Origin of the sequence: Flintibacter muris, from assembly GCF_943192995.1 — a bacterium.
Taxonomy (GTDB): Bacteria; Bacillota; Clostridia; order Oscillospirales; family Oscillospiraceae; genus Lawsonibacter; species Lawsonibacter muris.
Map to the genome: position 1 here is coordinate 1 of NZ_CALPCP010000030.1, position 41,252 is coordinate 41,252.

A 41,252-nucleotide genomic window follows, 5' to 3' on the forward strand; every position below is an offset into this window, starting at 1 on the left:
GATTTTCCTCTGATGACGCCAGGTGCAAACTCAGAAAACTATACCCTATCATCTTCTAATTCCTAACTTGGTAGAGTGCTAGAGCCTGTTTTAAAACTATCAGAGTAACCAAACGAGGGAGCAAGCAAGGGTGACGACCGCATGAAAATAGAGGGCCTTCTTCTCATATCTGGTGGCAAAACGGCGGTTGTTTTTGAGCTTGAGGAACAGCTTCTCCACAAGATGGCGCTCCTTGTAAGTATGCCAGTCTGTAGGCCTGGGACGCTTTGCGTTGACACGGCTGGGAACAACCACAATCCCGCCCCGTTCTTCCACCCAGCGAACAAACTTGTCGCTGTCATAACCTTTATCGGCCAGAATCAGCTTACCTCTCAGGTCAAACGGTTCCAGCAGGGCCTGTGCCATGCAGATGTCATTGCAATTCCCGCTGGAGAGCAAAAAACGCAATGGATTCCCAAGCCCATCCGTTACCGCATGGACTTTCGTTGTCAGGCCTCCTCTGCTCCGTCCGGTTTCTTCGTGGTATCCCCTTTTTAGCCCCGCTGGCATGCTGGTGAACTTTGACCGTTGTGCTGTCCAGCATCAGCGTCGTTTCGTCCACCAGGTCCTGCTCAATCAGGGCTGAAAGAATCCGTTCCCATACACCAGCCTTCGTCCACGCACGAAACTGGCTGTATACGCTTTGCCACGGTCCGAACCGCTCTGGTAAATCTCGCCATGGAATCCCAGTATTCAGCCAGTAACAGGATTGCATTAAGCATCTCTCGATTGCTTTTCCCTGGCCGACCTACTTGCGATTTCCTTTCCGGTGGAAACAAGGTCTTGATTCTATTCCATTATTTTTCATTTATTTCATGTCGTTTTATGTAGCAAAGGATTTGGCCGGAATTTCTTTTTGGTTATCATGTAGTAGCACTGCCGGATGCTGTCCGGGTCTGTTCGTCCGTTTTCCGCCGCCAGGGAGAGAGTCTCCTCACACAGAGGCATTGACGTCCCGCACGATCTCGTCCAGCAGCCGCAGGGCCCCCTTCCGTTCCCGTCCTCTGGATTGAGCAAGCAGCTTCTGCCACTGCTGGGACAGCTGCTTGAAAAAGCGGGTATGCTCCACACAGGGGACGCCTCCTTTTTGTGCTCATACGCCTCAAATAATAAAATTGTCCAGATACCGCTTAGAGAGCTGGATGGACTTGAGAATGTCCTCCCGGCTGCCCTCAAAGGCCTTGTCCTCCACTTCAATCACGGCGTCGCCGCTGTAGCGGATGTCGTTGAGGGCGGAGACAAACCGGCCCCAGTCCACATCGCCCAAACCAGGGAGCTTGGGGGACATATAGTCCAGGGGGTAGGCCATGGTGCCGCACTCGGCCAGCTTCTCCGGGTAGAGCTTGATGTCCTTGAAATGGACATGGAACAGCCGGTCTTTAAAGTCGTAAATGGTTTTGATATAGTCCATCCCCTGCCAAACATAGTGGCTGGGATCAAAGTTCAGCCCGAAATTAGGGGAGGGAATCAGTTCAAACAGCCTGCGGTAGATCACCGGGGAGCGCATCAGATTCTGGCCATTGGGCCACTGGTCCGGGCCAAAGAGCATGGGGCAGTTCTCAATGGCGATCTTCACGCCCTGCTCCTCCGCCAGGCGGATGATGGGGGGCCAGATCTCCTGGAACAGCGCAATGTTCTCCTCCACCGTCTTGTACTGGTCACAGCCGATAAAGGTGGTCACCATGTTTACGCCCAGCCTGGCCGAGGTCTTAATCAGCGCCTTCAGATGGTTGATGGCCGCCTCTCTCTTCTCCAGGTCCGGGTCCATGGTGTTGGGGTAGTAGGCCAGGGAGGAGATGTGCATCTCCTTATTGGCTATACAGTCCAGCACATGCTGGGCATAGGCACCGTCCTCCAGCACCCGCTCCGCGTCGATATGGGACACGCCGGCATACCGGCGCTCCGCCTTGCCGGCGGGCCAGCAGGCCACCTCAAGACACTGGAAGCCCAGCCCGGCGGCAATGTCCACAGCCTCCTCATAGGACCAGCCGTCCAAAATAGCGGTCAGCAGACCGAATTGAATCATGGGACCACGCTCCTTTTTCTCATTTTGTGTTTTCAGCCTAAATGGAAATGGAACTTTTGTCAAGTGAAATTATTAGATTCGTCAAAGCACACAAATTTCAGCCTGAAATTTGCCAAAGCATACAAATTTACAAAACTGCACAAAAGATATTTGACATCCAGGGGGGTAAACTGTTATCATAGACATATCAGGAAAATGTAATGGATTACATTTTGCAGGCAGACGGAGGCGGTTCACTATGGTTACCATCGAGCAGGTCGCCCAGCGGGCCGGGGTCTCGGTGGCCACGGTGTCCCGGACCCTGAACAACAGCCCGGCGGTCAAGCCCGCCACCGCCCAGCGGGTGCGGGAGGCCATTGAGGCGCTGCGCTATGTGCCCAACCAGTCGGCCCGGAACCTGCGGCGCAACGAGAGCCGGGTGATTCTGGCCTTGGCTCCCAACTTCTCCAACCCCTACTACTCCCACATCCTCACCGGCATCGGAGACCGGGCCTGGGAGCTGGAATACAGCGTGCTCATCTGCAACACCCTGGGCCACGCCAACGGTGAGCGGCACTTTCTCAAAATGCTGGAGAGCCACCGGGCGGACGGCGCTATCCTTCTGGGCTGCTGTCAGGATTACGACTGGCTGGGCCGCTTTGCCGAGGGCTTCCCCATTGTCCAGTGCTGCGAATACGTCCCCGGCCTTGAGTGCCCCTCGGTGTCGATCGATAACTACGGGGCCGCGCTGGAGATGGTGACCTATCTCCAAAATCTCGGCCATGAGCGCATTGCCATGCTGGGGGCGGACAACCAGTACATCTCTACCCGGCTGCGCCGGGAGGGCTACCTGGACGCCATGGCCCAGGCGGGGCTGGCCGTCTCCCAAAGCTGGTACGCGCAGGCCGACGCCGTCTACTCCTTCGCCTCCGGACAGGAGGCCGCCCGGGCCCTTCTGGCTGTGGAACCACGGCCTACAGCCATCTTTTGTATCTCTGACATTCTGGCCCTCAGCGCCATTTCGGCGGCCCAGGAGCTGGGGCTGAATGTCCCCGGCGACCTGACAGTCACCGGCTTTGATGATGTGGACTACACCGCCATGGTCCACCCCTACCTGACCACCGTGGCTCAGCCCTGTCACGAAATGGGCCGGCGGAGCGTGGAGCTCATCCTGAATGGACTCCAGTGCGGAAAGGGTGCCCTTGCCGACCACGCTTTTGTCCCCCACCAGCTGGTGGAGCGGGAATCGGCGGCGGTATTGAATCCAACCGTGATGATTTAAATAAAAGGAGAGATAATTATGCTCAATATTGGTGTATTAGGCTGCGGTAAGATCGCTCAGGTCAGGCACATCCCGGAGTACGCCGCCAATCAGGGCGCGAAACTGACCGGCTTCTTCGACATGGACGCCCAGCGGACCGGGGAGATCGCCGCCAAGTATAACGGCAAGGCCTATTCCTCCGCCCAGGAACTGCTGGCCGACCCCGACATTGAAGGGGTGTCCGTCTGTGTGGCCAACCACGCCCACGCGGAGCTGGCTATTGCCGCCCTCCAGGCGGGCAAGCATGTGCTGTGCGAAAAGCCCATGGCCGTCACCCTGGCCGAATGCGAGGCCATGCTGGCCGAGGCGGACAAGGCCGGAAAACGGCTGCTCATTGGCCAGAACCAGCGGCTGGCCAAGGCCCATGTCAAGGCCAAGGAACTGCTGGAGGCGGGGGAGATCGGCAAGGTGGTCACCTTCCGCACCACCTTTGGCCACGGCGGGCCGGAAACCTGGTCCATCACTCCGGGGAACAACACCTGGTTTTTTGACAAAAAGCGGGCCGCCATGGGGGCTATGGCCGATCTGGGCATCCACAAGACCGACATGCTGCGCTACATCCTGGGCCAGGACATTGTCCGCACCACCGCCCGGCTGCTCACCCTGGACAAGCGGGGGGCGGACGGCCAGTTCATTGGCGTAGACGACAACGCCATCTGCATCTACGAAACCTCAGGCGGCGCCTTTGGCACCATGACGGCCAGCTGGACCCACTACGGGATGGAGGACAACTCCACCATCCTCTACGGCACCCAGGGCATCATGCGCATCTATGACGACCCTGTTCACACCATCACGGTCATCTCCCAAAAGGGGGAGGTTACCCATTACGACTTGGAGAAGATCCAGACCAACGACGACCAGACAGCCTCCGGCGTGATCGACGAGTTTGTGGAGGCGGTGTCCCAAAACCGGCCCAGCGTGCTGGACGCCGGCGACGTGATTCGATCCATGAAGGCGGTTTTCGCCTCCATCCGCTCCTCCGAGGAGGGGCGTCCCGTGGAGGTGGAGCTGTAACCACTTTGGATAATAGCCGCACACTGCGGTTGTTATAAAACTATATTTTATGGAGGAAGAACAATGAAAAAGATCGTAGCACTCGCGCTGACACTTGCTATGTCCCTGTCGCTGACGGCCTGCGGCAGCGGCGGACAGACCAGCGCCAACAAGAGCAGCGGCTCCGGACAGCCCGCCGTGTCCACTCCCGCTCCCGCTGGCAACAACGGCAAGAACACCGTCTATGTGCTGGGCCCCACCCCTGACCACGGCTGGACCGCCCAGGCCGGCGCCTATGCCCAGGCCAAGTGTGACGAGATCACCGCTGCCGGCCAGTATAAGGCTACCTACATCCCCGCCTCCTCCGGTGAGGAGCAGGTGGACCACTGCCAGACCATTATCGCCAACGATGACGCCGCCCTGGTTGTCATGATGGCCCTGGACGACTCCGCCCAGGCCGGCCAGGAGGCCCTGTACGCCGAGGGCATCCCCTTCATCTCCTTCGACCGCATCATTGAGGCCACCGAGAAGTACGCCATCCTCAACGCCTCCGGCGACAACTGGCAGTGCGGCGCAGGTATCGCCTACTGGCTCCAGAAGAACGGCATGCAGCCCGGCGACACCGTGGTGGTGCTCTACGGCGACAACGGTACCGTCTGCTCCCGCCGCCAGGAAGGCTTTGAGCAGTTCCTGAAGGGCGAGGTGGAGTATCAGGACGCCCAGACCGGCAGCTACAAGACCACTGAGACCTGGACCCAGGAGCAGCTGGACGCCGTCTTCAACGGCTACACCGTGGTGTGCAACTGGTCTGCCGACGGTGCCTACAGCTACATCGAGCAGAAGTTTGATGAGATCGTGGCCGCCGCCAAGGCCAACAACGGCAAGCTGTACATCTACTCCATGGACGACGAGATGACCTTCGGCGTGCTCAACTACCTGGAGGCCGGCGCTTCCGCCGCCACCCTGGCCGACTTGGAGGCCATGGATGTGTACATCTCCGCCATTGGCGGCATGCAGGAGCTCTACGACGTGATGGCCGGCGCCGACGACCAGTCCGCCCTGGCCAAGCAGTACTTTGACGACATGATGTCCATGTATTTCAGCCCCAAGATGATGCAGGACATCATCGAGAAGGGCCTGGAGTACCTCGGCGGCAACTGGAATTATGAGGTTGGCTCCGGCGAGTATCAGCCCGTGTGGATCGTGGATGCCAACAACGTCAGCCAGTTCGAGGGCTTCCAGGGCCACTGAATCCCTGAAAACCCAGCCAACATAAGCAACCTATGGAGCGGATGCGGGGTTCGCCCCGCGTCCGCTCCTTGATATCATCATCCTGTAGGGGCCGCCTGTCCAACAGCGGGACACCGGGGCGGCACCCCCTGCAAACACAACAAGGAGACTGCGTATGACTATCCTTGAAATGAACCATGTGTCAAAGGCATTTGGCGGCTCCCAGGCCCTGTCTGACATCCACCTGAGCGTGGAGGCGGGAGAAATCCACGCCCTGCTGGGGGAAAACGGGGCCGGTAAATCCACCCTGATGAACATTCTCACCGGCGTGATTCCGGCGGATACCGGAACCATCACCTTTGACGGCAGAGATTACCCCACCCCCACCATCCAGCAGATGGAGGCGGCGGGCATCGCCTTTGTCCACCAGGAGCTGAACGTCATCAATGACCTGACTGTGGCTGACAACATCTTTTTGTGCCGGGAGCTGACCCGGTTCGGCCTGCTGCGGCAGAAGGAGCAGGTGGCCAGGGCCCGGCAATTATTTGTGGACCTGGGGGTGGATATCGACCCCACCGCCATGGTGTCTGAACTGAAAACCAGCGAAAAGCAGCTGCTGGAGATTTGCCGCGCCCTCTATGTAGACGCCAAGCTCCTCATTCTGGACGAGCCCACCACGGCTTTGTCTAACAACGAAATCGACCACCTGTTTGGTATTTTACGAAAGCTGAAAGCACAGGGGAAATCCTTCATCTTCATTTCGCACAAGATGCCCGAGATTTTTGCCATTGCCGACCGGTATACAGTACTGCGAAACGGAGAGTTCATTTCCTCCGGATATATAAAGGACACCGACCCCCACGCCATCACCTCCGCCATGGTGGGCAGCCAGTATGTGGACGAGGATGTCTACCTCCCCCGTAAGCTGGGGGACACCATTCTGGAACTGAAGGGCTATACCGGCCAGGGCTTTGCCGGTATCAACCTGGAGGTAAAGCGGGGGGAAATTGTGGCCTTCACCGGCCTGGCCGGCTGCGGGGCCAGCGAGCTGATGCAGACCATGTTCGGCGCCCTCCCCGCCGAGGGGGGCTCCATGCGGGTCAACGGCAAAAACATGGACGGCAGCATTGTCCGGTTTATGAAAAACGGCGTGGCCATGCTCCCCGCCAACCGGAAGGAGAACTCGGTGGTGCCTGATATGAGTATTCTGGAGAACTTCTATCTGGCTGAGCACGAGCTGTCCGGAAGGCAGCCCTTCATCAAGGGAAAGGATGAGGCCGGCCGTTACGCCGCCCAGAAGGAGAGCCTGCGCATCAAGGCGGGTGACAGCTCTGACAGCATTCTGTCCTTGTCCGGCGGCAACCAGCAGAAGGTCTTTCTGGCCCGATGGCTGAATATCGGGGCCGACGTGCTTCTCTTTGACAACCCCACCCAGGGGGTGGACGTGGGAGCCAAAGAGGAAATCTACCGCCTGATCCTTAGCTTTGCCCAGGCAGGCAAGACCGTTATCATCAACACCCTGGAGATCCCCGAGATTCAAAAGGTGGCTGATCGCTGCGTTGTGTTCTATGAGGGACATATTGTCAAGACCTTCCAACACGCCGAGGTAAACGAGCGGGACGTTATGCTCTACTCCACCAACGCGGTTGAGACCAGTGAGGAGGCAAAATCATGAATCAGAAAAAAGGCTTCGGCGGGACGCTGGGACGGGTCTGGTCCCAATACAGCTTTATCTTTGTGCTGTTCATCATCATGATCGGCTACGCATTTACCATCAGCTCCAACGGCAACGCCTTTAAGTGGAGCCATATCGCCGCCATCCTCTCCAGCCAGAACACCGTGATTGTGGGCACTATCGCCCTGGGTATGGCCTTTGTCATCATCACCGGGCAGATCGACCTGTCGGTGGGCTCTCAGCTGGTGCTGTGTACCGGCGTGACCATTATCGTGTTCAACACCACAAACTCCATCCTGCTCATGGCGCTGGCCGCCGTGATTACCGGCGCGCTGTGCGGGGCGGTGAACGGCCTGCTGGTGGGCTTTGGCAAAATGCCCCCCTTTGTGGTCACTCTGGGCACCATGCTCATCTACCGCTCCCTCACATTGTCGGTGGTGCGGAAGATTGACCCGGCTATCAGCGGCTCCTCCTCCAGCCAGTTCGCCATGCTCAGCTCCAACAGCAAGTATGAGTTCCTGCGCATGAAATTCGGCACCGGCAAGCTGGCCTTCGGCGGCTTTTCCATCCCCTACATCACCTTTGTCTTTTTGCTGATGGCCATTTTGTTTATCGTCATCTCCAAAAAGACCAAGTACGGCAAGACCATCTACGCCGTGGGCTCCAACGAGAAGAGCGCCCGGCTGGCGGGCATCAACGTTACCTGGGTGAAGATTTCCGTCTTTATCCTCACCGGTATCTGCGTGGGGGTGGCCAGCATGCTCCAGGCCTGCAAAATCGGCAACGTCACCCCCGCCTCCTCCGGTGTCAGCTACGAGATGTACGCCATTGCCTCGGTGGTGCTGGCCGGCGTGAGCATGGCGGGCGGTAAGGGCAACATGGTAGGCGTGATCTTCGGCGCTCTGTCCTACACCACCATCAACTTTATCATTGTATCCATCCCCGGCCTCAGCGTGGATATTCAGGACACCTTCCAGGGCCTGGTGCTCATTGTGGTCATCCTCATCCAGACGGTGGGCCCGGTGATTAAAGAGAACCTCCAGCGGGCCAGAAAGCGCCGCTTGGCGGAGAAGGCGTAAGGAGGCGGAACCATGCTTACCGTCGCCTATATCGGCTTTGGTGTCAGTGTACGGGAGTACCACATCCCCTACGTGGAGCATCGGGAGGATATCCGGGTGAAATACGTCTTCCGCCGGAAGGAGGACGCCCCTCAGTTCGCCGAATACGAGCCCTTTTACCCGGAGCTCACCTTTACGGACGACCTGGACCGGGTCCTGACAGACCCCCAGGTGAACCTGGTGGTGGTCAACACCCCGGACCGGTTCCACGTCCCCTACGCCAGGCAGATTCTCAATGCCGGCAAGCACGCTCTGGTGGAAAAGCCCTTTGCCCCCACGGCGGCTCAGGCCCGGGAGGTCTTTGCCCTGGCCAGGGAGAAGGGGCTGGTCTGCATGCCCAACCAGAACCGCCGGTTTGACGCTGACTTCCTGGCCGTCAAGGAGGTGGTCCAGAGCGGCAAGCTGGGCCAGCTGGTTCGGCTGGAGAGCCACTACGACTATTTCCGCCCCAACGGCTGGTACGACCACCTGGGTACCTTGTACAACCTGGCCGTCCACCAGATTGACCAGATTGTCAGCCTGCTGGGTATGCCGGAGCGCACACACTTTGACGTGCGCTCCATCCACCACCCGGGCGCGGGGGACGACTATTACGACCTGGAGTTCTTCTATGGAAACTGCAAGGCTTCGGTCAACACCAGCATGTGCGTTCAGATCGACTACCCCCGCTTTACCCTCCACGGCACCAACGGCTCCTTTACCCTGCCCCCGGTGATCCACAACTCGGGAAAGGCCAAGGCGGTGGGGCGGCATACCGTCAGCACCGCCATGGCCCCGGAGGACCGGTGGGGCACCCTGGTTTACCGGGACGGATCGGGCAATCCGGTTACCGAAAGGGTCCCTGTGGGCTGCGCCCACTATGAGCGGATCTATGACAGCCTTATCAACGCCATTGAACAAGGCGGCGAGAAGTGCGTCCGGGACGAGGAGGTTGTCCGGGTTCTGGAAATTCTGGAGGAGGCCACCGCGGTGGCCCAATCCCACGGAGGGAATGGAAATGAATGAAGTCAGGCTGGCCACCATCGGCTCAGGTGCCATTGTTCACAGCATTCTGGACGGCGCGGCGCGGACAGAGGGCATCCGCCTGGAGGCAGTATATTCCCGCAGAGAGGAGACCGGCAGGCAGCTGGCAGACCGGTACGGCGCACAGAAGGTTTTTACCGATTTAGACGCCCTGCTGGCGGACAGCCAGGTCAACACGGTGTATATCGCCTCCCCCAACCTGCTGCACTACCAACAGACCAGACAGGCCCTGCTGGCGGGCAAGCATGTCATCTGTGAAAAACCCTTCTGCACCCGGGGAGAGCAGGTCCGGGAGCTGGCCGGACTGGCGAAGGAGCGGCGGCTGTTCCTGGTAGAGGCGGTCCCCACCACATTTTTGCCCAATTATCGGATTTTGCAGGAAAATCTGCCCAAAATCGGCCCGGTCAAGCTGGTGCTGGGCAACTACACCCAGTACAGCGCCCGGTATGACAGGCTGCGGGCGGGGGAGGTCTGCAACGTCTTCAACCCCGCCTTTGCCGGGGGCTGCCTGATGGATATCAACTACTACAACGTCTATCTCACCGCCGCCCTCTTCGGGCCGCCGGAGGCAGCGGTTTACCGGCCCAACCTGTTTGAAAACGGCATTGACACCTCCGGCATTATGGAGATGGATTACCCCGGTTTCCGGGCCTCCCTGGCCGGGGCGAAGGACGCCCGGGGCGTCAGCTACTATCAGATTGAGGGGGAACAGGGCTTCCTCTATGTCAAGGACGGCAGCAATGGCCTGGCGGAGGTGCGGGTGGCCGCCGGAGGGCGGGACGAGACCTTCAACCTCCAGCCCGACCCCGACCGCTGGTTTTACGAGATACAGGGCCTCATCCCCCTGCTGCTGACCGGTGACTATGCAGGGGTGTACAGCCGCCTGGATATCACCCGGACCACCGTTGAAGTGGTGGAACAGGCCAGGCAAAAGGCCGGCCTGCTGTTTCCCTCCGTTTGACAGCTGCACCGTCCTGGCGCAGCCACCAGATTTTCTGCCATCTGCAGGGGCGGCCTTTGGCTGCCCGCAGAACCGAATGGGCCTGCCTGTAACAGGCGGGCGGCTACAGGCCGTCCCTACGATTGGATGGCAGCAATTTTGAAGCTTGCTGCAGGTCCGGGTCCAGCCTCCTTTTCAGGTTGTGCAGATCCAGCGCGTGCTGGGACAGATAGCCGCACAGGCGGCGGGATACAAGGGGAACATAATCCGCTCTGTCAATGTGGCTGAAGTCCTCGCCGCTGATGAGATACATTGACAGCGCATCCAGAAGAACTGTGACTTCCATGATATCCTGACAGGTTTCTTCAAAGTCCTCCAGCCAATAAGTCTCTCTCATTTTAATCACCTCACTGCTATTTTACTATTATTTGATAGTAAAATTAACACTATCATTTGATAGTAAGTATAATAGCTTTGAGGTGGTTTTTGTGCATTTTCCCAGAATGCTGGACCTGCGGCAGGACTCTGATAAAAGTCAGAAAGAAATTGCGGCGCTGTTAGGAATCGACCAGCGAACATATAGCAACTATGAAACCGGGAAACGAGAAATTCCGGTGCATCTCTTAATTGTATTGGCAGATTTTTACGGAACAACGATAGATTATATTGTAGGTCGGGATGTTCGGCCGCGCAGATTGAGGTGACTTCCATGACAGAGTATTACATCCCCACCGCCCACAGCGAGACGGAGCTGGTGGAGAAACGTTCCCGGTTTATCGGCCAGGTGTGGCGGGTTTCCTCCGAGGAGGAGGCCCGCGCCCGCATTGAGGAGACCAAAAAAAAGCACTACGACGCCCGCCACAACTGCTGGTGCTACCGCCTGCGCCAGGGTGGTGTGGAGCGCTACTCTGACGACGGCGAGCCCCAGGGCACCGCCGGCCAGCCCATGCTCAACGTCTTCCAGCGGGAGGAGGTCACCGACGTGGTCTGCGTAGTCACCCGTTACTTCGGCGGCGTTCTCCTGGGCGCCGGCGGCCTGGTCCGGGCCTATACCCAGTCCGCCAAGGACGCCCTGGACGCCTCCGGTATCTCAGTGGTCCGCCGCTGGGTGGCCCTGGAGGTCCCCTGCACCTATGCCCAGTTTGAGTCTATGCGCCGCGAGGTGTCCGCCTTCGGCGGCGTTGTGGAGCATACAGACTATGGCGCGGATGTGGTCCTCTCCGCCCTCCTCCCCGAGGAGCGGGCCCAGGATTTCACCGCCCACATCCTGGACCTCACCGCCGGAGGGGTGGAGGCCCTGGAAGCCGGAGAACAGCTGAAAGATGTCCCCTGGCGGGAGCCGGTGAGAAAAATTTGACCACTCTTAATCAGCGCTTCAATGCCGTTAAGCTTTGATTTTTCAAGGCTTGGCGGTATTTTTTTGCCGCCGCACCCAGGGGCAAACCCCTCAGTGTTGATGATTTTACCCGACAAACAGGGGAACAAACCGGGCCGTGTATTGTAAAAAACAGAGAAAATCTATGGACGGGAAAATTTCCCTTGACATTGGGGCGGGATTCCATATAATAAACTTCAAGTATTTTAGTTAAAAATTTTTAGATAAAATACTTGAGAATTATGCCGCCGCCGGCATACCAAAATTTTGAAAGGACGGTAGATTGAAATGGAAATCACCTTCGAGAATGTACGTGACATTATTGTGGACACCCTGAGCTGCAACGTGGAGGACGTCAAGCTGGACACCAACCTGATTGAGGACCTGGAGGCCGATTCCCTGGAGATTGTGGAGCTGTCCATGGCCCTTCAGGAGAGCCTGGGCGTGGGCATCGAGGACGAGGACCTGGAGAAAATCCACACAGTTCAGGACATTCTGAACTACATCAAGAGCAAAAGGGCCTGAGCAGGCTGGGAGGCCGCATATGGAATTGAAGGAGTTATATGGCCTGATGGACCGTTTTGCCGCCTCCGGGCTGACGGCGCTGGAGTGGGAGAAGGATGGGGAGCGGGTGGCTCTTCGCCGGGAGCAGACGGTGGTATCAGCCGCCGGTCCGGTCCTGTCCGCCCCGCCGGCCCCCGCTCCCCAGGAGGCGTGGGAGGAGGGGGAGGCGGTCACCGCCCCTCTGGTGGGGGTGTTTTACGCCGCCCCCGCTCCGGAGGAGCCCCCCTATGTCACCCCCGGAGCCCATGTGAAGAAGGGTGATACCCTGTGTCTCATCGAGGCCATGAAGATGATGAGCGAGGTCCCCGCTCCCGCCGACTGCGTGGTGGAGGAGGTCCTGGTTCAGGACGGCGAGGCGGTGGGGGTAGGTGCTCCCCTGTTCCGCATCCGGAGGACGTGAGACCATGTTGAAGCGTGTATTGATCGCCAACCGGGGGGAAATCGCCCTGCGGATCATCCGGGCCTGCCGGGAGCTGGATGTGGAGACGGTGGCCGTCTGGTCCCAGGCTGACGAGAGCGCCCTCCACGCCCAGTTGGCCACCCGCTCTTTGTGTATCGGCCCGGCCAAAGCGGCGGACAGCTACCTCAATCAGGAGGCCATCCTGTCCGCCGCCCTGGCCACCGGCTGCGACGCTGTCCACCCCGGCTACGGTTTTCTGTCGGAAAACCCGGACTTCGCCGACCGGTGTGTCCAGGCGGGCCTGAAGTTTATCGGCCCCCCGGGAGAGGTCATCCGAAAGCTGGGCAGCAAGGCCGCCGCCCGGACTTTGGCCCAAGGCGCCGGAGTGCCGGTGGTTCCCGGCTCTGACGGGCCGGTGAAAAATGCCCGTCAGGCCAGGACTTTGGCGGAACAGGTGGGCTATCCTGTGCTGCTGAAGGCCTCCGCCGGCGGCGGGGGCCGGGGCATGCGCCAGGTGGACTCCGGCCAGGAGCTGGAGCTCCGCTTTAAAGAGGCCCAGGCCGAGGCTGTGGCCTGCTTTGGGGACGGGGAGATGTATCTGGAGAAATTGATCCTCAACCCCCGGCACATTGAGTTCCAGATTATGGCGGACACCCAGGGCCATGTGGTCCACCTGGGGGAGCGGGACTGCTCCATCCAGCGCCGCCGCCAGAAGCTGGTGGAGGAATCCCCCTCCCGGGCCCTCACCCCCCGGCTGCGGGAGGAGATGGGCCGGGCCGCCGTGGCGGCCGCCCAGGCGGCGGGTTATGTGGGCGCGGGGACGGTGGAATTCGTTCTGGCTCCCGACGGCCAATTCTATTTTATCGAGATGAATACCCGCATCCAGGTGGAGCACCCGGTCACCGAACTGGTCACAGGCGTTGACCTGGTGAAGGAACAGCTTCGGGTGGCCGCCGGCCTCCCTCTGTCCTTCCAGCAGGAGGATATTAAGGTGAGCGGCCACGCTATCGAGTGCCGCATCAACGCCGAGGACCCGGAGCGGGATTTTATGCCCTGTCCGGGGACTACCACCTTTTTACACCTGCCCGGCGGGCCGGGCGTGCGGGTGGATACCGCCCTGTACACCGGGTATGAGGTCCCCCCCTACTACGACTCTCTGGCCGCCAAGGTGCTCACCCACGCCCCCACCCGGCTGGAGGCCATCCGCCGGATGCGCCGGGCGCTGGAGGAGCTGATTATTGAAGGCTACCCCACAAACGCCCCCCTGGCCCACCTGATTATGCACGACCGGGCCTTTGTTCAAGGCCAGTATGACACCGGGTTTCTGGAGCAAAACCTGGACCGGCTGCTGGAGCTGGCCCGGACCTGTGACCGCCTGATGGAGGGAGAGCCATGAATCGAACATTTTCCCGCCGCCGGGACCGGCTGCTGGTCTACCAGACCATGCGGGAGGGGAAGATTACCTCCTCCCGCCGGACCAAGTGCCCCTCCTGCGGGACGGAGAGCGCCAATCTGGAGTGGGACCGGGCCCAGCAGGTCTGTCCCAGGTGCGGGTTTCACGCGCCCATTGACGCCTACTACCGCCTGTCCAATATTCTGGACCCCGGCTCCTTTCAGGAGCTGGAGGAGAAGGTATCCCCCGCTGACCCTCTGTCCTTCCCCGGCTACCCCGCCAAGCTGGCCAGGCTGGAGGAGGAGACCGGCCTGAAGGACGGGGCGGTGGCCGCTCTGGGCAAAATTGAGGGCCGGAAGGCGGTCTTCGCCGTGCTGGACAGCCACTTTCTTATGGGCAGCATGGGCACGGCGGTGGGGGAGAAAATCACCCGGGCCGCCGAGTACGCCGCCCGAAAGCGTCTTCCCCTTGTCATCTTCTCCGCCAGCGGCGGGGCCCGAATGCAGGAGGGGATTTTTTCCCTGATGCAGATGGTCAAAACCGCCGCCGCCATCCAGCGGTTCCAGAGCCGGGGCGGGCTTTACATCTCCTGCTTTACTCACCCCACCACCGGCGGGGTGACGGCCAGCTTCGCCTCCCTGGGGGACATCATGCTGTCTGAGCCCGAGGCACTCATCGGCTTTGCTGGCCCTCGGGTGATTGAGCAGACCATCAAGGAACAGCTGCCTGAGGGCTTTCAGCGGGCGGAATATCTGCTGGACCACGGCTTTCTGGACCGGATTGTTCCCCGGAGCGAATGGAGGACCGTCCTGTCCCAGCTGCTGGCCCTCCACGAGAAGGGGGGACGTACATGAGCCGCTATACACCGGAAGAAAAGGTAAAAATTGCCCGCCATCCGGAGCGTCCCGGAACGGCGGACTTTATCGCCGCCCTGTTTACCGACTTTTTTGAACAGCGCGGCGACCGCCTGTGCGGCGAGGACGCCAGCATTCTGGGCGGTATCGCCCGCTTCCACGGCCGGCCTGTCACCGTTATTGGCCACCGGAAGGGGAAAAACCTGGAGGAAAACCTCCGCTGCAACTTTGGCATGCCCTCCCCCGAGGGCTATCGCAAGGCCCAGCGGCTGATGAAGCAGGCGGAAAAATTCGGCCGGCCCATCATCACCTTTGTGGACACGCCGGGGGCCTACCCCGGCAAGGAGGCGGAGGAGCGGGGCCAGGGCGAGGCCATTGCCCAGTGTCTTGCTCTGATGAGCGCCCTGGAGGTCCCTGTCATCTCCGTCATCACCGGGGAGGGAAACAGCGGCGGGGCCCTGGCTCTCGCTGTGGCCAACCGGGTGCTCATGCTGGAGCACGCGGTGTACTCAGTGCTGTCCCCGGAGGGCTTTGCCTCCATTTTATGGAAGGACGCCGGACGGGCAGAGGAGGCCTGCAAGGTGATGAAGCTCACCGCCCAAGATCTGCGCCGGGGCGGGATTGTCCAGGGCGTGCTGCGGGAGCCGGAGGAGGGCGCCCACACCGACTGGGACGCTATGTTCCGCACGGTGGACGCCGCCCTCAGGAAGGAGCTGGCCGCTCTGGACCGGATGAAGGGTTCCGCCCTGGCCCAGCAGAGATACGATATGTTCCGCGCCATGGGACAAGGCTTGCCCCCCGCGGAGAAGGAGGAGCCATGAGCGCGCCCCAGATTTTAGCCACCGGACGGTGCCTTCCGGACCGGGTGGTGACCAATGAGGAACTGAGCAAAGCGGTGGACACCAGCGACGAGTGGGTATTCAGCCGCACCGGGATACACAGCCGCCATTTTTGCACCACCGAGACCGGCCTGGACCTGGCTGTCAACGCGGCCCGCCAGGCCATGGACCGGGCGAGGGTCACAGCGGCGGAGATTGGGGTGTGTCTGGTGGGGACATTTACCCCCGACCACGCCAGCCCCTCCACCGCCTGCCTGCTCCAGCGGGAGCTGGGGCTGATGGAGAACACCATTTGCTTTGACCTGAACGCCGCCTGCGCCGGGTTTTTGTACGGCCTGCACACCGCCCACGCCCTGTTGGCCGACGCCCCCCGCCCCTATGCTCTGGTGGTGGGAGCGGAGGTCATCAGCCGGGTGATGGACCACACCAACCGCAACACCTGCGTCCTCTTTGGGGACGGGGCGGGGGCGGCGGTGGTCAGCCGGGAGGAGGGGCGCAGCTGGCACACCGTCTTCGGCTCCCGGGGGGACCGGTCCAGCATCCGGGTCCAGGGGCCGGGACCGGTCCCCTCCGCTATCCACATGGACGGCAAGGCGGTGTTCCGCTTCGCCGTGGAGGTGGTGGAGCAGTCTATCCGCCAGCTGCTGGAGAAGGAGGGGCTGTCCTCCGTCAACGACCTGGACCTGGTGGTCTGCCACCAGGCCAACGCCCGGATCGTTGACCACGTAGCCAAAAAGCTGAAGGCCCGGGAGGGCCTGTTCTATAAAAATATGGACCGCTACGGCAACACCTCCGCCGCCAGTATCCCCATTGCCCTAGACGAACTGGTCCAGAGCGGGGTGCTGCGCCCCGGAATGCGGGTGCTGACGGTGGGCTTCGGCGGCGGCCTGACCTGGGCCGGGGCGCTGCTGGAGTGGTAAAGGAGAGATACTATGAAGCTCAATGAAATTCTGGGGACCGAGTTCCCCATTATCCAGGGCGGCATGGCCAATATCGCCACCGGTGAGTTTGCCGCCGCCGTGTCCAACGCCGGCGCCCTGGGACTGATCGGCGCCGGGGGAATGACCGCGGATATGCTCCGGGAGCACATCCGCACCTGCAAGTCCCTCACAGACAAACCCTTTGGCGTGAACATCATGCTCATGAACCCCGCCGCCGCCCAGATGGCCCAGGTGGTCATTGAGGAGGGCGTGAAGGTGGTTACCACCGGCGCCGGGGTACCCGGACAGTTTGTCCCGGCCTGGAAAGAGGCGGGGATCAAGGTCTTCCCCGTAGTCCCGGCCACCACCATGGTCAAGCGGCTGGAACCGCTGGGGGTGGATGGCTTTATCGCTGAGGGCACTGAGTCGGGCGGCCATGTGGGTGAGCTGACCACTATGGCCCTGGTGCCCCAGGTCTGTGAGGCCACCAGCCTGCCTGTCATTGCCGCCGGCGGTATCGCCTCGGGCCGTCAGCTGGCCGCCGCCTTCGCCCTGGGGGCCTGCGGCGCACAGGTAGGCACCTGCCTGCTGGTCAGTGAGGAGTGCCCCATTCACGACAACTACAAGCAGGCCGTTTTAAAGGCCAAGGACAGCGACACCACTGTGACAGGCCGCTCTGTCAACGCGCCCGTCCGCATTTTAAAGAACCAGATGTCCCGGGAGTATTTAAAGCAGGAGCGGGCCGGGGCCAGCCGGGAGGAGCTGGAGAAATTCACTCTGGGCTCCCTGCGCCGGGCGGTTTTTGAGGGCGACACCAAAACCGGCTCGCTGATGTGCGGCCAGACGGCGGGACTGCTCCACCAGATCCGCCCCCTGCGGACCATCTTTGAGGAGCTGATGGGGGACAGCCGGAGTGTACTGGCAGAAATGGAGGCAAAATGGCGGTAACGCTTGGAGGTAAAACCCTTTCTCTGCCCATCCTTCAGGGGGGTATGGGCATTGGCATCAGCCTGGACCGTCTGGCCGGAGCGGTGGCCGCCAAAGGCGGCATGGGGACTATCTCCACCGCCGCCTGCGGCTTTTTAGAGCCCGACTACAGACAGGACCACCAGCGGGCCAACCTGCGGGCTTTAGACCGCCAGGTCCGCCGGGCCAAGGAACTGGCCCGGGGAGCGGGGCTGGTGGCAGTAAATGCTATGGTAGCCACTGCCCAGTATGCTGACAGCGTCCGCACCGCCCTTCGGGCAGGGGTGGACGCGGTGGTCAGTGGAGCAGGACTGCCCCTCCAGCTGCCTGTTATTGCCGCTCAGGTCCCGGACAGTACCGCTGCCCTGGCTCCTATTGTCAGCAGCGGCCGGGCCGCCGCCCTGATCTGCAAGGCCTGGGACAAGCGCTGCGCCCGGGTCCCCGACTTTGTGGTGCTGGAGGGCCCTCTGGCGGGCGGTCACCTGGGTTTTTCCCCTGAGCAGGCCCAGGCGGGCCGGCCCGACGTCTTGGAAAGGCTGCTTCATGAGGTGCGGGAGGCCTTGGCCCCCTTCCGGGAAAAGTACCGCCGGGATATCCCGGTCTTTGTAGCCGGAGGGGTGGAAAATGGAGGCCAAATGGCCCGGCTGATGAAGCAGGGGGCCGCTGGAGCACAGTTCGCCACCCAGTTTATCGCCACAGAGGAATGTGACGCCACCCAGGACTATAAGGATGCCCTCATCCGGGCCCGTTGTGAGGATGCGGTGATTGTAAAAAGCCCGGTGGGGATGCCGGGCAGGGCCCTACGCAGTCCCCTGGTGCGCCGGGTGGAGGCGGGTGTTCAGCCCGGGCCGGAGGGCTGTATCGGTTGTCTGGTTCCCTGCAAAAAGCTGAACTCCCCCTACTGCATCTCCCAAGCCCTCATCGCCGCCTGGCATGGAGACTGGGAAAATGGTCTGTTCTTCTGCGGGGCCAATGTGGGCCAGGTGGACGCCATGTCCACGGTGGAAAAGCAGATGGACCAAATTATAAAGGAATGGAGGGCGGCACAATGAAGCTGGCCTTTGTATATGCCGGACAGGGCAGTCAGAAGGTGGGCATGGGAGCGGATTTTTACAAGGAATTCCCCGCCTTTGCCAACATTTTTGACCATGCCCCGGTGGATTTTGACCTGAAGGAACTGTGCTTTGAGGGCCCGGAGGAGAAGCTGTCCCAGACCCGGTACACCCAGCCCTGCATGGCAGCCTTCGCCGTGGGGGTGACCGATCTGCTGTATCAGGCGGGCATCCGTCCCCAAGCAGCTGCGGGGCTGTCTCTGGGGGAGTACTCGGCGCTGTACGCCGCCGGAGTGTTCAGCCAGGGGACAACCATCTCAACAGTGGCCTTTCGGGGCCGGGCCATGGAGGAGGCCGCCGCCGGGCTGGACTGCTCCATGACTGCCGTGCTGGGGCTGGACCGTGAGCAGCTCCAGACCGCCTGCAGCCGGGCGGCGGAGCTGGGAGTGGTTCAGATCTGCAACTACAACTGTCCCGGCCAGCTGGTTATCGGCGGGGAGAGGGCGGCGGTGGACCGGGCCGGGGAGCTGGCCAGGGAGCTGGGCGCCAAGCGGTGCATGCCCTTAAAGGTGAGCGGCCCCTTCCACACCCGCCTGATGAAGCCCGCCGGGGACGCCTTGGCTGCCCGCTTCCGGTCTCTGGACTTCGGCCCCATGTCTATCCCCGTCTACTTCAACTGCAAGGGCGGGCCTATGGAGGCGGAGGACACCATCCCCGCCCTGCTGGAACGCCAGGTTCAGTCCTCCGTCTACTGGGAGGACACTGTCCGCCGGATGGAGGCTGACGGCATTGACACTGCGGTGGAAATCGGGCCGGGCAAAACCCTGTGCGGCTTCTTTAAAAAGACGGCCCCGGCCATCAAGACCTATCACATCGACACAGCGGCGGACTTCCACAGTGTGGTATCCGCTTTGAAAGGAGATCATCCATGAGCATGGAGGGAAATGTAGCCCTGGTCACCGGCGGCAGCCGGGGAATCGGCCGGGCTGTCTGCCTGGAGCTGGCCCGGAGAGGGGTGTCTATCGCTGTCAACTACGGGGGCAGCAGCCAGGCGGCGGAGGAGACAGCGCAGCTGTGCCGCGATCTGGGGGTGGAGGCGGAGGTCTTTCAGACTGATGTGGCCAGCCCCGCCGCCTGCGAGGCTCTGGTGGCGGCGGTGAAGGAGCGCTTTGGGCGGCTGGACATTCTGGTCAACAACGCCGGCATCAGCCGGGACGGCCTGCTCATGACCGCCAAAACGGAGGATTTTGACAACACCCTGGATACCAACCTGAAAGGCGCCTACTTCTGCACCAAGGCGGCTTCCAAGGTGATGGTGCGCCAGAAATACGGGCGGATTATCTGCCTGTCCAGCGTGGTAGGCCTGCGGGGCAATCCGGGCCAGACCGCCTACGCCGCCAGCAAGGCGGGCCTGCTGGGCCTGACCAAGGCGGCCGCCAAAGAGCTGGCCGGGCGGGATATCACCGTCAACGCGGTGGCCCCCGGCTACATCCAAACCGACATGACCGCCGTTTTGCCCGACAAGGCCAAAGAGGCCATGCTGGGGACCATTCCCAAGGGCCGTCCCGGTACACCCGAGGAGGTAGCCCGGGCGGTGGCCTTCTTTGCCGCCCCCGAGTCCGCCTACATCACCGGCCAGGTGCTGTGCGTGGACGGCGGCATGGCTGTTTAATGAGGTGAAAGAGATGGAAAAGCGCAGAGTGGTAATTACCGGCATGGGCACTGTGAACCCGATAGGCAATACAGTGGCCGAAAGCTGGAGCGCGGTTCAGGCGGGCCGGTGCGGTATTGGACCCATCACCCGGTATGACACGTCAGAGATGAAGGTCAAGCTGGCCGGCGAGGTGCGGGAGTTGGATATCGACGGCCTTTTGGGCAAGCGTGAGGCCAAAAAGATGGACCGCTTCACCCAGCTGTCCCTGATTGCCGCCGGCGAGTGCATGGACGACGCCGGCCTGGACCTGGAGCAGGAAAATCTGGACCGCTGCGGCGTGCTGTTTTCCAGCGGCATCGGCGGCTTTGAAACGGTGGGCGACGCCCACAGGCGGGGAAGCGAACGGGGCTATGATTCGGTGTCCCCCTTTATGATCCCCATGATTATTTCCAATATGGCGGCGGGCCATATGGCCATCCGTTACGGCTTCCGGGGGATGTGTTCCTGTGTGGTCACCGCCTGCGCCGGGGGGACCAACGCTGTGGGCGACGCCTTCCGCCATATCCGGGACGGCTACGCCGAGGTTATGCTGTGCGGCGGCGGAGAGGCGGCCGTCACCCCTCTGGCCATGGGGGGCTTTACCGCTATGAAGGCCCTGTGCGAGAGCACCGACCCTCTGCGGGCCTCCATCCCCTTTGACGCCCAGCGCTCCGGCTTTGTCATGGGTGAGGGGGCGGGCGCCCTCCTGCTGGAGGAATACGGGCACGCCCAGGCCCGGGGCGCCAGGATTTACGCTGAGGTGATCGGCTACGGCGCCAACTGTGACGCCCACCACATCACCGCCCCCGCTCCCGGCGGGGCAGGAGGGGCCGCCTGCATGGCCCAGGCCCTGGCCGACGCCGGTGTGGAGCCGGAGGCTGTAGACTACGTCAACGCCCACGGCACCTCTACCCCGCTCAATGACGAGAGCGAGACGGCGGCCATCCACACCCTGTTTGGGGACCATGCCAAAAAGCTGCTGGTCAGCTCCACCAAGTCCATGACCGGCCATCTGCTGGGGGCGGCGGGGGCGGTGGAGGCCATCTTCACCGCCCTGGCCCTGAAGGAGGGCTTTGCCCCCGCCACCATTGGCTATCAGGTCCCCGACCCGGCCTGCGACCTGGACGTGGTGCCCAACCAGGGTCGTAGCGCACAGCTCCGGATCGCCCTGTCCAACTCTCTGGGCTTTGGCGGGCATAACGCGGCTATTGTGCTGAAAAAGTGGGAGGAATAACACAATGGAGCTGAATATTGACCAGATCGAATCCATTTTGCCCCACCGCCACCCCTTTTTGCTGGTGGATAAGATCACTGAGTGCCTCCCCGGACAGGGGGCCAAGGGGATCAAGTGCGTCACCGCCAACGAGCCCTTTTTCCAGGGCCACTTTCCCGGCTTTAAGGTAATGCCCGGGGTGCTTATTATTGAGGCCCTGGCCCAGGTGGGGGCGGTGGCCATCCTCACTGAGGAGGAAAACAAGGGCAGGCTGGCCCTCTTCGGCGGGATTAAAAACGCCCGGTTCAAGCGGCAGGTCCGCCCCGGCGACGTGCTGGAGCTGCAATGCCAGCTCACTGCCCGGAAGGGGCCGGTGGGCTTTGGCACGGCGGAGGCCCGTGTGGATGGCAGGCTGGCCTGCAAGGCGGAGCTGACCTTTGCCCTCACCGACCGGTTGAATTCCTCTTGCGAAACAGGAGATTCTTTGGTATAATGGCCTCAATTTCAAGAAAAAAGAGGGAGAAGGCCGTGCTGGAAAAGAGCTTTGACCGGATCTATACCAAATTCAAGCTGCACTTTTATCAGGCTGTCTTCTCCAGATTCCAGACCCGGGAGGCCAGCCTGACAGCGGTGGAGACCTTCTGTATGGAGATCATCCGAGCCCTGGAAGAACCTACGGTCAATGAGTTTGCCTCTTTTGTGAACATCTCCTCCCCAAATGCCGCCTATAAGGTAAACAGCCTGATCCGAAAGGGATATCTGGAAAAGGTGCAGTCCCCCAGCGACCGGCGGGAGTACCATCTGCGTCCCACCCAGAAGTTCCATGACTACTACAATCTCAGCAGTTCCTACATTCAGGAGGTCATGGACCGGGTACGTGAGCGCTTCACCCCGGAGGAGGTGGCCCAGATGGACCGGGTATTGGACATTGTGGGCCGGGAACTGATGACGGAAATCAATTTGAAGTAGCACCAGCGAGAATTGTCAAAAAAGCCTCCCTCTTTGAGGGAGGTGGCACGGCGAAACCGTGACGGAGGGAGTTTAGCTGCAGATTTTCGTTGTTTTACTCCCTCAGTCACCGCCTGCGGCGGCGACAGCTCCCTCAGAGAGGGAGCCTAAAAGATGAGCATGATTTTTTAACGCGTTGAAGCGGCACACGGAATTAACCGTGTGCCGCTTTTCTCTACTCTTCTTATTCCTCTGCCATAGCCTTGGCGGCGGCGATAGCTTTCTCCTGGGCGGCGGGGGGGCAGTCCTCATAGCGGACAAAGTGGAAGGTGTAGGACCCCCGGGACTGAGTCATGGCCCGCAGGTCAATGGCGTAGGAGGTCATCTCGGCCATGGGGACCTCAGCCTCAATCACCTGGTCGCCGTCGCCGGTGGGGTTCATGCCCATCACGCGGCCCCGGCGCTTGTTCAGGTCGCCAATGACATCGCCCATGTAGCTGTCGGGCACGGTGACCTTCAGCTCGCCCACGGGCTCCAGCAGCACGGGGTTGGCCTCGGGCATGGCGGCCTTGTAGGCCAGCTGAGCGGCGGTCTTGAAGGCAATTTCGGAGGAGTCCACCGGGTGGTAGCTTCCGTCGTAGAGGACGGCTTTCAGGTTGACCACGGGGTAGCCTGCCAGGGGACCGTGGACGCAGGCCTCACGCAGGCCCTTCTCCACGGCGGGGAAGAAGTTCTTGGGGACGGAGCCGCCGAAGACCTCCTCGGCAAAAACCATCTGCTCCTCATCGGGGTTGGGCTCAAAGCGAATCCACACGTCGCCGAACTGGCCGGAACCGCCGGTCTGCTTCTTATGGCGGCCCTGCTTCTGGATGGTCTTGCGAATTTTCTCACGGTAGGGAACCCGGGTCTCGCTGAGGACGGCTTCCACGTTGAAGCGGCTTTTCAGCTTGGACACCAGCACGTCAATCTGGATGTCGCCGGTGCCGGTCAGCACCATCTGGTGGGTCTCGCCGTTGTTCACCAGAGTGAAAGAGGGGTCCTCCTCGTTCAGGCGGTACAGGCCCTGGGCCACCTTATCCTCCTGGCCCCGGGTTTTGGGGGCGATAGCAACGGAGTAGCAGGGCTCGGCGAAGGGAATCTGCTTGAGGGCCACCACCTTGCGGCTGTCGCACAGGGTGTCGCCCGTCTTCACCTTGTCCATCTTGCCGATGGCGCCGATGTCGCCGCAGCTCAGGTCCTTGACCTCCTCGGCCTTCTTGCCCTTCATCACGTACAGGCGGCCCAGCTTTTCGGTGGCGCCGGTACGGGAGTTGACCAGGGTGAGGTCGGAGGTGATGTGGCCGGACATGACCTTGATGAAGGAGTACTTGCCGTACTGGTCAGAGACGGTCTTGAACACAAATGCGGTGGGCACGCCGCCGGGAGAGACCACAAACTCCTCGGTCTCGCCGTTCTGGAGGGTGGCCTTGTGGTAGTTGCCCTCCATGGGGGTGGGCAGCAGCTCCATAATGTAGTCCATCAGCATCAGGGAGCCCATACAGCTGACGGCGGAGCCGCACAGCACCGGGAACAGGGACAGCTCCCGCACGCCCTGACGCAGGCCCTGGATCATCTCGGCGTAGGTGAAGTCCTCACCACCGAAGAATTTTTCCATAAACTCCTCGCTGGTCTCGGCCACGGATTCCTTCAAAGCGTCGTTGAACTCGTCGATGACACCGGCCTTGCTTTCAGGCAGCTGGATCTCCACCCGCTGGAGCTTCTGCATCTCATAGGCCCGCTTGTTGAGCACGTCGATAATGCCGGTAACCTTTTTGTTGTCGTCCCAGATGGGGACCACCAGGGGGGCAATCTTGTTGCCGTATTTCTCACGCAGGGCCTCGAAGGTGGCGTTGTAGTCGGAGTTGTCCTCGTCGGTCTTGGATATGTAGATGAAGCGGGGCATATTCCGCTCCTCGCAGTACTTCCAGGCCTTCTCCAGGCCCACGGAGATACCGTCCTTGGCAGAACAGACGATAATGGCGGCATCGGCGGCCCGCAGGGCCTCCATCACCTCGCCGGAGAAGTCGAACCCGCCTGGGGTGTCCAGCACGTTGATCTTACAGCCCTTAAACTCCAGGGGAGCCACGGCCAGGGAGATGGAGATCTGGCGCTTGACCTCCTCGGGGTCGTAGTCGCAGACGGTGTTGCCGTCGGTAGCCCGGCCCATGCGGTCCAGGGCCTTGGTCATGTACAGCAGGCTCTCGGCCAGGGCGGTCTTTCCGCTGCCGCCATGTCCGATGAGGGCCACGTTGCGGATGTTTTGTACAGAATAGCTCATAGTTGGTTCCACTCCTTATCGTTTGAGTATCGCCCTGAACAATACCCGTTCAAGGGGCGTTACACGCTATTGGTTATTATACATGAAAAGAGGCATTCTGACAACTGTTTTTTTGAGGGATTTTGGCCGAGGGTGAAAACGGCCCTCCGCACTGGGCGGAGAGCCGTTTTCGTTTCATCCCCTCCGCACAATCAGAGCGCACCGCGCCCCAGTCGGAGAGGGAAAAATCTCAGTAGTTCCAGCAATCATACCCTGCTCGAAGGCCAGCTTCTCAATCGCGGCCAGCTCCTCCGCGGTAAGCCAGGTGTAGACGTCTCCGCCAGCCTCCTCATCATAAACCACTGCGGCGTCCGGGGGGAGCACCTCCTCCGCGCCCTGGGGCAGGCGGTCCAAAATCAGGGTGACCTCCGCATAGGCCCAGTCGCCGGAAAGGCCGTCCGCACTGGAATCAGGAAATGCTTTCTGCGCGTCCAGCGGCGCCTCATCCATGGCCTCCGGGGCGGCGTAGGCGGCGATCTGAGGGGCGTCTCCGTCCTCCGGCAGGGCCTCGCAGGCGGAGACATCTTCAAGCTCCTCCGCCGCGTCCCGATTGAAGCTACGCACTGTCACATCCATTATTTCTCTCTTGTCCAAATACCGGGGCCTGGATGCGCCGTACAGCCCCACCGCCAGCACCAGACAGGCGGCCAGCCCGGCCAGGGCCCGGACCTGGGGCCGCTTGAACAGGGGGATCACCTTTGGCTTTTCCTCCGCCCGGATGCGGTCCATCACGCCCTGGGCAAAGCCCTCGGGGGCGGGGACCTCCTCCAAATGGGCAAAGGCCTCCCGGGCCTCCTCCATCTGCTCCCAGACAATCCGGCATTGGGCACAGCCGGCAAGGTGCAGCTCCACCTCCTCCGCCTCATCCCGGGTCAGCTCCCGGTCCACGCGGGCGGAGAGCAGCTCATAATACCGGTCACAGGCCACGGGCTTCACCCCCTTTCTTCCTTCTTTACCGGTTTAGACGGCATCTTCCAAAAAAAGTTCCCGTCCTCCAGCAAAATTTTTCGCAGATTCATCCGGGCCCGGGCAATGCGGGACTTCACCGTCCCCAAATCCAGGTCCAGCTTTTCCCCAATCTCCTGGTAGCTCAGCCCGGACAGCTCACGGAGCACCAGAATCTCCCGCTGCCAGTCGGGCAGCCGGTCCAGCCCTTGGGCCAGGGCCCGCCCCCGCTCCGACTGTTCCAGCAACCGCTGAGGGTCCTGCTCCCAAAGAAAGGGCTCTGCCCAGCCGCTGTCCGGGTCGTCCAGCGACACCGACGGCTCCACCGCCTCCCGCCGCTTTTTCTTCCGCAGGTAGTCGATACACACGTTTGTGGTCAACCGGTACAGCCAGGTGGAGAAGAAGCTCCCGCCCCGAAAGGCGGGCAACCCTTGCCACGCCTTGACAAAGGCCTCCTGAGCCAGGTCCGCTGCCTCCTCCCGGTCACCCACCAGCCGCAGGGCCAGGGAAAAGACCTTATTCTGATTGTCCAGCACCAGCTGCTCAAAGGCGGACTGGTCGCCCTTTTTCGCCCGTTCCACCAGCTCCTGGTCAGTCACGGCAGTTCCCCCCTTCTAACACAAATCCCGCTTGATGCCCGCCGTCACCCGGTAGACGTCCTCCAGGGTGGTAATTTTCACAATCTGCTCCTTATAATACCCCGCGTGGGGGACCCCCTTCAAATACCAGGCGTACTGCTTCCGGGCCTCCAGGCAGGCGATCTTCTCCCCCTTGTTAGCGGCGGCCATCTCAAACTGGCGGACGGCAGTGTCACACCGCTCCGAGAGGGGAGGGAGGTCCGGGATAGGCTCTCCCCTCAAGGCCGCCCTGCACTGGGCGAACAGCCAGGGGTTGCCGAACACCCCCCGGCCAATCATGGCCATGTCCGCCCCGGTGTATTTCAGGATACGGGGGGCATCGGTCCCCTTGAACACATCCCCGTTGGCAATAACCGGAATGCTCACCGCCTTTTTGACCTCACGAATCCAGTCCCAGTTGGCGGTTCCGGCGTACATTTGCACCTTGGTCCTCCCGTGGACGGCCACAGCGGACACCCCGGCCTCCTCCATGGCTTTGGCGAACTCCACGCAGTTGATGGAGCCCTTGTCCCAGCCCAGGCGGAATTTCACCGTCACCGGGCATTTGGCTCCTTTAATCACCGCTTCGGCCACCCTGACGGCTAAATCGGGATTTTTCATCAGCCCGGAGCCGTCCCCGGAGTTGGCAACCTTGGGGACGGGACAGCCCATGTTGATATCAATCATGTCCGCCCCGGACACCTCATGGGCAATGGCCGCCCCCTCCTCCATGCACACCGGATCGCTGCCGAAGATCTGGGCGGCGGCGGGGGTCTCGTTCTCACCCATCTGCAAAAGGGGGATGGTTTTTTTATCCTGATAGCACAGGGCTTTGGCGCTGACCATTTCTGTACAGGTAAGCCCCGCCCCCTGCTCCCGGCAAATCGTCCGGAAGGCCATATCCGTCACCCCGGCCATGGGGCCCAGGGCCAGGGGTGTTTCGATTTCAATTCCTCCAATGGTGACCATAGCTACCTCGTGAAAAAAGATTTTTTCCATTGTATCATGTCCACTGACCGTTGACAAGAGCTGTTCCAACCATTAAAATGAGAAAAACGATACTTTATCACAGTGAGGAGAGCAAACCATGGAACTGAAGGCTTTACATGCTGCCCTGATGGGCATCTCCGCCCACCGGGAACTGCTGGCCCCCCTGACCGGGGTGGCTGGGATGGTGAGTGAGAACAGCGGCCCCGATGTCCGTGTGATGGAAAACGCTGAACGGCTGCTGCACTTTTTAAAGCACGGTTACGGGGAGAACGCCCTGGATTTCTACATCCGTCTGTTCCATTCCCTGCGTCTGGCAGGCTGCGAGGGGCTGGGGGACTGGCTGTGGGACTTTCTGCGGTATAATGAGACCCTCTACTCCCGGCTTATCGACCAGGGGAAATCCGATCCCGCCCTGGAGAACGCCGCCCGGCGGGACATTGAGACGCTGGTCCTGCTGGCTGAGACCGACTGCGACCGCTTTATTGACGCCATGAAGCCTCTGCTGGGCAATGAGTACGCCACAGTGCTGGCCGGACTGCCCAGATGGCGGGCGGCGGCCCCCTTTGACTTTGACTCTGTCACCCAATTTTACAAGGACCACGGGGCGGGTCAGTTCGCCAAATACCGGGCCTTTTTATGGGAGGACGGCCAGCTGATCCCGGTGGCCGACCCGGACTGTCCCCATCCGGAGGAGCTGCTGGGCTATGAGTACCAGCGGAGCATGGTGGAGCAGAACACCCGGCTGATGATGGCCGGGCGGCTGGCCAACAACGTGCTCCTCTTCGGCGACGGCGGCACCGGCAAATCGGCCACGGTGAAGTCCATGCTCTACCTGCCCGGTATGGAGGACCTATGCCTGATAGAGGTGGAAAAGGAAAACCTCACTGGCATGCCCAATCTCATCCGCTCTCTGGCCGGGCGGCGGCAGAAGTTTATCCTGTTTATTGACGACCTGGCCTTTGACCAGGACGACAAGACTTACTCCGCCCTGAAAACCATTCTGGAGGGTACCCTGGAGAAGCGGCCCGCCAACGTGTGCATCTGCGCCACCTCCAACCGGCGGCATCTGGTGCGTCAGACCTTTGCCGACCGGGCGGGGGATGAGGTGGACACCTTTGAGACCATCTCGGAAAAAACCGCCCTGGCCGAGCGCTTCGGCCTGCGTATCCCCTACCTGACCATGAACAAGGCGGACTATCTGGCCCTGGTGGACCATCTGGCCGCCCGGGCGGGGGTGGACATGCCCGCCGACCGGCTCCATGCCCAGGCCATGACCTGGGAGATCCGCCACGCCGGGCGAACCCCCCGGGTGGCCCGGCAGTTTGTGGCCAGCCTGGCATAGCAAAGAAAGGATATCAATATGAAAAACGTTGTACTCAGCGCAGATGGGGACCGGGTGGTCTACTCCGTACCCGACGCAGTCGCCAGCCGGTTGGAGGACTACTGTATGGAGTTCTGCTGTCATTGGCTGCCTGACAGCCCTCATGCGCAGCGATATCGAATCAACGGTGTCTTATGCTACAACGAGGCGGATTTCATTGACTATCTCAACCGGTGGCTTTTTCCGGACCAGCCGTCTGTGCTGGTGGAAAACCTGGGGTGGATCCAATTTGACCAGCAGCTGCCTGAGCCCTACCGGAGCTGCCCGCAATTTAACTTCTGACTCTTGACAGCCCGCAGCAACCATGTTATCATCATACAGACCGCCGGTCTGTATTTAGAAGGGAGGGGCCAGAATGGCCCGGAACAAACACCCGGAGCAGACCATACAGCTCATTCTGGACACCGCCTCCCGGCTCTTTTTCCAGAAGGGCTACGACCAGACCACCCTCCAGGACATCATCAACGCCACCAAGCTGTCCAAAGGGGCCATCTACCACCATTTTGCCTCCAAGGAGGCAATCATCATCGCCGTGGTGGACCAGGTGGGAGAAGTACAACGTGCCGTACTGGCAGAAGTTCGAGACCGGAAAGGTCTCACCGGGGCGGAGAAGCTGCGGGAGCTGTTCCGCACCTCCATGCAGTTGTCCTTCCAGGGGAAGATTCTCCACATGCTGCCCTTCCTCATCGAAAACCCCAAATTCATGACCCTCCAGATGCAGAGTATCCTGGGGGAGGCCGCCCCGGATTATGTCCTGCCCGTCCTGCGGGAAGGTATCGCTGACGGCTCCATCCGGACCGATCACCCGGAGGAGTTGTCCGAAGTGCTGCTCCTGATGGCCGATCTGTGGCTCCACCCCATTCTTCGGCCCAGCACCCCGGAGCAGGTCCGGGCCCGGTGCGCCTTCTTCAACCAGTTCACCCGGCAGTACGGCTTTGAGCTGCTGGACGGGGAGATCATCGACGCGATGGTGGAGTTCTGCCGCACCTGAAGGCTGCACAAAGAAGCCTCCCTTTGCAAGGGGCCCTGATGCCGTAGCAGGCAGGATCATGGAGGACCGGCGCGCCAAGGTTGGCGCGCCCTACAAAATAAAACTGCCTATAGCAATCATCAGATTTGCTGGCATATGTAGGGGCGGCTTGTGGCCTCCCACCTGTCACAGGCAGACCTGTTTGTTTCTGAGGGCGGCCGCTGGCCGCCCCTACTCAGCACCTTATACAAACCGACGGTCGGTTTCATTCAGAAAGGAGCATATCTATGGAAGCACAAAAAAGCACACTGTTCACCCGGGACTTTACTCTGGTGGTCATTGGCCAGATTATCTCTCTGTTCGGCAATGCCATCCTCCACTTCGCCCTGCCCCTGTACCTGCTGCGGGAGACCGGCTCCCTCACCCTCTTTGGCGCAGTGAACGCCTGTTCCTTTGTCCCCATGCTGCTTATGGGCCCCATTGGCGGCACGGCGGCGGACCGAGTAAACAAGCGGAACGTGATGGTGGTCCTGGACTTTCTCACCGCCGGGCTCACCCTGTGTTACTGCCTGCTGTGGGGCAAAGTCCCCCTGGTTCCTCTTATTATTGTAACGCTGATGCTGCTTTACGCCATCGCCGGGGCCTACCAGCCCGCCGTTCAGGCCAGCCTGCCCCTGCTCCTGGCCCCTGACCATCTCACCCAGGGCAATGCCGTCATCAATATGGTGAACACCCTGGCCAATCTCCTGGGTCCGGTTCTGGGTGGGGTCATCTTTGGCCTTTGGGGACTGGGCCCCATTCTGGCCATTGGCGGTGTGTGCTTCTTCTGCTCGGCGGTGATGGAGATTTTTATTCATATCCCCCATGTCAAGCGTCCCCGTTCGGTCGGAGTGCTGGCTACAGCGGCCCAGGACCTGTCTGAAAGCTGGCGGTACATCTCCAGGCAGCGGCCTGTGTTTCTGTCAGTAACGCTGGTGCTGGCCGCCTTCAATCTGCTGATGTCGGCGGCCATGATTGTGGGGGTTCCCGGCCTGATCGCCGGAGTGCTGGGAATGAGCGACGCCTACCTGGGCCTGACCCAGGGGGCCATGGGGCTGGGCGGCCTGCTGGGCGGAATGCTGGCCGGAGTACTGGGAAACCGTCTGCGTCCCCGGCATGGGCCGTTATTTATGCTGCTGTGCTCGGGGATGGCGGGGGTGATGGGGCTTGCTATGCTGCCCGGTGTGCCCGCCCTGGTCAGCTATTGGGTGCTCACCGCCATGTCCCTTTCCACTATGTCCGCCGCCATGATGTTCACCATTGTGCTCCTCACTCTGGTCCAGTCCCAGGTGCCCGGCCAGCTGCTGGGCAAGGTGATTGCCTGCATCCAGGCGGTGGCCAACTGCGCCTCCCCCTTGGGCCAGGCAGGGTACGGATTCCTCTTTGACCATCTGCCCCCTTGGACCATCCTGCTGGGGGGAGCCGCCCTGTCTGCTCTGGTGGCCCTGGGGTCCCGGAGGGTGTTCCGGCAGCTGGAGGCATAAAAAATCCCCCGACCTGGTCGGGGGATTACTATGTCAGTCAAATCACACCAGCTTGGCGCCGTTGACCTTGACGCCGGGGCCCATGGTGGAGGCCACAGTACAGCTCTTGATATACTGGCCCTTGGCGGCAGCGGGCTTGGCCTTGATGATGGCGCCCATGAGGGCGGAGAAGTTCTCGCTCAGCTTCTCGGGGCCGAAGGACACCTTGCCAATGGGGCAGTGGATAATGTTGGTCTTGTCCAGGCGGTACTCCACCTTACCGGCCTTGATCTCGTTGACGGCCTTGGTCACGTCCATGGTGACGGTGCCGGCCTTGGGGGAGGGCATCAGGCCCTTGGGGCCCAGCACCTTACCCAGACGGCCCACTACGCCCATCATGTCGGGCGTGGCGACCACAACATCAAAGTCGAACCAGTTTTCCTTCTGGATCTTCTCCACCAGGTCCATCTCGCCTACAAAGTCGGCACCGGCCTCACGGGCCTCGTCAGCCTTGGCGGCCTTGGCGAAGACCAGCACACGCTGGGTCTTGCCGGTGCCGTGGGGCAGGACGATAGCGCCGCGGACCTGCTGGTCGGCGTGACGGGAATCGACGCCCAGCTTCACGTGGAGCTCCACTGTCTCGTCGAACTTGGCGGTGGCGGTGTCCACCACCAGCTTCATGGCGTCAGCGGTGTCGTACAGAGCGTTCTTGTCAATCTTCTTGACGCTCTCCTTGTATTTCTTTCCTCTAAACATTCCTGAACCCTCCTTAGTCGCCCACCAGGATGCCCATGGAGCGGGCAGTGCCGGCGATCATGCTCATAGCGGCTTCGATGGAGGCGGCGTTCAGATCGGGCATCTTGGTTTCGGCGATCTTGCGCACGTCCTCCTTGCTGATGGTGGCGACCTTGTTCTTGTTGGGCACGCCGGAGGCCTTGTCAATACCGCAGGCCTTCTTAATCAGTACGGGAGCGGGGGGAGTTTTGGTGATAAAGGTGAAGGAGCGGTCGGCATAGACGGTGATGATAACGGGGATAATCAAGCCCACGTCGTTCTTGGTCCGCTCATTGAACTCCTTGGTAAAGGCGGCGATATTAACGCCGTGCTGGCCCAGGGCGGGGCCCACCGGGGGGGCGGGAGTCGCCTTGCCGGCGGGAATCTGCAATTTTACGTATCCAGTTACTTTCTGTGCCACGAAAGAGCACCTCCATTTGAAAATGTGGTAGTTTGGCGGAATCCGGGGATTCCTCCCACTGTTGGGGTCCTGTTTTGTAGGGCGCGACGACCCCGGCGCGCCGTTTTGAAACAACCCGGATTATGACGGCGCGCCGAGTCGTCGCGCCCTACACCGGACAGACCATTGTCACGCGTTCGCGGGTTCCACCTGGTCCAGCTCCAGCTCCACGGGGGTTTCGCGTCCAAACATGGACACCACCACCCGGACCTTGCCGTTGTCCAGGTCGATCTCGTCCACAGTGCCCAGGAAGGACTCCAGGGCGCCGTCGGTAATGCGCACGGTGTCGCCCAGCTCGTAGCTGACCACGACCTCCCGCTTTTCCACGCCCAGGGCGGCCACATCGGCATCACTCAGGGGGATGGCCTTGTTGCCCTCACCCAGAAAGCCGGTGACCCCCCGGATGTTGCGCACCACATGCCAGGTCTCGTCGTTCATCACCATCTTGACCAGGACATAGCCGGGGAACACCTTGCGCTCCACGTCCTTGGGGCCGCTGTCCGTAATCTCGGTGACTGTCTCCAGGGGGATGCTGATCTCGTGGATCAGCTCGTGCATGTTGCGGTTTTCGACATACTTCTCGATGGTGGCCTTTACCGTGTTCTCATAGCCGGAGTAGGTGTGGACCACGTACCAGTTCGCGTTGTCCGCCATCCGCGTCACCCTTTAAACGCGCCGATGAGCAAACTGATCGCCTCGTTGGCCACAAAGTCGAACAGGGCGATAAAGATACCAACCACAATCACGCAGGCAATGACGATCAGGGTATTGTTGATGGTCTGCTTGCGGGTGGGCCACTGGACCTTTTTCAGCTCGCTCTTCATGTCCCGGAACCACTTGCCCGCGCGGGCAAAGAAGCCGGGCTTGGCATTCTTGTCGGACTTCTTGTCCTTTTTGGCCTGGACGGCCTTTTCGTTTTCAGCCATTACTAAACTTACCCTTCTTTCCTTATGGCCTTACGCCAATCACTTCGTCTCATTGTGAACGGTGTGCTTCCTGCAGAAGGGGCAGTATTTGTTCAACTCCAGACGGTCAGGGGTATTCTTCTTGTTCTTAAAGGTATTGTAGTTTCTCTGCTTGCACTCAGAGCACCGCAGGGTGATCTTGATGCGCGCGCCGGCCTTTGCTGCCATTTGTTCGGCACCTCCTTTTTTATTTGACAGACTTTTTTGATCCCGTTTTCCAAACAAAAACGCCGGATACGGCCTGTCCATGCCGAAATCCAGCGTTAAAGGGCGCAATAACCCGCCCAAAAGCACGGTGGAAATTCGGCTGCTGCCTCCCTGTGTCCTGGCGATCAGGTGGAGGGGTCCGCACGGCGGACACCGTATCCGCGCACGAAAAATAAGCCCCTTTTCACAGGTATTGCCTACTATATCACGCCTGTTCCCCGCCGTCAAGAGGTTTTTTGCCTTTTTCGTTAAAATTTTGTGAAGGTTGGGCCGGCTGGTGAAAATAGGTTTGCATTCCAAATACAGGTGTGGTATACTCCTGATTCATAGCAATCTTCAAAATTGCAGCCGGCGGACCGCCGAAGGCGGCGGCAGGGACTGGCCCGTTTGTCAGGATTTTTGGCGTTTGCTATCAATATACCCCGTCTTCCGGCGGGGCAAACATAAAATTGGAGTGATTTCTTCCTTATGGAAATAGACAGTACCAGCGTTGCTATGCTTATTACCCTGCTGATCCTGGTGGTCATGTCGGCCTATTTCTCCGCCACCGAGACCGCCTATACCTCCCTCAACCGCATCCGGCTGAAGACCCGGGCGGAAAACGGCAGCCGCCAGGCGGAGAAAACCCTGAAGCTGGCCGAGGAGTATGACAAGCTGCTGTCCACTATCCTTATTGGCAACAACATTGTCAACATCACCGCCACCACCGTGTCCACCGTGCTGTGTACCAGGTGGTTTCATCAGTACGGCCCCACCGTGGCTACGGTGGCCCTCACCGTTATCATCCTGATTTTCGGCGAGGTCACCCCCAAGAGCCTGGCCAAGGAGCGGCCGGAGGACTTTGCCATGTTCGCCCAGCCTCTGCTCAAGCTGCTGATGGTGGTGCTCACGCCGCTGAACTTTCTGTTCACCCAGTGGAAAAAGCTGATGAGCAAGGTCTTTCGGGCCAAAGGGGACGACGGTATCACCGAGGAGGAGCTGGTGGGCATGGTGGACCAGGCGGAGACCGAGGGCGGCCTGGACGAGCACGAGAGTGACCTGATCCGCAACGCCATTGAGTTTAACGACCTGGAAATCTCCGACCTGCTCACCCCCCGTGTGGACCTGACTGCCGCCGAGGAGAACAGCACCATGGAGGAGCTGGCCTCCCTCTTCGCCGAGACGGGCTACTCCCGCATCCCCATCTACCACGAGACGGTGGACAACATTGTGGGTTTTGTCCACGAGAAGGACTTTTACGCCGCCCGGCACCGGGGCGAAACCCTGCTGTCCAACCTGAAATCCCCGGTGTTCTACACCACCGGCAATACCAAGGCCTTTGAGCTGCTGCGCATTTTGCAGAAAAACAAGGTCCACATGGCCGTGGTGGTGGATGAGTACGGCGGCACCCAGGGCATTGTCACCCTGGAGGACATTCTGGAGGAGCTGGTGGGCGAGATCTGGGATGAGCACGACGAGGTTATTGAGATTTTTCAAAAACAGCCCGACGGCAGCTATCTGATTGCCTGTTCCGCCGATCTGGACGACATGTACGATCTGTTTCAGGTGAAGGGGAACTGCGACGCCGCCACCGTCTCCGGCTGGGTGCTGGAGCAGGTGGGCAGAGTTCCCGAGGCCGGGGACACCTTCCAGGCCGAGAGGCTGGATGTCACCGTCACCCATGTGGAGCACCGGCGGGTGCTGGAAATTCAAGTACGTGTTCTGGAGGACACCGAAGAGAAATAAGCCCAGGCCCCCGTCTGTTGGACGGGGGCCTGTTGTTCTCATTTATCTCTGGACAAAGGCGGCCAGCAGCTGTACGCAGGCCTGGGCGTCCTCCAGGTCCGCCGTCTCCGCCGGGGTGTGGATATACCGGCAGGGGATGGAGACGCCCCCTGTTTTTACCCCGCAGCGGGTGTTCTGGATGGCCCCGGCGTCGGTCCCTCCCCCGCGCAGAATATCCCGCTGGACGGGAATGTTCCGGGCTTGGGCAGTTTCCTCCAGCTTTGCCACCACCTCCGGGTGGCAGATGACAGAGGAGTCCATCACCTTTACCGCCGCTCCTGCGCCCAGCCGGGTGGTGCCGTTCTTTTCAGAACCGGGGGTGTCGTCCACATCTGTGACATCCACCGCAATGCCAATATCCGGTTCCACCCACCAGGAGGCGGTTCTGGCCCCCCGCAGGCCCACCTCCTCCTGGACGGTGAAGACCATACACAGGTTGCAGGCGGGCTTCCTGATCTGCTCCAGGGTGCGCAGAAGGACGGCGCAGGCGAGACGGTCATCCAGATAGGGGCCGGTCACCCGGCTCCCCTGGACCCGGATTGGGACGTCATAGACGCAGGTGTCCCCCACCTGGACCAGCTTTTTGGCCTCTTCCCCGTCTCTGGCGCCGATATCAATAAAGCACTCGTCCAGCTTCAGCTTGCCAAAATCGGCCTTCTCCTCCGGGACAAACACACCCTTGACGCCGTTTTTGAACCGCACCGCGCTGTAAGCCGCCTCCTTGGGAGAGATACCTCCCAAACGGCCCGCCCGGAGAAAGCCCTCCTTCTCAATGTGGGTGACGATAAAGCCGATAGCGTCCATGTGGGCGGCCAACATCACCAGGGGGCCCTCCCCCTTTTTGCGGACAATCAGGTTGCCCAGGGTGTCGGTTATCACCTCATCCCCATAGGGCTTGGCCAGCTCTTCAATCTTCTCCCGGACGCCCCCCTCGTCCCCGGAGGGGCCGTGGGTCTGGTTCAGGGCCTGTAAAATGTCAATCAGTTCCATAAAACCTCCATCAATCCCACCAGAAGTACCAATAATTCGATTTCGCCAGCCCATCGGCCAGCGTGCCTATCGTGCCGACGCCCTGCTCTACGATGTCAGCGCAGAAGAAATACTGCTCCAGCGCCACTTCCATGGCCTTCTCCTGGGGCACCGGGGCGGGGAGAGCGTATTCCAAAACGTCGGCAGACATGACCGCCGGCACTGCACCGTACTGCTCAAACCAGTACTTGGCCGCCGCCCTCTGCTCCTCCGGCGAAGGGCACTCGTTCCACCCGCCGAAGGGCAGATAAGCAAAGACCTCCCAGGGCGCCCTCACCGGAAGCTCCGCCAGCACCGCGGGCTGAACCTGTCCCCGGTAATCTGTCAGGCTGAGGAACTCGGTAATCTTCTGTCCCTTGGACATATCTCCACCCATCACTTCATTCAAATGCTCCGTCAGCTCCTCCTGGCTGAGGTCCTCGCACCACCCCTCCCGGGCATCCGCCTCGAAGCGGCGGAGCATTGCTTTGCCGTCCTCAATGGGGATGTTGGCCATCTCCTGACGGAAAGCTTCCAGATCGCCGAACATTTGGGCCATATTGCCCCACTCGTCCAGCACCAGCAGGATTGGGGTGAAGCCCTCCCGCTTCCCCCGCTCCGCGGCCTCGTGGTAAGCGGTCATAATGGAGGCGGTGTCCTTCCGGGGCGGCAGATAGGTGCAGGGACAGCCCAGGGCCTGCTCCAACTGCTTTGCCTGTTCTTCAAAGGTCAGTTTTTCGCTCATAACGCTCACTCTCTTTCTATCTATACATAAAATTTAAAATTGCGGACCTTTTTTTGCAGGGCGTGACCACTGGGCACACCGCAAACTCGATCAGGCGGCGCGCCGAGGTCGTCGCGCCCTACAGATGGTGCGCATTTTGATGCTTGTTGTAAAACGTTACATTACATGCACATCAAGGAAGACGGGCCGCAGGCCATCTCCCTCATAGAAAAAGTCCATTTGCAGGGTCATGTCGGTCAGCTCACCACCCGAGGCCAGGTCATAGTCCGCGTGAAACCCCCTGCCATCATCGAACCAATGGTAAAAATTCAGTTGTTGGTAGCAAGGGTTTGTGGGGATGGTCACTCGCTCCTCGGTCCAGTGGTCAATGGGCGGGGTTTGCTCCCACCCCCACATCTGAAAAACCTCCGCAACATTGTCGCCCAAGGGTTTCGGTATCCCATCGCCCAGCTCCGCCAGCTTGGGAATATCGTCGTAACGCTCCTCCGCCAGAGCGTCCACCACCTGTTTCAAAATTTCGATTGCTTTTTGCTCCGCAGTCTGTCTGTCCATCTTTATCCCTCGTCCAGCCGCTGGGCCATCTCGGCCAGAAACAGCCGGGTCAGCTTCAGCATATTTTCAAAGTCGGCCACGCTGCCCACGCTGGCGGGGGCGTGGAGGTATCGGGTCGCGGCGGACATGGCGGCCACCCTCACCCCGGCCTTGGTGCGCTGGATGGTACGGGCATCGTTGCCGCCGGCGATATACTCCTTGGTCTGCCAGGGAATGCCGTTCTCTTCGGATAGGCGGCGTAATGTCTCAAAGAGCTCCCGGTCGTAGATGGTGGAGCCGTCCATGTAGGAGATCACCGGCCCCTTTCCGGGGGCACACACCCGGCGGTGGTCCTCCACGCCGGGCAGGTCGGCGGCGGTGGTGGTCTCCAGCACCAGGGCGACTTCCGGCATCACCGAGAAGGCCGCCCCGAAGGCTCCCCGGGTGCCCACCTCCTCCTGGGCGGTGAAGGCGAAGACCACATCCAGGGGCAGCTCCTCCTCCAGCAGCTTAAGCATGACGGCACAGCCCACCCGGTCGTCAATGGCCCTGGCCTTGAACAGGCCGTCCCCAAACTCCTCCGGCTGGCAGACAAAGGCGCCGTAGTCCCCCAGCTCCACCAGCTTTTCGGCGGCGGCCTCATCCTTGGCCCCAATGTCAATATAGAGCGATTCGGTTTTGGGCGCCTTTTTCCGCTCCTCTTTGGTAGTCAGGTGGATGGCTTTCAGGCCAATGACCCCAGGAACCTTGTTGTGCCCAATGACCACCGGCTTGCCGATTGCTACCCGCCGGTCCACCCCGCCCACAAAGTCGAATTTGAGAAAGCCCTCGTCAGTGATGCGGGTGACAATCACCCCCACCTCGTCCATGTGGGCGCAGAGCATCAGCTTGTTTCCGGTGGACTTTTTGCCCTTTTTAAAGGCAATCAGGTTTCCAATGGTGTCGGTATGGAAGTGGGCGGCGTGGGGCGTAATCCGGCTGACCAGATAGCGGCGCACCTCATCTTCCTCACCGGACACGCCGTTGAGGCGGCACAGTTCTTTTAAGGTGCTCAGCATGTCTCTTCCTCCTCTCCCAAGCTCTCCACAAAGGCGGCCAGCAGTTGGGCCGTGGCCTCCAGGTCCTTCTTGCTCACCACCTCCAGCGGGGTGTGCATATACCGCTCCGGGATGGACAGCACCGCCGTGGCCACCCCCTCCCGGCTAACCTGGATGGGCCAGGCGTTGGTGCCGCTGGAGCCGGACATGACCTCAATCTGAACGGGCATGTCCCCCTCCTCTGCCAGCTCCTTGAGCCGGCCTGACAGGGAGCGGGCGCAGTTGGGCCCCACCCCGATGACCGGCCCGCCCCCCAGCTTGAAGGTCTCGTGTTTGGAGGCGTCCGGGCTGTCCCCGTGGGTGACGTCCACCGCCACGCACAGGTTGGGGGTGATCTCATAGGCGGCGGTGACGGCCCCGGTACTGTGGGTCTCCTCCTGGGTGGAGCCCAGGACGTATAAATCCACGCTCAGTTCCTTGCCTTGCAGCCGCTCCAGCACGTCCAGCAGAACGGCAAAGCCCGCCCGGTCGTCCAGGGCCTTGCCGCACAGCAGCTCCTCTCCCAGGGGGGCACAGCCTCCTCGGTAGGTGGCGGGGGTGCCAACCGGGATGCGCTGTTTCGCTGCCTCCTGAGACAGGCCCACATCGATATACAGATCCTTGATAGGCAGGGACTTGTCCATATCCTCCGCCGTTTGGACGTGGGGGGGCAGGCAGGCCACCACCCCGTGGACCGGCGGCTCGGTGAGCAGGACCACCTCCCGGTCAGGGAGCATCCGGGGGTCCACTCCGCCCAGGGGGGCGAAGCGGAGGAAGCCCTCCTCGCGGCCGGTGACAATCAGGCCGATTTCATCCAGGTGGGCATCCAGCAGCAGCCGTGGGGCGTTCTCCCTGCCGCACCGGCGCACCCCAACCACGCTGCCCAGCCGGGTGGTGTATACCTCGTCCGCCAGAGGGCGCAGCAACTCCGCCGCCGCCTTCGCAACGCTTTCTTCAAAGCCGCTGGGCCCGGACAGGGTACACAGGCGGCTCAATGTCTGTTCATAGTTCAAGTCGGAAGACCTCCGTTTCTCACTTTAGCGTTCCAGGATATTCTTATCTTAATACGAAACAGCCCCAGAAGCAAGCACAGAAATCAATTTTGACGCTGTAGGGCGCGTTGGTCCCGGCGCGCCGTTCACATATCTCGCCTTAAGTCTTCGTTCCGTATCTGTTTCACCAGTTTTTGCAGCACTTTGTCCAGAATGCTGACCCCCGTTTCGTCCTTCTCCGACCAAACACGGAAATGGTAATACACACTCTGCCATTTGGGATAATCACTGGGCAGCATCCGCCATTGTATTCCACCCTGGATTACGTACAGCACTGCACAAAACACATCATACAAATCATATTTTCGGGGCCGGGTTGTTTTCTTTGCCCCTTCCAAATCCTCCCAGATCAGCTTATATTCTTCCCGGCTGATATCACTTGGGTATTGATGCATTTTCCCCAGCTCCCGCTTGTTTTTTCCTATTATCTCCCACTCCGCCATTTTTGTCAAAAGATTTTAAACAGGCTCTTAAAGAGATAATCTAAATTCACCATAAATTTTACTGGAAAATGGTTGATTATCTCAAAAAAGCCTTGATTTACGGGCATACACGCAGGATTTCAAGCTGAATTTACTACCAATTTACTACTTTTGAGGGAAAGAGCCTTGATATGCCGCCCGGAACCCTGCAAGCCCAAACACCAGCACATAGCATTGAGAAAGAATAAATGAAAACTGAATACGACGCAAACGCGGCGTTTCTCTATCCCTACACGGGAGAACAGGAACGCCGCTTTTTTTATGCCCTCATCCCAATGAGTGAAAAAGTGTATGAAGCGTTGGGGCGCGTGTTGGAGAACCGCAGGGGAGCGAAAGCGACCACGATTGACGGTTACAACAATTTCCTTTTCCTCAACCGGGACGGCTGCCCGAAAACGAATGTGAATTATGCTACCATGTTTCGGGGGCTTGCAAAGAAGTACAACAAGACCCATGAGGAAGCCTTACCCAAAGTAAAGCGACCCTAATATGGTCACCAGCAGAAAGCCCCATCTTTGATAACAATGTTGCGGGAACTTTCAGTTGATAAGGTACAATAAGTTGCGCAAAAAAAGACAAGGTTTGCAGCTCTCTGGTAGAATGAAGTAGCGACACACCATTCTGAGAGGAGACAACAAACCATGTCAGAGAAGATTGTACAGCTAAATGAAGAAGTAATCAAGGGTCAACTTAAGGAGCTGTAGGAGTACAATACATGTTGGACAAAAGAGGAAGAAAAAAGTAGAAGGATGAGGCCATATCGGTTAAAGTTGAGTTGTCACACTTAGAAGCTGTACCAATAGGCTAAAGCCTTTTTAACAAAGTGCGAAAAGCGGCAATCATGCAAACCGCCTGAGCAGATT

At 60.3% G+C, this 41,252-nt stretch carries 47 protein-coding genes and 1 pseudogene; 28 read left to right on the forward strand and 20 right to left on the reverse strand.

All coding sequences use genetic code 11. The annotated features are described in order from the left end of the window. Positions 1–99: 99 nt before the first annotated feature. From NFS22_RS17265 to NFS22_RS17270, 4 genes and pseudogenes are all read right to left on the reverse strand, one after another. Positions 100–549: an IS5 family transposase gene (locus tag NFS22_RS17265; protein ID WP_251318947.1), complete on the reverse strand. Its 450-nt coding sequence runs from the start codon at positions 547–549 to the stop codon at positions 100–102. 91 nt (positions 550–640) lie between these two features. Further along, a pseudogene (locus tag NFS22_RS24145) lies at positions 641–754 on the reverse strand (transposase); the annotation flags it as partial. A 219-nt stretch (positions 755–973) separates the two neighbouring features. Then, positions 974–1,108 (reverse strand): hypothetical protein, encoded by a 135-nt coding sequence (locus NFS22_RS23785; protein ID WP_277614843.1) that lies wholly within the window; start codon positions 1,106–1,108, stop codon positions 974–976. A gap of 33 nt (positions 1,109–1,141) precedes the next feature. After that, positions 1,142–2,062: a sugar phosphate isomerase/epimerase family protein gene (locus NFS22_RS17270; protein ID WP_251318985.1), complete on the reverse strand. Its 921-nt coding sequence runs from the start codon at positions 2,060–2,062 to the stop codon at positions 1,142–1,144. Positions 2,063–2,303: 241 nt separating this feature from the next. Between NFS22_RS17270 and NFS22_RS17275 the strand changes: the two genes are divergently transcribed. The 7 genes from NFS22_RS17275 (at position 2,304) to NFS22_RS17305 (ending at position 10,368) form a co-directional block, all read left to right on the forward strand. Then, positions 2,304–3,326, forward strand: coding sequence for a LacI family DNA-binding transcriptional regulator (locus NFS22_RS17275; RefSeq protein WP_251318948.1), 1,023 nt, complete (start codon positions 2,304–2,306; stop codon positions 3,324–3,326). An 18-nt stretch (positions 3,327–3,344) separates the two neighbouring features. After that, positions 3,345–4,382 (forward strand): Gfo/Idh/MocA family protein, encoded by a 1,038-nt coding sequence (locus tag NFS22_RS17280; RefSeq protein ID WP_251318949.1) that lies wholly within the window; start codon positions 3,345–3,347, stop codon positions 4,380–4,382. Positions 4,383–4,445: 63 nt separating this feature from the next. Next, on the forward strand, positions 4,446–5,612 hold the full coding sequence (locus NFS22_RS17285; protein WP_251318950.1) for a sugar ABC transporter substrate-binding protein: 1,167 nt from the start codon (positions 4,446–4,448) through the stop codon (positions 5,610–5,612). Positions 5,613–5,766: 154 nt separating this feature from the next. After that, positions 5,767–7,266: a sugar ABC transporter ATP-binding protein gene (locus tag NFS22_RS17290; RefSeq protein ID WP_251318951.1), complete on the forward strand. Its 1,500-nt coding sequence runs from the start codon at positions 5,767–5,769 to the stop codon at positions 7,264–7,266. Then, positions 7,263–8,345 (forward strand): ABC transporter permease, encoded by a 1,083-nt coding sequence (locus NFS22_RS17295; protein ID WP_251318952.1) that lies wholly within the window; start codon positions 7,263–7,265, stop codon positions 8,343–8,345. Before NFS22_RS17290 ends, NFS22_RS17295 begins: the two co-directional genes overlap by 4 nt. Positions 8,346–8,357: 12 nt before the next feature. Beyond that, entirely contained in the window at positions 8,358–9,389 is a 1,032-nt protein-coding gene (locus NFS22_RS17300) for a Gfo/Idh/MocA family oxidoreductase (RefSeq protein WP_251318953.1), read from the forward strand. Further along, positions 9,382–10,368 (forward strand): Gfo/Idh/MocA family protein, encoded by a 987-nt coding sequence (locus NFS22_RS17305; protein WP_251318954.1) that lies wholly within the window; start codon positions 9,382–9,384, stop codon positions 10,366–10,368. Before NFS22_RS17300 ends, NFS22_RS17305 begins: the two co-directional genes overlap by 8 nt. Positions 10,369–10,471: 103 nt before the next feature. Here the strand turns inward: NFS22_RS17305 and NFS22_RS17310 are convergent, their stop codons facing one another. Further along, the gene (locus NFS22_RS17310; protein ID WP_251318955.1) at positions 10,472–10,744 is read right to left on the reverse strand and encodes a hypothetical protein; all 273 of its coding nucleotides are present in this window, start codon (positions 10,742–10,744) and stop codon (positions 10,472–10,474) included. 106 nt (positions 10,745–10,850) lie between these two features. Between NFS22_RS17310 and NFS22_RS17315 the strand changes: the two genes are divergently transcribed. From NFS22_RS17315 to NFS22_RS17385, 15 genes are all read left to right on the forward strand, one after another. Beyond that, a complete protein-coding gene (locus NFS22_RS17315) occupies positions 10,851–11,051 on the forward strand; it encodes a helix-turn-helix domain-containing protein (protein ID WP_338147997.1) in 201 nt (66 codons plus the stop codon). Positions 11,052–11,056: 5 nt separating this feature from the next. After that, entirely contained in the window at positions 11,057–11,704 is a 648-nt protein-coding gene (locus NFS22_RS17320) for a YigZ family protein (RefSeq protein ID WP_251318957.1), read from the forward strand. Positions 11,705–12,010: 306 nt separating this feature from the next. Further along, positions 12,011–12,247 carry an acyl carrier protein gene (acpP, locus tag NFS22_RS17325; protein WP_338147992.1) on the forward strand — a complete coding sequence of 79 codons (237 nt, stop codon included), beginning with the start codon at positions 12,011–12,013 and terminating at the stop codon, positions 12,245–12,247. Positions 12,248–12,266: 19 nt separating this feature from the next. After that, on the forward strand, positions 12,267–12,686 hold the full coding sequence (locus NFS22_RS17330; RefSeq protein ID WP_251318958.1) for an acetyl-CoA carboxylase biotin carboxyl carrier protein: 420 nt from the start codon (positions 12,267–12,269) through the stop codon (positions 12,684–12,686). Between the two features lie 4 nt (positions 12,687–12,690). Next, the gene (accC, locus tag NFS22_RS17335; RefSeq protein WP_251318959.1) at positions 12,691–14,082 is read left to right on the forward strand and encodes an acetyl-CoA carboxylase biotin carboxylase subunit; all 1,392 of its coding nucleotides are present in this window, start codon (positions 12,691–12,693) and stop codon (positions 14,080–14,082) included. Continuing rightward, on the forward strand, positions 14,079–14,933 hold the full coding sequence (gene accD / locus NFS22_RS17340; RefSeq protein WP_251318960.1) for an acetyl-CoA carboxylase, carboxyltransferase subunit beta: 855 nt from the start codon (positions 14,079–14,081) through the stop codon (positions 14,931–14,933). The genes accC and accD overlap by 4 nt, the downstream gene beginning before the upstream one ends. Then, positions 14,930–15,754 (forward strand): acetyl-CoA carboxylase carboxyltransferase subunit alpha, encoded by an 825-nt coding sequence (locus NFS22_RS17345; protein WP_251318961.1) that lies wholly within the window; start codon positions 14,930–14,932, stop codon positions 15,752–15,754. The genes accD and NFS22_RS17345 overlap by 4 nt, the downstream gene beginning before the upstream one ends. Beyond that, positions 15,751–16,692, forward strand: coding sequence for a beta-ketoacyl-ACP synthase III (locus NFS22_RS17350; RefSeq protein ID WP_251318962.1), 942 nt, complete (start codon positions 15,751–15,753; stop codon positions 16,690–16,692). Before NFS22_RS17345 ends, NFS22_RS17350 begins: the two co-directional genes overlap by 4 nt. 12 nt (positions 16,693–16,704) lie before the next feature. Continuing rightward, positions 16,705–17,640: a nitronate monooxygenase gene (locus NFS22_RS17355; RefSeq protein ID WP_251318963.1), complete on the forward strand. Its 936-nt coding sequence runs from the start codon at positions 16,705–16,707 to the stop codon at positions 17,638–17,640. Further along, positions 17,631–18,710, forward strand: a complete 1,080-nt coding sequence (locus NFS22_RS17360) for an NAD(P)H-dependent flavin oxidoreductase (RefSeq protein ID WP_251318964.1) — start codon at positions 17,631–17,633, stop codon at positions 18,708–18,710. The genes NFS22_RS17355 and NFS22_RS17360 overlap by 10 nt, the downstream gene beginning before the upstream one ends. Continuing rightward, entirely contained in the window at positions 18,707–19,642 is a 936-nt protein-coding gene (gene fabD / locus NFS22_RS17365; protein WP_251318965.1) for an ACP S-malonyltransferase, read from the forward strand. The genes NFS22_RS17360 and fabD overlap by 4 nt, the downstream gene beginning before the upstream one ends. Then, positions 19,639–20,382 (forward strand): 3-oxoacyl-[acyl-carrier-protein] reductase, encoded by a 744-nt coding sequence (gene fabG / locus NFS22_RS17370; protein WP_251318966.1) that lies wholly within the window; start codon positions 19,639–19,641, stop codon positions 20,380–20,382. The genes fabD and fabG overlap by 4 nt, the downstream gene beginning before the upstream one ends. A 13-nt stretch (positions 20,383–20,395) precedes the next feature. Beyond that, the gene (gene fabF, locus NFS22_RS17375; protein ID WP_251318967.1) at positions 20,396–21,637 is read left to right on the forward strand and encodes a beta-ketoacyl-ACP synthase II; all 1,242 of its coding nucleotides are present in this window, start codon (positions 20,396–20,398) and stop codon (positions 21,635–21,637) included. A 4-nt stretch (positions 21,638–21,641) separates the two neighbouring features. After that, positions 21,642–22,109 carry a 3-hydroxyacyl-ACP dehydratase FabZ gene (gene fabZ, locus NFS22_RS17380; protein ID WP_251318968.1) on the forward strand — a complete coding sequence of 156 codons (468 nt, stop codon included), beginning with the start codon at positions 21,642–21,644 and terminating at the stop codon, positions 22,107–22,109. 35 nt (positions 22,110–22,144) lie between these two features. Further along, positions 22,145–22,585 (forward strand): MarR family transcriptional regulator, encoded by a 441-nt coding sequence (locus NFS22_RS17385; protein ID WP_251318987.1) that lies wholly within the window; start codon positions 22,145–22,147, stop codon positions 22,583–22,585. A gap of 223 nt (positions 22,586–22,808) precedes the next feature. Here NFS22_RS17385 and NFS22_RS17390 read toward each other — a convergent pair whose 3' ends face one another. The 4 genes from NFS22_RS17390 to dusB form a co-directional block, all read right to left on the reverse strand. Next, complete coding sequence (locus NFS22_RS17390) at positions 22,809–24,881, reverse strand: elongation factor G (protein WP_251318969.1); 2,073 nt, start codon at positions 24,879–24,881, stop codon at positions 22,809–22,811. 174 nt (positions 24,882–25,055) lie between these two features. Further along, positions 25,056–25,856 carry an anti-sigma factor family protein gene (locus NFS22_RS17395; protein ID WP_251318970.1) on the reverse strand — a complete coding sequence of 267 codons (801 nt, stop codon included), beginning with the start codon at positions 25,854–25,856 and terminating at the stop codon, positions 25,056–25,058. Next, on the reverse strand, positions 25,853–26,464 hold the full coding sequence (locus tag NFS22_RS17400; protein ID WP_251318971.1) for an RNA polymerase sigma factor: 612 nt from the start codon (positions 26,462–26,464) through the stop codon (positions 25,853–25,855). Before NFS22_RS17400 ends, NFS22_RS17395 begins: the two co-directional genes overlap by 4 nt. Before the next feature lie 15 nt (positions 26,465–26,479). Continuing rightward, positions 26,480–27,451: a tRNA dihydrouridine synthase DusB gene (gene dusB / locus NFS22_RS17405; RefSeq protein ID WP_277614844.1), complete on the reverse strand. Its 972-nt coding sequence runs from the start codon at positions 27,449–27,451 to the stop codon at positions 26,480–26,482. Positions 27,452–27,569: 118 nt separating this feature from the next. On the opposite strand from dusB, the gene NFS22_RS17410 reads away from it, so the two are divergent. From NFS22_RS17410 to NFS22_RS17425, 4 genes are all read left to right on the forward strand, one after another. Further along, positions 27,570–28,814, forward strand: a complete 1,245-nt coding sequence (locus tag NFS22_RS17410; RefSeq protein WP_251318972.1) for an ATP-binding protein — start codon at positions 27,570–27,572, stop codon at positions 28,812–28,814. A gap of 18 nt (positions 28,815–28,832) precedes the next feature. After that, positions 28,833–29,135, forward strand: a complete 303-nt coding sequence (locus tag NFS22_RS17415; RefSeq protein ID WP_251318973.1) for a hypothetical protein — start codon at positions 28,833–28,835, stop codon at positions 29,133–29,135. A gap of 73 nt (positions 29,136–29,208) precedes the next feature. Beyond that, positions 29,209–29,844, forward strand: coding sequence for a TetR/AcrR family transcriptional regulator (locus NFS22_RS17420; protein WP_251318974.1), 636 nt, complete (start codon positions 29,209–29,211; stop codon positions 29,842–29,844). Between the two features lie 266 nt (positions 29,845–30,110). Next, the gene (locus NFS22_RS17425) at positions 30,111–31,346 is read left to right on the forward strand and encodes an MFS transporter (RefSeq protein ID WP_251318975.1); all 1,236 of its coding nucleotides are present in this window, start codon (positions 30,111–30,113) and stop codon (positions 31,344–31,346) included. A 42-nt stretch (positions 31,347–31,388) separates the two neighbouring features. On the opposite strand, the gene rplA is transcribed toward NFS22_RS17425, so the two are convergent. The 5 genes from rplA to rpmG all read right to left on the reverse strand — a co-directional run bounded on the left by rplA (position 31,389) and on the right by rpmG (position 33,692). Beyond that, positions 31,389–32,081: a 50S ribosomal protein L1 gene (gene rplA / locus NFS22_RS17430; RefSeq protein ID WP_251318976.1), complete on the reverse strand. Its 693-nt coding sequence runs from the start codon at positions 32,079–32,081 to the stop codon at positions 31,389–31,391. A gap of 13 nt (positions 32,082–32,094) precedes the next feature. After that, positions 32,095–32,520: a 50S ribosomal protein L11 gene (gene rplK / locus NFS22_RS17435; RefSeq protein WP_160635569.1), complete on the reverse strand. Its 426-nt coding sequence runs from the start codon at positions 32,518–32,520 to the stop codon at positions 32,095–32,097. A 168-nt stretch (positions 32,521–32,688) separates the two neighbouring features. Further along, complete coding sequence (gene nusG / locus NFS22_RS17440) at positions 32,689–33,213, reverse strand: transcription termination/antitermination protein NusG (RefSeq protein WP_251318977.1); 525 nt, start codon at positions 33,211–33,213, stop codon at positions 32,689–32,691. Positions 33,214–33,218: 5 nt separating this feature from the next. Then, a complete protein-coding gene (gene secE, locus NFS22_RS17445) occupies positions 33,219–33,485 on the reverse strand; it encodes a preprotein translocase subunit SecE (protein ID WP_251318978.1) in 267 nt (88 codons plus the stop codon). 39 nt (positions 33,486–33,524) lie between these two features. Beyond that, the gene (gene rpmG / locus NFS22_RS17450; protein ID WP_023346199.1) at positions 33,525–33,692 is read right to left on the reverse strand and encodes a 50S ribosomal protein L33; all 168 of its coding nucleotides are present in this window, start codon (positions 33,690–33,692) and stop codon (positions 33,525–33,527) included. 507 nt (positions 33,693–34,199) lie between these two features. On the opposite strand from rpmG, the gene NFS22_RS17455 reads away from it, so the two are divergent. Next, complete coding sequence (locus NFS22_RS17455; protein ID WP_251318979.1) at positions 34,200–35,456, forward strand: HlyC/CorC family transporter; 1,257 nt, start codon at positions 34,200–34,202, stop codon at positions 35,454–35,456. Positions 35,457–35,498: 42 nt separating this feature from the next. Here NFS22_RS17455 and NFS22_RS17460 read toward each other — a convergent pair whose 3' ends face one another. The 6 genes from NFS22_RS17460 to NFS22_RS17485 all read right to left on the reverse strand — a co-directional run bounded on the left by NFS22_RS17460 (position 35,499) and on the right by NFS22_RS17485 (position 40,350). Further along, entirely contained in the window at positions 35,499–36,485 is a 987-nt protein-coding gene (locus NFS22_RS17460; protein WP_251318980.1) for a M42 family metallopeptidase, read from the reverse strand. A gap of 10 nt (positions 36,486–36,495) precedes the next feature. Continuing rightward, positions 36,496–37,248 carry a DUF4253 domain-containing protein gene (locus tag NFS22_RS17465; RefSeq protein ID WP_251318981.1) on the reverse strand — a complete coding sequence of 251 codons (753 nt, stop codon included), beginning with the start codon at positions 37,246–37,248 and terminating at the stop codon, positions 36,496–36,498. 156 nt (positions 37,249–37,404) lie between these two features. Next, positions 37,405–37,800: a DUF7668 domain-containing protein gene (locus tag NFS22_RS17470; RefSeq protein ID WP_251318982.1), complete on the reverse strand. Its 396-nt coding sequence runs from the start codon at positions 37,798–37,800 to the stop codon at positions 37,405–37,407. 2 nt (positions 37,801–37,802) lie between these two features. Beyond that, positions 37,803–38,837 carry a M42 family metallopeptidase gene (locus tag NFS22_RS17475; RefSeq protein WP_251318983.1) on the reverse strand — a complete coding sequence of 345 codons (1,035 nt, stop codon included), beginning with the start codon at positions 38,835–38,837 and terminating at the stop codon, positions 37,803–37,805. Further along, positions 38,831–39,868 (reverse strand): M42 family metallopeptidase, encoded by a 1,038-nt coding sequence (locus NFS22_RS17480; RefSeq protein WP_251318984.1) that lies wholly within the window; start codon positions 39,866–39,868, stop codon positions 38,831–38,833. Before NFS22_RS17480 ends, NFS22_RS17475 begins: the two co-directional genes overlap by 7 nt. Positions 39,869–39,993: 125 nt before the next feature. Beyond that, positions 39,994–40,350 carry a transposase gene (locus NFS22_RS17485; protein WP_251318989.1) on the reverse strand — a complete coding sequence of 119 codons (357 nt, stop codon included), beginning with the start codon at positions 40,348–40,350 and terminating at the stop codon, positions 39,994–39,996. A 227-nt stretch (positions 40,351–40,577) separates the two neighbouring features. Here NFS22_RS17485 and NFS22_RS17490 point away from each other — a divergent pair, with 227 nt between their 5' ends. Beyond that, positions 40,578–40,877 (forward strand): hypothetical protein, encoded by a 300-nt coding sequence (locus NFS22_RS17490; protein ID WP_478293187.1) that lies wholly within the window; start codon positions 40,578–40,580, stop codon positions 40,875–40,877. Positions 40,878–41,252: the final 375 nt, after the last annotated feature.

Excerpts from the sequence above, each read along its gene's own strand:
- NFS22_RS17265 (WP_251318947.1), bottom strand. The coding sequence starts at position 549 with ATGCCAGCGGGGCTAAAAAGGGGATACCACGAAGAAACCGGACGGAGC.
- NFS22_RS17360 (WP_251318964.1), top strand. The coding sequence starts at position 17,631 with ATGGCGGTAACGCTTGGAGGTAAAACCCTTTCTCTGCCCATCCTTCAG.
- NFS22_RS17290 (WP_251318951.1), top strand. The coding sequence starts at position 5,767 with ATGACTATCCTTGAAATGAACCATGTGTCAAAGGCATTTGGCGGCTCC.
- NFS22_RS17475 (WP_251318983.1), bottom strand. The coding sequence starts at position 38,837 with ATGCTGAGCACCTTAAAAGAACTGTGCCGCCTCAACGGCGTGTCCGGT.
- NFS22_RS17390 (WP_251318969.1), bottom strand. The coding sequence starts at position 24,881 with ATGAGCTATTCTGTACAAAACATCCGCAACGTGGCCCTCATCGGACAT.
- NFS22_RS17285 (WP_251318950.1), top strand. The coding sequence starts at position 4,446 with ATGAAAAAGATCGTAGCACTCGCGCTGACACTTGCTATGTCCCTGTCG.
- NFS22_RS17355 (WP_251318963.1), top strand. The coding sequence starts at position 16,705 with ATGAAGCTCAATGAAATTCTGGGGACCGAGTTCCCCATTATCCAGGGC.
- NFS22_RS17420 (WP_251318974.1), top strand. The coding sequence starts at position 29,209 with ATGGCCCGGAACAAACACCCGGAGCAGACCATACAGCTCATTCTGGAC.
- secE (WP_251318978.1), bottom strand. The coding sequence starts at position 33,485 with ATGGCTGAAAACGAAAAGGCCGTCCAGGCCAAAAAGGACAAGAAGTCC.
- accD (WP_251318960.1), top strand. The coding sequence starts at position 14,079 with ATGAATCGAACATTTTCCCGCCGCCGGGACCGGCTGCTGGTCTACCAG.
- nusG (WP_251318977.1), bottom strand. The coding sequence starts at position 33,213 with ATGGCGGACAACGCGAACTGGTACGTGGTCCACACCTACTCCGGCTAT.
- NFS22_RS17485 (WP_251318989.1), bottom strand. The coding sequence starts at position 40,350 with ATGGCGGAGTGGGAGATAATAGGAAAAAACAAGCGGGAGCTGGGGAAA.
- NFS22_RS17280 (WP_251318949.1), top strand. The coding sequence starts at position 3,345 with ATGCTCAATATTGGTGTATTAGGCTGCGGTAAGATCGCTCAGGTCAGG.
- NFS22_RS17415 (WP_251318973.1), top strand. The coding sequence starts at position 28,833 with ATGAAAAACGTTGTACTCAGCGCAGATGGGGACCGGGTGGTCTACTCC.
- fabF (WP_251318967.1), top strand. The coding sequence starts at position 20,396 with ATGGAAAAGCGCAGAGTGGTAATTACCGGCATGGGCACTGTGAACCCG.
- NFS22_RS17315 (WP_338147997.1), top strand. The coding sequence starts at position 10,851 with ATGCTGGACCTGCGGCAGGACTCTGATAAAAGTCAGAAAGAAATTGCG.
- NFS22_RS17300 (WP_251318953.1), top strand. The coding sequence starts at position 8,358 with ATGCTTACCGTCGCCTATATCGGCTTTGGTGTCAGTGTACGGGAGTAC.
- fabZ (WP_251318968.1), top strand. The coding sequence starts at position 21,642 with ATGGAGCTGAATATTGACCAGATCGAATCCATTTTGCCCCACCGCCAC.
- NFS22_RS17275 (WP_251318948.1), top strand. The coding sequence starts at position 2,304 with ATGGTTACCATCGAGCAGGTCGCCCAGCGGGCCGGGGTCTCGGTGGCC.
- NFS22_RS17310 (WP_251318955.1), bottom strand. The coding sequence starts at position 10,744 with ATGAGAGAGACTTATTGGCTGGAGGACTTTGAAGAAACCTGTCAGGAT.
- NFS22_RS17460 (WP_251318980.1), bottom strand. The coding sequence starts at position 36,485 with ATGGAACTGATTGACATTTTACAGGCCCTGAACCAGACCCACGGCCCC.
- NFS22_RS17455 (WP_251318979.1), top strand. The coding sequence starts at position 34,200 with ATGGAAATAGACAGTACCAGCGTTGCTATGCTTATTACCCTGCTGATC.
- NFS22_RS17465 (WP_251318981.1), bottom strand. The coding sequence starts at position 37,248 with ATGAGCGAAAAACTGACCTTTGAAGAACAGGCAAAGCAGTTGGAGCAG.
- NFS22_RS17305 (WP_251318954.1), top strand. The coding sequence starts at position 9,382 with ATGAATGAAGTCAGGCTGGCCACCATCGGCTCAGGTGCCATTGTTCAC.
- NFS22_RS17345 (WP_251318961.1), top strand. The coding sequence starts at position 14,930 with ATGAGCCGCTATACACCGGAAGAAAAGGTAAAAATTGCCCGCCATCCG.
- NFS22_RS17295 (WP_251318952.1), top strand. The coding sequence starts at position 7,263 with ATGAATCAGAAAAAAGGCTTCGGCGGGACGCTGGGACGGGTCTGGTCC.
- NFS22_RS17490 (WP_478293187.1), top strand. The coding sequence starts at position 40,578 with ATGAAAACTGAATACGACGCAAACGCGGCGTTTCTCTATCCCTACACG.
- NFS22_RS17330 (WP_251318958.1), top strand. The coding sequence starts at position 12,267 with ATGGAATTGAAGGAGTTATATGGCCTGATGGACCGTTTTGCCGCCTCC.
- rplA (WP_251318976.1), bottom strand. The coding sequence starts at position 32,081 with ATGTTTAGAGGAAAGAAATACAAGGAGAGCGTCAAGAAGATTGACAAG.
- acpP (WP_338147992.1), top strand. The coding sequence starts at position 12,011 with ATGGAAATCACCTTCGAGAATGTACGTGACATTATTGTGGACACCCTG.
- fabD (WP_251318965.1), top strand. The coding sequence starts at position 18,707 with ATGAAGCTGGCCTTTGTATATGCCGGACAGGGCAGTCAGAAGGTGGGC.
- NFS22_RS17425 (WP_251318975.1), top strand. The coding sequence starts at position 30,111 with ATGGAAGCACAAAAAAGCACACTGTTCACCCGGGACTTTACTCTGGTG.
- NFS22_RS17410 (WP_251318972.1), top strand. The coding sequence starts at position 27,570 with ATGGAACTGAAGGCTTTACATGCTGCCCTGATGGGCATCTCCGCCCAC.
- rpmG (WP_023346199.1), bottom strand. The coding sequence starts at position 33,692 with ATGGCAGCAAAGGCCGGCGCGCGCATCAAGATCACCCTGCGGTGCTCT.
- fabG (WP_251318966.1), top strand. The coding sequence starts at position 19,639 with ATGAGCATGGAGGGAAATGTAGCCCTGGTCACCGGCGGCAGCCGGGGA.
- NFS22_RS17470 (WP_251318982.1), bottom strand. The coding sequence starts at position 37,800 with ATGGACAGACAGACTGCGGAGCAAAAAGCAATCGAAATTTTGAAACAG.
- accC (WP_251318959.1), top strand. The coding sequence starts at position 12,691 with ATGTTGAAGCGTGTATTGATCGCCAACCGGGGGGAAATCGCCCTGCGG.
- dusB (WP_277614844.1), bottom strand. The coding sequence starts at position 27,451 with ATGGTCACCATTGGAGGAATTGAAATCGAAACACCCCTGGCCCTGGGC.
- NFS22_RS17350 (WP_251318962.1), top strand. The coding sequence starts at position 15,751 with ATGAGCGCGCCCCAGATTTTAGCCACCGGACGGTGCCTTCCGGACCGG.
- NFS22_RS17320 (WP_251318957.1), top strand. The coding sequence starts at position 11,057 with ATGACAGAGTATTACATCCCCACCGCCCACAGCGAGACGGAGCTGGTG.